A 57,671-nucleotide genomic window follows, 5' to 3' on the forward strand; every position below is an offset into this window, starting at 1 on the left:
CTGGCGGCTTGAAGTTGTGCGCTCTCGCGAAGAAATGCGCCGGGAAGCCTATGGTTTCCTGCCTGATGGGTGATTCGACAGCGCTTGCCTCAGCAATTGTGCGGTGCTGCCCTAAATTTTTCTCAGGATATCTCGTTCAGTATTTCTTTTTGTAAGGCATCTGCTCTGGACCACTCTCCTACCTCCAGCGGCAGCTCTGACGGGACAATGAAGTTTGGTGGAAGATACGAAATATTGCAGAGTTCCAGGCTGGGGCAATCCAGCAGAGGTGTCAAGTCTATCCGTTCCATGACAGTACCCGGAGCAGGATACAGTCTCAACAGACGCAACTCCGGCAACTGGGCCAGCAAGCTCAGATCCGTCTGGGTATCAATATGAATATCCAACGATTCCAGCGACGGCAAGCAGGACAGCATCTCCGGTGATTTTGTAATGTCATAGGTATCATACGAATTTAATGTCCGCAAATTCGGCAAAACAGCGTCAGAATATAAGGTAATTGTATTTAATTCCAAGTTATTGTCAAAAGACAGCGAGTACAGATTGGTCAGCTGGGATATGTCCAAAGTATGATCTCCTGTAAAGCTAAAGTACAGAGAATGGAGTGTAACTTTGGATTCCAAGGGTGTCAGATCGGTTTCTGGTGAAATATCGACCGAGCATTGTTGCAGCTCTGGAAAGCTATCCAAAAAAGACAAGTCTACTATGGCTGTATCCAGCCCCATGATTGAGTTGGTATTAAAGCTGAGCACTGACATATCATCGGGTAAGGTTTGCAACAGCGCACCGCCATCAGACATCTGATAGTGCAGATTTCTCAGATTGGAAAAAAGCGCCAAATCCTCCAAGCTAGACAGTGACTGGCTTCCTTCCGGTGCTGCGCCATCCTCGCTCCATTCCAGAGAAATTCCATTATCCACCAAAAAAAGGGAATAGAATTTTTCCAAATCATCCGTATGCAATGCGCCGGTGGGTTTATCCAGCAGCAAACGGACATTGTGCTCCATGGCTGGGTCCGCAAAGTCCAACGCCGGTTCGTGCAGTATAGCGGCGGCGCCGCCACCGATGACTACGGCGCCGGCGGTAATTCCGGCGGCCAGTTTGACTTTGATCGCCGTTGCCGCCGTAGTTTTAGCCGTTGCTGCAGCCGTCGTACCTCCGGCAGCTCCCTGCCCGCCAGCCGCCGTGGCCGCTGCGCCGGTGGCGGCGGCAGCCGTAGACAGCCCCAACTCCGTACCGACCTTCTGCCAAAGTTCTGAGAAAACCGATGGAGCCGGCAGTTCTTCTGCCGTACAGCGGAACAGCAGCCCGAGCGGCAGGAAGGTATGGAACCGCACATGGTCCCGCTCCTCAATGGTCACAATTTCTTCTTTCAGCTTCTTACGGGCATAGTTCAATCTGCTTTTGACCGTTCCAGTGGAACAATCCTGGATTTCCGCGATTTGCTCCACAGTACAGCCGGAAAAATAGAACAACAAGACACATTCCCGCTGCTGCTCCGGCAGGCGCTCCACCAAGTCCAGCATCAGCCGTCTGGTATCTGCCTGTTCTGTTGCCACATGGGGCAGAATGGCTTCATCGGGATCCGGCAGGGATTCAAAATACGGTGTCCCGCTGTCATCCTCTTGGTTGGTCAGGACATATTTTCCCTCTTTGTGATATAGGCGATGGCATTGATGCGCGGCAATCTGGTACAGCCAACTCATCAATGCCTCAGGATGTTGCAGCTTCTGGATATTCTGCATAGCAGACAGATATGTTTCCTGCACCACATCCATCGCTTGCTCACGATTTTTCGTCAGACGAAGCGCCAAGGCAAAAACACGCGGACTTGTTTGCTGGTACAGCTCCCCCATGGCATCCACATCGCCATTTTGAGCCTGGACAACGAGCGTTTCTATCTCTTTCATGCTATCATTCCATTTTTATAGATTTTCTGACGCGGATCAGCAATTCCCCGACGTAGTTTTTTCGTTTACTGTCTCCGCAATCAGAAGTTTACCGTATAATGTAAATCAATTATATCGGCCCACCTAAAAATGTCAAGTGATAGCAACCGCAGCTATGCTGAGCGCCGCCCTCAATTTCCCTGTCGGCCTCTGTTTATACACTCATAGCACGATACAGGAATGTGATAATCTGCGCCCTGCTGCATATCTGTTCCGGTTCAAACCGGTCAGCACCAGTACCCACAGAAATACCAGACTCAGCCGCCCACGCTACCGCATCACAATAGGGAGCCTCCTCTACTACATCGCGAAATACACACGCTGTTGTAGGCATAGGAGCGCCAGACCATTTCCATAAATACAGCATTGTGGTGCTGCGTGTACACGGTGTATCTGGTTGGAACGTTGTATCGGTAAGTATACCTTGCTCATACGCCCAGACAACCGCGTTGTAATAATAGTCGGTGTTCTTGATGTTTGCAAAGGGATTTTCCGTTGCCGGTACGGGAGAACCGCTGGCTCGCCAGAGGAAGGTCAGAATCTGTGCCTGTGTGCAGTCGGCATTGGGGGAAAACAAATTGGCCGACGTACCCGCAGCAATATTCTGGTCTACCGCCCATTGTACCGGTTCACAAAAATAGGTGGAAATCGCCACATCTGCAAAGGGCGGCTTTTCCAATTCTATATCGGTATAGGCATATACATCATCATAGAGTGGCCAATCATTGATATATACACCGCTGAAAACCGTTTCCCCTGTCTTCATTCCGACACGCGCATTACCGTTATCCAGAAAACGTGCGGAGTCATATTCTATTGGAATGACAATCTGGTTGTTGCTGTCTACGATGCCATACCGTTGACGCTCCGAGCACATTTGCGAAACAATAAAGTATCCATTTTGATAGTCTTCAATAGAATAATAAGCGAACGGCAAAATTTGTTGACTTTTTTCCGTAATGACACCCCATTGGTTATTGTCGTTCCGTACACCATACAGGTTTTGATCTAGCGTATAAATTGATCTGTATTTGCACGGGAAGATCATACCGACCCCGTATCGATATAGCCCAAGCCGGGATACGTTATTGCTGTCGTAGGTCGTGAGCCAATAGTCATTAGGGTATTCCTCCCCACGGGGCTCAATTTCCTGAAAGACATTCGGTATCAGCAGGTTGAGATTGGAATCATACAACTGCAGCTTACTGCCAACACCGAACTCCCATGGTCCGATTGCAAAAAGTCCGCGCGCTTGGTCCACCAGTTCAATGCTGCTTTCTGAAAAGCCATAGAGAATGTTGCCCTGCAGATCCATTATAGCGTACTCAGATACAGGCCCATTGTAGGTCTGACGACCAAAACGACTGACAATCAACTTGCCTGCAGCGTATTGAATCGACTCGTAGACAGGTGCAAGAATTGACTTTCCCTGTGCATCCCGCAATCCATATTTCGGGTCCAGAATATATGTGCCTTCATTGAATAGAATCAGTCCGGTTTCCGGCTTGCCATACTCTTCCCAATCGGAGAGATAGCCATCTCCGATGTCTGCCATAGACAGTGCATATGCATCCATAGCCGCAGCAGAACACAGGAGCAGTGTCAATGTGATTACTAAAAAAAGCGTGCCAAACTTTTTTCTCATTTCACTTATCCTCTCATTCTCAATGTAATTTCCGTCAAAACGATACGTTCAAGCCTCGGTCAATAACCGGATTAAGTCACGTTATCGACCGTGGCTCAGACAGTGGCATATCGCCGCTGCCAATACTACACGCTGTCCATTACTTCCACAGACAGTAAATTACATCGGAACGGGGACAAGTTTCTGTAGCCGAAAACTTCAAACCATCCGTCACTCCATGCTCAGCCGCCCAACGAATCGCCGCCTCGGACCAATCGCTGCCCGACGCCGCTCCACCATCCGCACGGCAAAGCATGGCAAGAATCTGCTCATATGTCAGGATTCCCTCTGTACTGAATCGACCATTGCCAACACCACCGACAATGCCCTGTTCCGCCGCCCACAGAACTGCCTTGTAGTAGTACGCTGTTTCATCGGTTACATCCGAAAAGGGGCTCACACTGGACAAGGGTTCCGGAGAACCGGCGGCCCGCCACAAGAAAGTCGCTGCCTGGGCGCGTGTGACTGGCGACGACGGAGAAAATTTTGCAGCGCTGGTACCATTGGCGATTCCGTTTTCCACTGCCCAGACGACGGCATCATAGTAATACGCGCTGGTGGATACATCAGAGAAGATACCGGAAGAGGGCTCTGTATATCGGTAGGCGTTATACTGGTACTTTGTATAATGCTTAGTAGAGGTGTCGGTTACGGCAGGGTCTACATAAAAGGTGTAAAGCAGATAGATGGAATCCGTTCCGGCATCCGGCATGGAAAAGGTCACAGACTCTCCCGCAGACAGCAGACCGTCAGTTTCCATGGCGGCGCCGAGAAGATAGTAGCCTCTTGGGACAGTACGCCACTGTCCGCTGGAGGACAGAACATATGTGTCTTTATCAATGTCCATAAAGTATCCGCCGGGAATACTCTCTGTCTGTCCTTCCTGGTTTACCAGAGAAGATTGCGGATGAAAAACTTCACAGTAAACATATACAGAGTTGGCGTCATTCGGGTTTGTATTGGTCACGGTAATCTGCTGACCTTCCTCCATCGCATAGTGGAAGGTATCCTCAAAATAGAACGACTCACCGAGATAGTCCGCAGTACCCCAGCTAAGCAGATACTTGTCTTCCAGGGGTATCTTGGGTGCGTCGTGCTCTATACTGAAGCAATCAGAAAAAACTGTTTGCTCCGCAGCATGTACCGGTGTGATGCCTGCCAGAGCCACGCAGGCCAGCAGCGTACATAAAATTCTTCTGTTCTTTTTCATTTAGACTCTCTCCTTTTCAGATTTCACCAACGGAGACGGCCGCAAATACTGACTTTTTGAAGGAACGGCATTCATAAGAAGCTCGCCTTCCAGATTTTTGGTGTTGGCCGGTCTCCGTTGGGGTGAGCACTTTGGCTCACATTGGTAAGAGTCATTGAGAGACAGTTTGGTTTTATGACGTTGCGTTATTTTAAAATTTTTTTGTGCAGATGTTTACCACACCAGATCGTAGACCGCTTCCTCAATAAATTCTGCAAGAATGTTGGTATCCTGCATATCGTACTCTTCCATCATATCATCCCACTGATCAGTCAGATCATCCACCACTTCCTCCAAGGAATATCCATTAAATTCTACGGAAACAATGCTGTGTTTGATGCGTTGGAAAGAAAACGTAAACTGCGCCGAAAGCATGGCCAGAAGCAGAATCGCCGAAAGGACCATGGTGAGGCCGGAAAACGTCTGCCGGTAAACTTCATTGTGCAAAAACAGCACCATAACAATCCAGAGAATCAGTGCCAGCCCAATCACAAGCAGAGCGGCAACTGTCCAGCCAAACAAAACGAAGATGCAGGCCAGCAGGAACAGCGCTGTCGGGTACGGCGTACTGTAGCAAACGGCCAAGGCCACAGAAGCAAACGAATCCGTGCCGCGGGAAAGCTTGATCAGCAGGAAAAGGACCAGGATTGTAAGCAGCAGCGCACAAATGCCAATCAGAACGCCATCGCCAAACTGCAATACGGGTGAAATGTCCATTGCAATGTTGTTTCCGGCTCGTTTCAGCATCGTATCGACAGGATCAAAGATGGTGTACATTTGAACGCTGAGGAGCAATCCGTTGACAAAGCAGAAGAGTACCGCCCAAACAATCGCAAGTTTACTGTTGCGGGCGGCTGTAAATTGCCGAACCGTTTGAGCTGGATCACGAAAATACGACTTCAGGAAATTCGTAAAGTCAGAGATCAGCGAAGGCGCAGCGGCTTGCATTGGAGCCGATGTAGCTGTAGTCGGCTCGGGTGATGGCGGAGTTTGGTTTTGTACCGTGTCAGCAGTGTAGGCATTTGCCTGCGTGCAGGGGCAAGGTACGCCATCAGTAAGTGGGCGGCCACAGTTTGTACAAAAATTAGCCATAATTGACATCCTTTCTCTTTCTATTTGATTCAGGAAAATTATATCATTGAAAGAAAAAATTGTAAACATTCATTTCAATAAAGCGTTAGGATATATTTACAGATGATGGTGGAATTTGTTATAATCAGTGCAGAATACTGGCAGAATGCTCGGAAAATTTTTAGAGAGGAAGAGAGTCATAATGAACAACTTTTGCAGAAAATGTGGTGCAAAACTCAACGGCGGAGAAAAATTCTGTGGAATGTGCGGCGCAAAATGTATTGAGGAGTCTGTGCAGCCGCCAGCAGCAGCGGCCACGCCTCCTACTCCCCCAACGCCGTCTGCTCCCCCCACACCGTCTGCACCGCCCACACCGCCTGCGATGGCCACTCCGATGCCGGCTATCAAACGCAGCCGCAAACCGCTTATACTGATCGGTATTGCAGCAGTTTGTGTTGTAGCATTCTTACTGTTTGGAAAGCTCTATTATTTTCCATATATGATGCCGGAATCCGTTCTCACATCTCAATGGGCGTGTGACTGGGTTATTGAGCAAATCCAGCAGGACACCAGTCTGGAAGAACAATTCACCGTCACTGCGACAGTGCAGACGCCCGCCGCAGCGCCGAAACAGGATGGGCTGCAGCTGGAGTACGAAAATGTGCAGTGCGACTATCAGTTCACTGTGAACGGACAAACAGTTACCCTGTCCACAAAAGCTAATTTCACAACCGGCATTTTCCCGGGGAACATCAAAAAAATTGAATTTCAAGAATTTGAATATCCGGACGATTTTCTGATGGAGCAGCAAGAAGAATCTGGCGCGGATTCTTCAGATCCCGCGCAAACTGCACCGGCAGATCCAGAGCCTGCCGTGCCAGAGCAGACGGAACCAGCTGACCAAACGGATTTTACTGCCTATACGCCCCTGCCCGAATACCACTACGGAGTGTGGTACAGTGAAGAAGGCTATCCCTACAGTTTAGATGAGGACTGTTTTTTGGTTACTGCCGAAGGAGATGGTATTACAACAGATTTGAAAGCCGAATTTGTGCGGCGTGGGTCCGAAGAGGTTCACACGCTGTGGATTCCAGTGAATATGCCTGATTTGATTCATATTGACGGTCAGGTCTTTACACGAGAAGAACCCCAGGATAACTATATTCTGCCGGAAAGCAACCAGCGCTATCTGACAGAGGCGGATTTGGAGTCTCTAACCCATGAGGAATGCTGTCTGGCCAGAAATGAAATCTATGCCCGCCATGGCAGAATATTTACCACCGAAGAGATTGCCAGCTATTTTGAAGAAAAGGACTGGTATCAGGGAACCATTGAACCCCAGGTTTTTGACCGAAATACCAGTATCTATTTCAACGACTATGAATTGAAAAATGTCCAGCTGCTCCAGCAATATGAAAAGGAGAAGTTTGGCGGTTCCTACTATTGAAACAGGATATGAGGTTGCTATGAGAAAAGGAATTGGCGTATTCAGCAGTATTCTGCTCTTATGCTGTTTGTTGACAGGCTGTCGTCCGTCTGAGCCGGAGATTGTGGAGGCAGGCTCTCGCGTACCGGAGCTGCCTCTGCTGGAGCCAGAGGCGTTGGAAACGGGACCGGTATCCCAGCCAGCGGAAGAAACCGGAGCGCCGTCAGAGCCACAGGAGCCGGCGGCTATGCCGGAACCAGAAAAGCTCCTCATTGCCATAGATGCCGGCCATCAGGCTAAGGGAGACTACAGCACGGAGCCCATCGGTCCCGGTGCTTCTGAGCAAAAGGCCAAGGTCAGCAGCGGCACACAGGGTCGGTTTACCGGGCTGGCAGAGTATGAGCTCAATCTGACTGTTGCTACCCTGCTGCGTGAAGAATTGGAAGATCGCGGCTATGAAGTGCTGATGATCCGGGAGTCCAACGACGTTTCCATTTCCAATATGGAGCGGGCAGCCATGGCCAATGAGGCTGGAGCAGATGCATTTATCCGTATTCATGCCAATGGCTCAGAAGACCCATCTGTGAATGGTATTATGACGCTGTGTATGACGCCGGACAATCCGTATAACAGTGTATTGTATCCACAAAGCCGCGCCCTGGCTGACGCATTGCTGGATGGCATGGTAGCGGCCACCGGCGCCAATCGGCAATCGGTGTGGGAAACGGATACCATGAGCGGAATCAATCATGCGCAAGTTCCGGTTTCCATTGTAGAAATGGGATACATGACCAATGAGACAGAAGACCACAATCTGGCCACTGCTGCATATCAGCAAAAATTGGCGGAGGGCATGGCCAACGGCCTTGATCAATTTTTTGCTGGGCAAGAGGACAGCAATGCGCCTGTTCAGACGGACAGCGCACTGCAGCAGGCGTTGGATACCGCGTTGGAGGGGCTGTCCAGCCGATGGGATGTTTATGTGGAAGATCTGACCACCGGTGAGATTGCCTCTGCCGCGCATCAGCTGCCGGCAGACGGTAAGATGGTATCGGCCAGCCTCATAAAACTGTTTATTATGGGCGCCGTTTATGAGCAGGTAGAGGCCGGGACGCTGACCGAATCCCAGGTGGATGCCGATGTCCATTCCATGATTACCATTAGCGACAACAGCGCTTCTAACCGTCTGACAAAGCTCCTGGGCGGCGGCGATGCGGTAAAAGGTATGGATGCCGTCAATGCGTTTGCAAAGTCGTTGGGCTGTACGCATACGGAACTCAACCGCTTGATGTTGGAAGATAATGGATTGCAGAACTACGTTTCTGCCGCTGATTGTGCAGCCATACTGAAGGCAATCTATACCGGAACGTGTGTCAATGCGGAGTATTCGTCCATCATGCTGGAGCATTTGAAGGGGCAGCAGGTCAATAACCGTATCCCGGCTGGTATTCCCAATGGAACGGAAGTGGCTCACAAGACTGGTGATCTGTCCGGGCTCAGCTGCGGTGATGTGGGTATTGTGCTAGGGCCGAAAACAGACTACATTATCTGCGTAATCTGCAACGATCCCTATACGGATAGCGGTGCAGCCGCTAAAATCGTGGAGATATCGCAGCAGGTTTATGGGGTACTACAGTCGTAAATTTGCAATGTTTTTTTAGATACAGAGGGATACCTTTCGATGTATTGAGTCATAGAAAGGCACGCAACATAGAGAGAGTGAATCGTGATGAAACATAAAATCGGCTGCGTCGTTGTACTGGGGATTGGGGCAGCCAGTCTGTTGGGAGCCATTGCCTTCCTGATGCCGCTACGTCCTATAGCAGATAAAGTTTCTTCGGATAGCAACGCTGAACGTACAGAACAACGACTGCCGTTACAAGCATTACAGCAAGAAGAATCCCAACGACTTTGTATAGACCAAACACCGGTACAGGTGGCAGATCTGTCCTTTTCCCGGACCAGCCGTCAATCCATAGAGCTTACCTGGAGTGACAGCTGGGATGAAGTAGTCCAGGAGTACCAGCTAAAAAAACGAGCAGTTGGAGACACACAAAGTTCATGGATTGCAGTAGGCACATGTTCCTCTGACGGACTTTCGGATGGTACATCCTATCGGCTAATGGACATATTGGAAACCTCCGAACCGGTACAATTTGAATACCGCGTCGATATTACAGTTGCTAATTCCGACCGGTACCGCGCCATGGAAGGTGTATCTATTCCGGCCAGTAATGTGATGGTCTGCATTGACCCCGGCCATTTTGATGATGGTAGCCAGCTACTGACACCGGAGGCCGATGGATATGGCGAAGGGCTATTTGTTTTACAAATTGCCCTGGCATTGCGAGAATGCCTGCGAACGGAATACGGCATCGACTCCTATCTGACGCGAGAAACTGATTCCATTACCCTCGATGGGTACACAAATTGGGAATTGGACAGTGGCTTTATCAGCTTGCGCGGCGCATACAGTGCCCAAAAGGACAGTGACTTATTTCTCTCTCTCCATACAAATGCTAATGAGAACGATGCCAATGGTTATCCTACCTGGGCGCAACCCACATCCATTACCAAGCCGCTCCTGATTGTCAATACCGTGGCTGCCGAATCTGAGCAGGCGATTGCCATTGCCAACGCCATCGGAGCACAGCTTGCCCAAGCCAATCTGGCGTGCGGTATTGCGGATCGTCTAGCCTTTTCGCCCGGTACCCTGGGGGCGCTGCAAGCCTGGTCCACCTCGCTCAATGACAGCGTCGAATTGTCTGGCACAGTAGTGTACCGGCTCAATCAGGAAGGAGCGGATTACTACGGCGTGTTGCGTGGCGCCGCAGGAGTACAAGTAAGCGGCATCATCATTGAGCACGGCTTCCATACAGTGGATGTCATGCGTCAAAAAGCGGTGGATGGTACGCTTGCCAGTCAATGGGCCAAAGCCGATGCCTCCGGTGTCGCTCAGGGACTGGGGTTTCAGGCGCTAAAAGAGCGAACCAATTAACCGAATCCAAAAGAAAGACAGAAAGCAGGGATAATGATGTATTGTGGTGTATGCGGCGCTGTTGTGGAAGACAACGCAAAATTTTGTGGGAATTGTGGTGCTCCCGTCATTCCTTTAGAATCTGAAAATCCGACCAATACCGTAGAATCTTCTATTCCAATATGTGAAGACCCCCTCATACAGGAACCAGCAGTTCCTGCCCGTCCACACCTCTCCAAAAAAGCCCTGGGTGTGCGGATGGCAATTTGTACTGCTTTGGTGGCTCTAGTAGCTGTTGGTGGTTGGTTCTATCTGCGCATGCAGAACAACCAACTGAATCAGGAGTGGAATATGCGGACGGAATCTATTGCGCAAAGTGACATTGCAATTTGTAATGCCCAAGCCGATCAGTTGGAGGAAGCATGGCAGGCACTTTCTTTCTTTGATCTGGAGAAAAAGAGAACGCTGTTGGCACAGATGACCGAGACGGATACAGATGCTCAAAGTTGCCGCACTCAACTGGATCAGCTGGACAGCCAGTACAAGACGCTGGCCGCTGAATTGGAGCAGTGCTATAAAACCAGTTCTTATGGGACATTGGAACAGCAACTGGAGACTCTTTCCAACGCCGTCGAAGTCCAGCAGGACCCCGACAAAGCCCAGACGATACTTAACCAGGCAAAAGCGGGATTGGCAGCGCTACAGAATGAGAACCGGGACTATGTGGGTAGTCGGTTGCAGCAGTATCAGGCCATCAACATGGCTCAGGCTGACATCCAAGATAAAGCTGAATATGATACTTGGATGGCCACTTTGCAGCAAATAGCTTCGGATGGATCTTATGATCAGCTAGAAGACGCGCTATCCATGCTGGATAATATTACGGCCCCCTATGTGGATCCGGCTCAAATTCTGCAGTTGCTAGTGCAGCAAGTGGATGCCACAGATTACCCCAATGTCAAACTCTATTTACAGATTGAAGACCCGCTCACCGGACAGGTTCCAGATTCTCTGGAAGATAACTTCTTCTATGTCCGAAAGCAGGACGCAAACCGCAACTATATTTCCCAGCAAATTCTCAACGTTTCCCAGCTCAATGAGTTGGAAGCCCTGAACATTGACATGGTCGCCGATGTCAGCGGCAGCATGAGTGGCGCACCGCTGCAAGAGGCGAAAGACATTATGACCAGTTTTATTCACAGTGTCCAATTTTCAGCGGGAGATTTGGTAGAACTAACCACTTTCAGCGATGGTGTCTATTTGGAACAGGAATTTACTGACGATGCACAGCTGTTAAGCAGTCAGGTCCATGGTCTGACCACAGGCGATATGACCAGCTTATATGACGCACTATACACCGCTGTAACCCGTGTAGCTGCACGCCCTGGAGCCAAGTGTGTAATTGCCTTTACCGATGGTCTGGATAACTACAGTAGCTGCTCAGCCAATGATGTCATTGCTATAGCTCAGCGATACCAAGTCCCCATTTTCATCATTGGCATCGGCGGAAATGATTATAGTTCAGTGCAGAGTATCGCCAATCAGACAGGTGGTTCCTACTATCAGGTGGACCATGTAGATTCCATGGAGGCCATCTATGAGGATGTATACCGTCAGCAGAAGGAACTTTACATGTTAGAGTTCCAAGATGGCAGCGGTGCAGCCGTCACTGATGCTTCTGAGCTGCTGGTTGGCTACAATTCCAGTCAGTACGGTGGTAAAGTCGAATACAGCTATACCCCTAATGTGTTGGTCAATGTGCAGGGCCCCTCCCTATTTTCTGATGGTCCTGAGGCCGTCGTAGAAGCATATATGAAAGCCTTTGATGACGCAGTTACAGAAAATAATTTTAGTCATATTCAGCCCTATCTGCTGTCGGGCAGCGCCATTTATACCATGCAGCAGAAGTTTGTCCAGCAGAAAATTGAAGAACTGTTGGACTCCTATGAAATCGTGTCGGTAGACTATACAAACAACGACCAGTGTATCGTTACCACCCGTGAAACATACTATGTACAAACAGCCAATACGCCGCTGCATCTGTTGACTCAGCAATGTAAATATATTGTAGTCCGTCAAAATGGTCAGTGGTTTCTAAAGGATTTTGCAGAGCATGTCCAGGTACTTTCTAAAATAAACCAATAATCCCAGATATATTTTGCAGATTGAGTAAAGCAGCTATTTAGAATACTGCAGTTTTCCCCTGATGCCCTGAGCCCCTTCGAGAAATTTTCATATGTTCTTGGAATACTTCTCGAAGGGTGCTCAGGGTATCACTGCATAATTTGACAAGACTACCGACCAAGTCATTTAGATTCAAATAAAAGTTCAAAAATATCAAGAAAGCTGGATATATTTTATGATTTTCCGACTGCATATTTGGAATAATATGGCCAGTCAGACCCGCAGGCACAATGGTGCGTATTGTCTAAAAAAAATTTTTTAAATTTTTAAAACCAAAGGGATTTTAAAAAGCACTTTACTGGTGTACGCAGCTAGAATATCCGTCTGGTTCTCTGAGAGCCGGAAGATTTGTTTAAAGAAGGAAGATGGAGCACCATATGAAAAAGTTCAATACTAAAATATGCGGCATGATCGCGCTGATTGTTGTGGTCATCGGTGGTGGCGTCTGGCTCTGCAGCAGCCAGTCTGCTTCACCGGTCAGAGAAAAAACCGTCTCCACAGAGAAAGTGGAAGCAGTACAGGGGAAAGCAGAAGAACCCACGGCTGAATTGCTGTCAGTCAAAGATTCTGGTGAGAAAAACAATGCAGATACCGGCACAAAACTCCGCCCGCCGGTCATGCCAGAAACAGTTCAAAAACCGGAAATCAATATGAACTTTGATTTTGAAGCCATCTATGCAGATCTCCGTGAGAATCATCCTGACACAGCATCCGCAATGGGCGCGGCTATTTTATCTATCCCAGGTATTTTTGATAATGAGTCCGCTGCAGATCTGTTTGAGGAGTACTTAAGTAAAACGGGGCATGACATAGCCGCAGCACCAGGTCTGGTAGAGTATCTTCTCAAGCAGCAGTCCAGTGACAGCACCTCAACCACTACTACAACCACAGCATCCAGCCAACCCAGCACCAATACGAGCAGTGGCTCTTCAACCGGGGAGGTAGATCTTAGCGGAGGTTTTACCTATGAAGAATATGTACAAATGGTAAAGAATGGTCAAAAAGCAGGTTTAGATATGGGAGAAATGGTAACACGGGAAGAATTCGAAGAGAGCCAGAAAAATATGATACATGGAGATCCAACAGTCGACGCCTCCAATTCCTATGTAGATGAATGGACAAGTGGAGAGTTTGTGTTTGGTCCCAATGGCACTATACAAGTCATTTCGTCTGACAGCAATGAGGAAGACCATGCAGCCGACCGGCCATCTACTTGGACATAGCCATAGTGCAGATGTGAAAGGATGAATGGAAAGCAGCCACTTCCCAATCCGATATGTGGGTCAAATCCAGTGGAATACAAAATAAAACACAGAGCTCGTCATAAGATAAGGTAGAATAAGTTTCGCAAAAACAAAAAAGACATGGCTTGCAGATCTCTGGTAGAATGAAGTTGCGACACACCATTCTGAAAGGAGACAGCAAACCATGTCTGAAAAGATTGTACAGCTAAACGAGGAAGTTATCAAGGGGCAGCTCAAGGAACTTGTACGCGGAAGCGTAGAGGAAACGCTCAATGAGCTTCTGGAGGCCGAGGCGGAGAAGCTAACTCAGGCGGCCCGGTACGAGCGTAGCGAGCAGCGCCAAGGCTACCGCAGCGGCCACTACATCCGAAACCTCACCACCACTTCCGGGGAGGTCACTCTCAAGATGCCTAAGCTCAAGGGAATCTCCTTTGAAACTGCCATCATTGAACGATATCGCCGCCGAGAGAGCAGTGTGGAAGAGGCTCTCATTGAAATGTACCTGGCAGGCGTATCCGTCCGGCGTGTGGAGGACATCACCGAGGCCTTGTGGGGCAGCAAGGTATCTCCCTCCACCATCAGTGAGCTGAATAAAAAAGCGTATGTCCACATTGAAGACTGGCGGAACCGGCCCCTGCAAGGTGGGCGTTATCCGTATGTCTATGTGGATGGGATCTACCTGCGCCGAAACTGGGGTGGAGAGTTTGAAAATGTAGCAATTTTGGTGGCGATTGCAGTCAATGAGGATGGATACCGTGAGGTTTTAGGTGCTGCTGAGGGCATGAAAGAGGACAAGGCCAGCTGGGTCAGTTTCTTTCAATGGCTCCGTGGCCGAGGCTTGGACGGTGTGCAACTTATTGTTGGCGACAAGTGTCTCGGTATGCTGGAGGCCGTGGGTGAAGTGTTCCCAGAGGCCAAATACCAGGGCTGCACTGTCCACTTCTACCGCAATGTTTTCTCCGTAACGCCTCGCTCCAAGGTGAAGCTGGTAGCTAAGATGCTCAAGGCCATCCACGCTCAGGAGAGCAAGAAAGCTGCCCGAGAAAAAGCTAAGGCCGTAGTGGAGGAACTGCGCTCCATGAAACTGAAGGAGGCCGCCAAGAAGGTGGAGAATGGTATTGAGGAAACGTTGACCTACTGTGATTTACCCAGCGAACACTGGACCCGTATTCGTACCAACAACGTTATTGAGAGGCTAAACCGGGAGATCCGCCGCCGCACCCGTGTGGTTGGAAGCTTCCCGGACGGCAACTCTGCCCTCATGCTGGTCTGTGCCCGGCTGCGCCATGTGGCTGGCACCCAGTGGGGCAACAAGAAGTACATGAATATGAAGCATCTGGAGGCGACCCTTGAGGACACCTCCATTGCTGGCTGACTTCATTCATCCCAGAGCCTGCAGACCAAAGTGCGAAAAACTGTTGACACTACCCGTCATAACCTTCAAACATATCAAACATAACAGCGTATAGGGGACAATCCCAGCTCCGAGCTGATTCTCAGAGCTGGGATTGTTTCTTCATTTTATGTTACACGTCTCTGGTATCTCCTAGGTGGAGGGATAAAAGTATAGTTAGATTTTTACGTTTGCGGGTCAATCCCAAATTCTGTGTAAACTCCATTTATGGTGCGAATAGAGCAAAATTTATTCAGAGCGGCAGCAGGTTCATCTAACTGCCTCCTTTTCAACAACATAACGCTGGTGGAGGTGTATGTCAAGGGCGGTTGAGCCGTTCAGCGTGTCATTGACATCCGGCCCCGGCGGTGTTACTCGGGCATACGCTCGGCAAAATAGATGGCCATCTGAGCGTGGATCAGGCTCCAGTCCTGCCGCCGCCCAGTCCACTTTTTTGTAATGTCCATCATGGCCAGATACAGCATTTTCAGCAGGCTGTCATCGGTGGGAAAGACGGACTTGGCCTTGGTCACCTTGCGCAGCTGGCGGTTGAAACCCTCGATGGCATTGGTGGTGTAGATCAGTCTGCGAACCTCCTGGGGATACTTGAAATAGGTGCTGAGATTAGCCCAATTGGACCGCCAGGACTGAGAGATTTTCGGGTATTTCTTGTCCCAGCGCTCCCCAAAGGTGTCCAGAGCATCCAGGGCTGCCTGCTCGTCCACGGCGGCATAGACTGCCTTCAGATCGGCCATAAGGGCCTTCAGGTCCTTGTAGGACACATACTTGCTGGAATTGCGCAGCTGGTGGATAATGCAGTTCTGGATCTCAGCCTGTGGGAAGGTGGCGTGGATGGCCGCATCAAATCCCGTCAAATTGTCCGTACAGGCAATGAAAATATCCTCTACACCACGATTTTTCAGTCCATTGAGCACTGTTGCCCAGAACTTGGCGCTCTCATTTTCGCCAACCCACATCCCCAGGACGTCTTTCCGGCCATCCAGATTGACTCCAATGGCAATGTAAACTGCTTTCTTCACGATTTGGCCTTCGCTGCGGACATGATAGTGGATGGCATCCAGGAATACCACAGCATAGATGGATTCCAGGGGCCGCTGCTGCCACTCTTTGGCAATGGGCAAGATCTTGTCCGTGATCCGGCTGACCGTGCTGTCTGAGACGGAAATGCCATAGATGTCCTGGATATGGGCCTCAATGTCGCCAGTGGTCATACCCTTAGCGTACATAGACAGGATTTTCTCCTCTATGTCCTGGCTGATACTGGTCTGGTTCTTTTTCAGCACCTGGGGCTCAAATTCTCCCTTCCGGTCTCGGGGAATCGACACATCCACTTCGCCAAAGCTGGTACGCAGCCTCTTGCTGCTGTGGCCGTTACGGCTGTTGTCTGTGTCCTTGTTCTTGTAATCATATCTGCTGTAGCCCAGCTCGTCATCCAGCTCTGCCTCCAAGCCATTCTCCATGAATTCGGCAATGGTCTCCTTGAACAGATTTTGAATGTCATCCATACTGCCGATGTTTGCCATCTGCAGCAGCTCACGGATTTTTTCCCTACGGGCATTTTCTTCCGGGGTACGATTCTTTCTAGCCATATGTAAAACATCCTGTGTGGTGCTTCTATTCTACACCACACAGGATGTTTACACAAAACTTGGGATAGTCTCACGTTTGCCTTGGAATTCCGGGTCAATCCCAAATTCTCTGCACTGTTCACAGTTGCACAGCTTTGCCCTTGAATCCTCCACAAAATTTCTACTATTCTGCAATACCCACCAGCTTGGGAAAATTTCACTCTATGCAGGCATATCGAATCATCATTGCAGTGATGTTATCATGACTACCTGCGTTCAAAGCCTGCTGGACAAGGGACTGAACCATTTGCTCCAGCGTTCCGCCTTGTGCAAGTGTGTCTGCCAGTTTCTCATCAGATAACTTAGCTGTCAAGCCATCACTGCACAGGATGAGCACATCCTCTCTGGAAAATGGCCAACTGCATCGATATGGCTCCATACTGTACTCTTGCTCATCCATGCCCAAATATTGCGTTAATTGATTGTGCATGGCAGATTGCACTACAGTAAACCCCATTTCCTTCATGCTTTGCGCAACTGTATGATCTCGCGTCAGCTGAAGTAAAATCCCATTACTATAGAGGTATGCGCGACTGTCACCCATATTATATACTCGCAACCAATTGGCTGTAACAACAGCCGCTACAACTGTTGTGCCCATGGTTGTGCCTCGTCGCTTGGACTCTCGGCATATGGAACTGCTGATTTTTTCCAACAATCTCAGCATCTTTTCCTTATTCTGCGGTTGTTCCAGAAGGATTGGGATAGCCTCCGTCAGGCGTGCTACCGCTTGATAAGAAGCCAAACTCCCAAAGGATTCGCCTCCCATACCATCACAGACTGCATATACGCCTTCCAGTGCACGTTCCCCTTTTAGAAAAATATTCGCTTCTGTTACTTCTGGTTTGCGGATCTTGCCATTTAAGCAGAAGTTATCCTCATTTCGTATAGCAGATCCCATTGCGCAGCAAACTGCCGACTCTAACAAATAGTTAGCTGTTCCATTCATACTTCTCTACCAGACGGGCCACCATCAGCAGCGCCTGCTCACGGGTAATATAACTACCAGGATTAAAGCGATTACCCGTACCTTGCATGATTCCCTGTTTATATGCATACGAAACATATGGAGCTGCCCACAAATCAATTGCTGCCGCATCCTGATAAAAAGACACACTAACCCCCTGAGTCGGAATTGTTACATTTTCCAACTTACTGACCAATGTACACAGTAGTTTTGCTACTTCCTGACGAGTAATTCCAGCATCTGGAGCAAATGAGTTCTCTGAGCGTCCATTTAACAGTTTCAGTTGGTAAGCCTTGAGAATATCTTCCTCCATCATGTGGTTTTTAATGTCTTTGAACACTGTATCTTTGCTAGGCGTAGCAGTCGTATTCCGAACTTGCTCATAGATATTTACAACCAAATATGCAAATTCAGCTCTCGTCATATTATTTTGGTAATTACACCACAGCGTCGGCGGCAGAAATTCTATTTCATAAAGAGCAGAGATTTCTTCTTTTGACCAGCTGTTCAAACTGTCCAGCGTTTTGACAGCATATTTTTCCACCTCAAACGGCGAGTTAACACGCAGCGTTACCGCCCGCTGCGGTGCAGTCCCATTGGTATTTTTTCCGGTACCCAGCTGGCCGTCTCGATTCCGTCCCCAAGCGTAGACCTCTCCTCCCGTGGTAACCATCAAATTATGGTAAAGGCCCGATGCAATCTGCTCCACCTGCATCGTGCTGCTTGTAACACTGACTGGTTTGGTCTGCTGAATATTGGTACTATTATTACCTATCTGGCCGTATTCGCCATATCCCCAAGCATACACTTTTTGTTCCTCTGTCAATGCCATTGAGCACTCCTGGCCTGCCGAAACCTGCTGAACATTTTTTAAATTCACCACTTCCACCGGTTCACTTTGGTTGGTGGTAGTTCCATCGCCCAGCTGGCCATACGTATTAGCGCCCCAGGAATATACCTTTCCATCAAAATCCACTGCCAACGAATGCGAGTAACCAGCTGCGATATCGACAATATCATATAACCCTGGCACCATTTTAGGGGTGTTTTGTGTATTGGTATGTCCCAAGCCAAGCTGTCCTAAATCGTTGCGTCCCCAGCTCCATACACGTCCATCGCTAGCTAGCGCTAAATAATGACCACCTCCGGCACTGATTGCAACAATATTCCAAAGATCAGGCACTTGCGTAGCCGCTGTACTGCCAATCTCCCATTTCCATACCGTTCCATTATATTGCAAGCCCAGCAATGTCGTTTGGCCAGCAGCAATACTAGTGATATTTGTCATTCCGGGAATTCTTTGGGGCTCACAGGAACCATTGCCCCAAACTGAAACCGTACCATCATACAGCAAGGCAGCAGAGAAGTTGTAGCCAGCTGCTACAGATGAGGCCGTCAGTCCCTCTACTTTAACAGCTCTGGTCACGCTTTTTTCTTCTTCATTCCCCAACTGGCCGGAGCTGTTATCACCCCATGCCCACACGGAACCGTCATTTTTAACAGCCAAGGTGTGAGACATACCGCCTGAAAGAATCGAATACTCTGTGTCTACACCTGCTGCAAATACCGGCATAGCGGCCATTGCGCAAAGAACAGTCGCTAAACAAGCACATACGATTTTCCGAACCAATTTCATTCCCAACACACTCCCTCTTTTTCTTAGGACAACACCGCACCATTGTGCGGATACATCAATGAAACCAGTTAATCTCAACTGGAAGTTCAGCAATTTCCAGAATGCCAGAATATAAGATGTATTTCAGGTATTTCTAAACTACTACAGTTTGGAAAAATAGATTAAGCTAGGCACATACGCAATTGTGCGGTGTTTCCAAAAAATTTTTCTTCGTTCAGTTCACAGATACAGCACAGCTGGCACTCATGCCGCCGCAGGAAGCGGTAATAATTGTTGTGCCGCTGCTGACTGCGGTAACCAGACCGCCGCTGACTTGCGCAACGGATGGATTAGACGAACTCCAACTCACCTGCTTATTGGTAGCATTGGACGGTGATACCTGTGCCGTCAGCTGCAATACGCCTCCCATCTCCAGAATAGCGCTGCCTTGTGAAATACTGACTCCCGTTACCGCAACTACTGAAGGTGTGACTGGATTCTGTGTCTGTGTATTCTGCTGCGGTTTTGTTGTGCCTGATGGCTTTGTCTGATTAACAGACGTGGTAGGCTTGGCGGATTCCTTAGGTTTCTCCGTTGTTTGCTGTTCCTCAGGTTCTTCCACCACTTCCGGCCGTCCCAATACCTGCGGCACGAACTCTATCGGTGTCCAGTCCTCTACTGGCAAATTTGTGGCATCCAATGTAGACAGCGTTTTCAAACTACTGAGACATTCCAAATTTGTCACTGATGTATTGCTGATATTCAGATACACCAACTGTGTCAGCCCTGTCAATGGGGTCAAGTCCGACACAGTGTTTTGACGCAAATCCAGCTTTTGCAATTCTCGTAGATTTTCACAATTTAAAAATTCTAAATTGCTACATCCACAGTTGCCTACATTGAGTGCTTCCAGAGTTCCCATTTCTTTTGGGAAGTTCCATTGTTGCACCGTGTGCCCACTCAAATTCAAATAATTTAGGTTAGGAAAATATTTTAAATCCTCCAGTGTCACAACGGTAACCGGTGTTTCCAAGCTGGAAAAGTTCAATTCTGTTACTGCTTGTAGCTGATCCGCCGTAACAGTTCCAGGCTCCAGCAGCAGTACCGTTTCAATCGCACTTCCCAACGTTTCATCCACCCAAACGATGCTCGCTGGCTTCGGTTCCTCTGGAGGTTCCATATCTTCTGGTACCGGCTGTTCCTCTGGTATGTCTGTTTCCTGTTCAATTACTACAGGCTGCTTAACCTTCTGTATTTCGGTGTGTGGCGCCGGGTCTCTTTTGAGCAATATTCCCGCACCTATCCCCGACACAATAACAATCGCTACAGCGCCTATAATTATTGGCAACAAGAAAGCTTTTTGTTTGTGGGGCTGCTGCGATGCAACAGGTATAGTACGTGTCTCTTCCGTTTCTGCTGGAATTCTTGTATTCTGTTGCCCCGCTTTCTGTTTCTCCTGTTCTGCGTGTAGGGACAGAGCCACCCTTTCACTCTCTAATTCCCGCACTATCTGCTCCGAATGTAGAGGCAAATATGCTGTCTGCTCTTCTGCTTCCAGCTCTATCCGATTTGGATGCTGAGGCAGATATGCTGTCTGTTCCTCCGCTTCCGGTTCTATCCGCTCTGGATGCTGAGGCAGATATGCTGTCCGTTCCTCTGCTTCCGCTTCTATCTGCTCTGGATGCTGAGACAGATATGCTGTCTGTTCCTCTGCTTCCAGTTCTATCCGCTCTGGATGTTGAGGCAGATATGCTGTCTGTTCCTCTGCTTCCGGTTCTATCCGCTCTGGATGTTGAGGCAGATATGGCGAATATTCTTTCGCTCCAGATGGACTTTTAGCTGCACGAGATGCCAAACTCCCCTGCGCAATAGATGGTCTGCCATTTGCCCACCATCCTGAGCCAGCAGTTGGTTGCTCCATCCGGCTGCCTACACGGCTGCCACTGGTTTTTCCACCGGCGGACAAGCTCTCCAGCACCACGGTGTCTCCAACTCGCTGTGATAACTTTGACCGGTAAGCCGCCAATGCTTCCCCCATCTGCGCGGCCGTTTCCCAACGATCCTCCGGTCGATATGCGCAAGCCTTTAAAATAATTTTAGACAGCTGTCTGTCTGCCATAACCGGCGCCGGCAAAGGCGCTTTATTTTGCAATCTTATTTGTTGTGCATTTGCATTGCTTTCATAACTGACCGGCGTCGGGGGAAGTGGCAAAAAGGGAGCGCGATTGCAGTTTAACAGGCGATATAAGACCAACCCAAAAGAGTACAGATCAACCCGGTAGTCCCCTTCTTCACCATTGGCTACTTCTGGCGCCATATATCCAAAGGTTCCCTTTACCGACATACCACTAATGGTATGTTCCATACTTTTGGCAACGCCAAAATCTCCCAGCTTATAATCTCCTGCGCTGTTGACAAAAATATTTCCTGGTTTAATGTCACGGTGAAGAACTCGTTCTCTGCGCAATAACTCTAACGCCCGGCAAATGTCCTCACCCAATTTCAATACATCCCACAAGCGAATGGGCTGTTTTGCAATCTGCTCACTAAGACTTGTAAGCAGTTCCATTTTGATAAAAATATCATATCCTGGTTCATGTACCTTGGGTAAAATGGTATGCGCTTCATAAGATACAATATTTGTGTTGCCTTTGAGCCGATAATTTACATTGATCTCTGTGAGCAACGTATTGAGCACCTGTGTATAATACTCCTGCAGGCTGCTTTCATCACTGACGATACCTTCTGCATATAGACTTTCCTGTTCTCCCGGCTGGGACGGCAACGAAATATGTTTGACCGCCGCCAAATACTGATTCCCCAGTTCCGTCTTCTGCATCAGATACACTTTGCCGTAGGAGCCCTGCCCCAATAGACGTACTGTATTCCATTCTCCCCAAAGCGGTTCAAATTCCCGGATATCCGACATAGGGATTTTCACCGCCTCTCTCGTCATTGCTATATACTGCCCCGAACTCCCTGAACAGTTTCCTGTAATTCTCTGCAAAATCTCGTATTTATTGTACGATAAATTTTAGAAAAATGCAACTGCTGCTTTAGAGTTTCCGGTAGTATCAAGATTTTTTCACACTTTGATTTGCAGTTTCTGGAAGGAATGATATTCACCATCTCAAGGAAGAATTCCTTAATTGTCGTCTCCTGATACATTTTTCTTTTGGTTCCCCTACTGAAAATCTGCCATATTATTATATAATAAACCACCTATCGCTTTTATACTTACCATTGAGAAATCGGGGACCGCTGCTTTCGGCAACGGTCCCCAAGGATCACTCCGCTTTATTCTGATAGTATTGCGCCAGACGCTCTAAAAAGCCATTGCGCTCCTCATCTTGATACCCCAGAAAATAAATGGTCTCAATATTTTCATGGTTGAAGAGGTAATTGCCCACTTCGCCCATGTTGCCCTCGGGATACAGCACACCAATATAGTCGTACTCTATGCTGGTGTTTTGGTCTGTCTGCTTAATGCCGTAGATCATCAGCCGTTTACGGCCTTCCTTCAGCAACACTACACTGCCAATGGGCAGCAGTTCCTTGATTTCCATCTGCAATCACCTCATAAAAATAAGAAAATATAAATTTCAGTCAAACCAGCTGTTCCACAGCGATGCGCCCCATTCTCCTATGGCACATACGCCATCCGCGACCCACTCGCCAACATCCTGCCCGGTCAGTTCCTCGCAAACCTTATTGACACCCCAGACCACTATCACAGACGCTGCACCCACAGCCACAGCCGGGGCAGTAGTGATGACGCCAGCGGTAATCAGTCCGCTTGCCGCAGCCGTAACGCCTGCCGTAGCCACTGCGCCCATACCAATGTCCACACCGGTCTCCACAATAGTCTCAGTAACAATGCGGGCCTCTTTGCCCTCTTGCCCTTTGAATTCCTCGCAGTTCTCATAGGCGCTTCCCACCAGGCTGAGGAAGTATCCGCCCCATTTACACGCCACACTCAGCTTGCTGACCGGCACGGTGCTGGACTGTTTGATACCAGTGCCATATACAAATTCATTTTTAATGCTGCTTGCAAAGGCCTTGCCCGGTGAGCTGCCATCCACGCTGTTAAAGACATCCTCCAAGCCGAACAGCTCATTCACCCAGTCCGCCTTGGTCTTGCCGCTGAAATCCACATTGAGATTACCTAGGGATTTGAGTATATTTTGCCCCATATCCACCCAGGTGTCGTCTTTCCAGCCGGTAACAGGAGCCAAAATCGTTGAAACCAGAGGTCCCAGCACACCAGACTCTGCTATCAGATCTCTCAGCAGCCCCACCCATTCCGCAATCGTTTCTTCCTTGGCCACTTCCTCCGGCGTTTTGCCTTCTGCTATGGCCTGTTCATAGCGAAGATATGTCTGATGGACCTCTCTGAGCCCATTCTCCAGGTTTTTGAGATTTGTGTACTCCTGGTCGCATGCCTCCAGGATTCGGTCCATGACCCGGAACATCGCCTGGAACGCATCTCCCTGCAGGAAGCGGTCCGCTCGGATCTGCTGCAGCGATAATGCCGAGATCTTCAGGCTCCGCCGGTGCTCTCCCAGGGCATCCGCCACACCAGCGGCGGCCGCCCAGTTGATCCGAATGGTACTCACCCTCGATTCTCCTCCATTCTTAACTCGCTGAATAATTCAAATGTGTTCTCACAGCGCATGAGCACCAGCTTTTCCCGCTTACCCCGCCGGTAGTTCTCCGCAGCCCAGTAATCAATGAGCATCCGATCGGTGCAGTGCTGGCCCTGGCTGTTGTATACCTTCACCCATGCCAAACCTTTCAGTTCCGTTCCAAACTGTGTGTCATAGATCCAGCAGTCCATCACAGAAAAGGCGCCACTGCAAATCTGCTGGATCAGATACTTTTTCTGCCGGCGGCTTTTGTTCATGGCAAAAATCCCCAAGACCAACGGAACGCCAAAGATCAGCGCCATGATCTTGTCTCCCGTCGACTGATCAAATCCAATTGGCGGGACCAGTCGAAGCAACATGGTGGCCGCAATCACCGTACAAAAAGCTTGCCAGAAACCCACAATCCGCCGAACCCTGGACATTTCTCGTTTCATATATCGTCCGATCAGTTCCACTTCCCGGGTCGTAGGCTGACGATAACCTGTCAACGCCTCCTTTTTGACCTGTTCCACTGGGGCACTCTCCTTTTCATCAGATGTATTGGACCCGATAGCTTCTTTGGCCCAGTTTCAGTATAGCCTCAGCCGGCAGCGGCGTAGCCTCGGTGACACGAATACCATTGACATAAGTGCCATTAGTAGAGGGTTTTCCGTCCGGAGCGCCGTCCTGCACATAAAACAAACTGCCCTCAGCCATAACCATGCAGTGTACACCAGAAATATAGCGTTGATCCACCACGATCCGACATCGGCTGCGATCCTTGCCAATCAGCAGCCGGTCGTTGACAGAATACTCATAGACCTCTCCCGGGTCCTCCAGTCCTTGTAGGCGCAGCCGCACTGAATGGCCGCCAGTGAGCACTGCCGTAGGTTCCTCACGGTTTACGTCCCATGTAATATGACTGCCCACTATCTCCGTTCGGTCATAGTCTAGCTCAGGCTCTGCCGCCGCTGTAGCCGCCGCTACGGCTGCAGCCTGTTCTGCACGTCTCTTGCGCTGCCGCAGGAACATCACCACTCCAGCAGCAGCACACAAGATCAAACCGCCGCCGGCCCAGACCATCCAGGACAAAGGCTGCTCAGGAACAGGTTCTGGTTTGGGTTCAGGCTCCGGTTCCGGTTCCGGCTCCAGTGCTGATTCTGGTTCAGGCGTTATTGCCAAAAAAGGCATTGTCATTTCTACAGAGCTGTGAGTTTCTCCCCAAGACAGCCGCACCATCTGCTGGCTACCATCGCACAGATCTGCTGGCACGGGAATCTCCATCCGCTCCACCACTGCCACCGCATCGCGCAGCCCTTGCAGAATAGCCGTCACATCGGTGGACATCAGATAGCTGCCGCCACCGGACAATCTGGACAGCGCAAAGAGCTGCTTGAGCTCCTCCTCGTTTTCCTGGCCCTGGCACCCCACTGTATAGATTGGGAGCTGTGCCTGCCGGATCTTCTCCTCCAGCTCCTGATCCGTATAGCCTAAGACCTCATGATCCGTTCCATCGGAAAGGACCACAAGACGAGTAAAACATTGCAACTGCTCCTGCCATTGCAATGCGTCCTCTACCAGCTGATAGAGGGAGTTGGTACAGTAAGAATTTTGATTGTTGAACGTGATGGCATCCACTGCCGCCTTAATTTCGAGATAGTCATTGCTTTCCTGCACCAGATATTGTAGAGATTCGGCATAAGTAGCGATGGTAAAAATATCACCATCGCTGCGGGAGGCAGCCAGTTCTTCCAACAGCTCCACAATGGGCTGCCGGAATTCCGGCCGGATGGACAAGGAATTATCCAACAGCACAACCGTATGTATAGGGCCTGGCGGCTCCACCGTAAATTCCGGAATTTCTCGGCTTCCGATATAGACGTTCTGTACCGGTGTCTCCTGTTGTGGCAAATACAGCACCAGGGACTGCTCCACGGTGCAGGCGTTCAGCACCGCCGGCTCCTCGGTGGCCAGCGCCACGCCGCACAGCAGCCACAGGCAGCCAAAAACCTCTGCCAAACATTTTGCAAACTTATTCATCCGTCGCTCACCCTTTGTTCCGACCTTATACTGGGATTTTCCTCAGTTATGACCGGGAGGCGCCACATCCCCTACGTCTCCCGGTCTCTGGAAACCCTTACTATTAGACGATAATATTTGTCTGCAATGTGTTGGCGGCCTCTTGAGCACTCTGCTCGGCAGCCTGATAGTTCTGAGCCATAGACTGCAAATCAGTTGCGTGCTCATTGATCATACGCACCATACGGTTAATGCTGTCCTGTAACTGCTGAGCGCGGTTGTAGTAAGCAGTGGCAGCCTCACCAGCCCAGGTGCTGTTGAGGGCTTGAACGGTGCTGAGCATATTATTTGTTAAATTCTGCACCTTTCCCGCTGTATCATTGAAGCTCTGTGCTGTGGCAATTAATTTTTCTGGGGTAACTCTCAGTGTTCCAGTCATAATTTCTCAGTCTCCTTTTATTGTCTGATGTTAGGTGCTCTGAATCAGCACTATTTTATTTGTAGGATCTGGTGCTGGCCGTAGAAAGGTTCTTTTGCTCTGCATTCTCATACTGAGCAGCATTCTGCTCCAATGTAATACAAAACTTCTCAATGGCCTGGTAGAAAGCATCCATCTGCGTAACATCACTGTTGTAGGCGTTATGGAATGCCTCTTTCGATGCGCCATCCCACATTCCCATCAGTTGCTGCTCCGTGGCGGTCATGGATTCCACTGCGCTTTTAAACTGGGAATTGAGCTGCCGCAGCTCAGTGGCTTTGTTTTTCAACTCCGCCGAGGTGACTTTGATTTCTGCCATGATAATACTCCTCCTAAAATTTAAAATCTGCTAGGGTCGCCATGTGGTAATATGGTATGTCTTCCATCCTGCGGGAGGAAAACGTGCCAGCATCAATTTTAATAGGTCCGGTTTTCTGCCAAATCCTGAGACCGTTCCTCTGCCTGTCTCATAGCCTCTGCTGTCGAAGCCATCAGTTCTGCCACCTTTTGCAGTTGGCCAGCCAATTCCGCTATCTCTCCCTGTACCTGCATCAGTTTGGCACAATACGCTGGAGAAGTATCACTTTGCCATGCTTTACGCAAGGTCGCCAACGTATTTTCCATACTATTCTGCGAAAGGGAGCGAATATCGGAAGCAATTTGTTTCAATCGTTCTGCACTCTGAATGGCCCTGACATATTCAATATAAATCATTCTGTTAACCGCTCCTGTCTCTCTGATTTAAAGAATAATATCTGTTTCCAATGCCTGGTTCTGTGCCGCTGCCGCCCGTTCGTGCTCTTCATAGACACCAGCCATACTCAGCAGTTTTCCTGGGTGCTCCGAAAAACGAGCTAGGATCTCCTGAATTGCCTCCTGCTGCTCTACAAATGCTGTCCGAGCCGCTTCCCCGGCCATACCAATCCAATAACCATTGGTTCTTGCTACCGTATCCTGTAAAATTTGAAATGCCTGCTCCAGGTTCTGCACCTCATCTTCTACTTCTGCTGCCTTAGTGCGCAGCGCCTCCGGTGTCACACGCAAACGGATGTTCACGGTCACTCAACTCCTTAAATCTGAATAGACTGCACCAGTTCTGTTATCTCCGCTTCACAAAGCTCATACTGTTCGCGGGCTACTGTAAGTTCTTCGATCAGGATATCAAGAACGTGGGTAATCTCCTGCAACGCATTGTAGTCCGTTTCAAACTGTGCTGTAAAAGCATCCTTTGCCGGTCCTTCCCACATATTGCTTAGAGCCCGTATCTCTGCCATCATGGCATCACCACTGTTGCGGACAGCTTGTATCTGCCGCTCTAATGTTTCAATATCCCTGGCCAAACGGTGGGTTTCAATTTCCAGCCTCGTAAAGTCTCCCAAGAATATCCTCCCTCTTTCCACAGTGATTTCCGACTCAGCGGCCCAACCGCTGAATCAAGTAATATTCCGTTCTCTCATATTTTCTGCAAATAGTCATCAATGTTTGTGTCAACATATTGAGCTGACACTGCTGTTCTATCAACCGCCGTTGCCATCTGTGAAGCAGTTGCAGCGACTCTGTCAAGGCTGTCTGATGCTGCAATTCTGTCATAACACATTCCGTTTCCTCCAGCATCTGCCACAGGCGGCGTGTCATTTGCTCCAGATTCTGTTCCGCAAACTGTAACTGTGGCGGTTCAACCTGTATTTCCATGGCAACGCCTCCCCCCACTTCTGCAATTGGTGCAATATGTTTCCTGCTTACACAAGGATGAGCCGATCACCATTGTGAATCTGATATTCCCGCAGAGAACAGGTCGGCAAGAAGTTTATGCACTGGTCGATAGAACCCATCACAAACCGTTTCTGCTCCCCCTCCAAGGTCGAGTGTTCTTTTTTACAAATCAGATCGGATATTTCATCAATAATCACTTGTATGTTGGAGTCCTCATCGAGATTAAAATTGTACACCCGATCCATGGATGGTACATAGACGTCTACCAGAATCATTTTTCTCCTCCTGTTTTACCCAGATTAACCGCGGTAGTCCGGAACAACAATCTGCTCGACTCTAACCATCTCCTCTTCGCTGGAAGCTGTACCAATACCCGCGCGGGATACCGTATTATGGTATTTATAAGGAATATTGGCGTATGGCAGATATTTTTGCGACAAATACTTGCCACCAAATCGGATACCCACTCCAGCATCACAACACTGTTTGAACCAAGGATAGCCCATCAGATCTCCTGAATCGGCATCCTGCGCTTCCACGAAGAAGTAGAAATTATAAAAATGTCCCTTGTCGCCTACCAGTGTCTCCAATACGTCCTTAGCGTAAAACGCCTGGGAACCGCGGTCGTATATCTCCTGCACAAACGACAACGCATTTGGTATGAAAATACAGAGTTTTTGGAATCTGTCCATAGCGGCAAAAAACGGCTCAGCCTCCAGGTGCTGTTCCAAGCATTTCGATTTCTCAGCAGCACGAGTGCGAACCTCTTCCAACAATACCTGTTTAGAGAATTCATAGAGACCTTCTCCGGTATTGATGTATGTTGCTCCCGTTTTTTGAGCTATTTCTGAAAACTCTGTCGTTTTCAGTTCCAGAATAAACACCTTGCATCCTTTGTCTATGCTGGCCTGAATCAGTGTTTTCAAATAAGTAGATTTACCGCTCTTTTTGGTTCCAGTGACTAAGTACGTCAGCAGTCTGGTCAAGTCCAGCGCGGAATACGCCGCTGTCCGGGCATTATAGCCGTTGGGAAGCAGATGACTTTGTTGCAGAATCTTGTTGTATTCCACCTCTGCACAATATTGCTCCCATCTGGGCTTTTCCGGGATCATCGGAATCTTGCGCGCCATACCTTTGCAGTAGTTGTTGCTCCCTGCAATTTGCCGCCGGATATTTTCATTGCGCTCATAACTGCTTTCGCCCTCACAGGCCAGTGCTGTCTGAAATTCCAGAATACGTTCGCCATAATAGACTAGTCCGCGGCCTTTTACATTGCTTTCTGGGTAAATTGGCGGTTTTACCACCCGCATGACGTCACCATACTGGTAAATATCCGGCATTTCCAGGCACATGGTTGTACGGAAATTATCGGCCATTTTACCGGGCATTTCCGATATTCCAAAGCCTCCTGCTGTCACCAGCAGATAGATGCCGTAATTTAGTCCTTCCTTGGCCAAGCGCTTCATCTGCTCTTCATATTGGTCCTCGGTCTTTTCTCGGAAGCCACCATAATTATCAATCACCAGAACGATGGCAGGCAACGTGCCACGGCTATGCTCCACATAATCGCGGAAGTTTGTAGAAGTAAGCAGTGCCTTTCTTTCAGCCAAAATTGCACTGAACATCGTAAATAATTTGTCGATTTTTTCTCGATCTTCTTCACTATCTGTGAGTATACCACCCACCTGCCGCGCGTCCGAAAACACGCTCAGCAGTTTCGAGCTGAAATCCAAAAGGTAAAGTTGGACTTCCTCCTCAGTATACTTTTGCAGTAAAGCAAACACAGTTGTTTGCAGGAAAGTAGAGCGTCCAGTAGACACCGTACCACACAGCACATGGTGTCCATTGTTAGCGAAATCTACACAAATAGGCATTTGGCTTTGATTTTCCGGGTCATCTCCTTTGCCAATGATGACAGAAAGCTCCCATGCCGATTCGCCGGGATGGCGCCGCGCAATCTCCATGGATTCATACTCTTCTATCTCAGTCAGCAACAAATGTTCCGGCAGAGTAGGCATCCATAGTTGCAGAACGCGATTATATCCGTTGCTTTGCGCCACCTGAGCCAAGTATTCTGTCACCGCTTCCAGTTGGCTTCTGGTTTTTTGCTCAGGCAGACGGACGCCTGTTGCAATGGCTTCCTCTAAGATAGCTGCAACAAGGCATTGTTCCTCACAGTTTACCGTATCATACAGCCGCACAAAGTCTCGCAATCGGCTGTCGTTATACTGGCTGCGGCGAAAGTCCAAGCCCTGTTGCTGCAAATAATCATAGATCGGCTCGAGCAAATCTGCCATTTTTCTTGTTTTGGCAGCCTTTACGGCATTGCACAGCGCCTGTAGCCACCGCTGTCTGGTCTGTTCCTGGTATTGGATTTTAGCATGGTTGCCCACTAAATCTACCTTACCAGTAGAATCCAGCATCTGTGCTACCACCAATTTCTGGTCGCCAAGCACCTCATCGTACACAGCGCCGGAATATCCGGATTGGAACAGTTCAAACAGTTCATCGTTGCCCACCTGCAAATAGCCGCGTCCAGCCTGCGTCAAATATGCCGCCTCAGGACGGTGCAGCATATCCATAGAGTCTTGGCGATCCTGAACCCGAAGGCAGAGACGGAACTTGGAGTTGGACCAAATATTTTCATCCACTGTACCAGCTGGTTTCTGTGTCGCCAAAATGAGATGTACGCCCAAACTGCGCCCCACTTGTGCCACTGAGACCAGCTCTTTCATAAATTCGCTTTCCTCCCGCTTGAGTTCCGCAAATTCATCAATGATAATCAGCATATGCGGGATTGGCTCTTTTGCATCGCCGTTCTTATACAGGGATGTATAGGCATTGATATTATTGACGCCATATTGTGAAAACACTCTCTGCCTGCGTTTGTTTTCCGCCTTAATGGATACCATAGCCCGCTTGACCTGATTTCCAGACAGATTTGAAATCGCACCAATGATATGTGGCAGGCCATGAAACAAGTTTGCCATTCCACCGCCTTTATAGTCGATGATAAAAAAACCGATGTCGTCGGGGCTGTAATCAATTGCAAGCGATAAAATATACGTTTGCAGAGTTTCGGATTTTCCAGATCCCGTAGTACCCGCTACAAGGCCATGGGGACCGTGATATCGTTCATGGAGATCCAGATAGCAGGAACTTCCACCGCTTTTTATGCCAATGAGCGCTTTCATGGATTCTGAAGTTCTGGCTCTGCGCCAGCGGTCTTCTGCATGGAGGTCCTGCGGGTGTGTAATGCCGTACATATCAAAAAAGGTGACCGATGACGGCAGTTCTCCTCCCTGCTCAGTCTCATGGATTTCAATGTTTGCCAAGCGCTTGGCAAACGCCAATAGCTTATCCGGTGCAACACGGTCAAACACAATAGCAGTACGATCATCCTGCTCTCCAGTAGTGCTGTATACGCCAGAAAAAGAGCTGTTGTTCTCCATAATAAATTCGCAATGATTGGGCAATTCCTCATAATGCTCTGCTGCAATAACCGTAGCCAAACCGATTTGGCTGCTGGATTGTCCAATGTACTTATTGATTAGTTCTCCTTCCAGCAGTTCTTTATTCAAGACAAACAGCACATAGTAAGGCCGTGGTGTCTGTGACTCTTCCATTCGACTACGAAATACCTGAGAAAGTGAATAAAACACTTCTGCGGCCTCATTTTTGTTTGTAGCTAAGAATCGTGTTTTTTTATCCACTGACCAAAGATGTGGCAGCCATTTAGCAAATTCCCAGCGTTGTGGATTAGGAATTTTTTGGTCATCGTATACCAATGCCATTTTAACATCTGTATAGCTGTTGTTGCCAGCAATCTGCACCATAAGATTTTGTAGGATAATCTCCCAGGAATTCACATCACCTATGACGCCAATCAGTGATTTCTCCAATAAGTCCACACACACCGGTACCTGGTGCAACACGCTGTACTGTTCTTTAATTTGATGTGGCCGCTGTTCCAGCTCATCATTGACCAGTGTAAAACGTTGGCGCTGCACCTCAATTTCCACTGGAAATGGAACATCGCCTAATCCCAGTCGATATGTCAGCAAATCAGCATGGTTCACATTGCGATTCCATAGTGCTTCATGCTGATGGTGATAACTAGCTATCTGCTCTGCTGACGCATATTTTTCCAGCATTGCTGTCGTATTTGCGGCATACAGCGCATCAATTTCCTGTTCTTTTTGCTGCAAATAAGCAATGTACTTCTCTTTGCGGTAATTCTCTTCAGACAGAATCCGTTTTTTATTGTACTTCAGGTTCATAACGGCCCAAAAAGTTCCCAAAAAGGCCGACATCACCGCAGTAATAATACCTGTATACAGAAAAGCGTTTCCTGCCATACCACTCATGCGGGACGAAACAATTGTCATTCCAGTGCCCACCATCATGGGTAAAGCCATGGTTAACGAGGGGCCAATTTGCATGAGCAAAGGTACATGGGGAACATCTTTGGGATTAGGCGGCGGGTCAATGGTTACAGATTCTGTAATAATTTGAGGAATTGTGCGAGGGGCCCGATGTAGCAGATGCTTGCAGCTGTTTCCGCTTTTGTCCCCCGGCTGAGCCAGCTGATATAACCGTTCATCAGAGATTTCAGTTAAATCTGTATTGCTGCCTACAGCATAGTTGACAGCCAGCACTGAGCCGAGGTACACCATACTCAATCCAAATACTCGAATGTGATCGCCATAGTGTAGTATCGTACGCTCTTTTGCACGAACATGATTGATATATGTACCATTGGATGACAAATCCTCCAGAATTGCAGTGTTTCCATCCAAAACAATTCTGCAATGATGGTGTGAAACAAAACTTTTTGTATTTGTTTCTAACGGATACCGATATTGGATGTCATTATCTGCGCTTAAACCAACGGAAATCATTTTGCCAGGCTGCAAGCAATACTTGCGATATACCTGTACAGGATGATCGCATTTTTCTACCAGTATAGACAGTTGTTCCATGGACGCAGTAATTAAACGGTATCTTCCATGTACAGGTAATTCTCCCTGCTTTGATTGGCCGGAAATCAGTTCAATTGTGCGCTGAATATCTTTCTGCACAAAATACCACTGTCCCTGGATACGCTCCAACGAAATCAACTCATTTTGTGCCAGCTGGAACTGATCTGCATCCAGCAAAAAAGAACACTGGGAATTTGATGAAGTCGGAAGTACCATTTCAAAAAACGCCCAGTTGTTATAAACAGACAGTATTTTACTCATGCTGCGCTCTCTTTCCTTTCTATAAAGTACCACTATCAGTTTTTCCCCCTTAACCATTGATAGCAGTAAAATATTATAACATGAGATTTTTTTTAGTATATCATATAGTCTCTTCAACATCAACAAAAACAGGAAAATTTAACAGAAATCAACAATGATAACATAAAAAATTACTACTTTCACCAACTGAATTTATTGTCTCTATTCAAAAAGCAAAAATATTTGCGGTTGACCCATCTGGAAATGGCCGGATACCCTTTCTCCCGGAGTTCCGCATTAGTCTTGTAGATGGCCTTGTAGGCGTGGGACTTGGGGAGCCCCAGCTTCTAATGCCACGTTCTTCATGTGTATTAAAGTTTTTTGCTTGCATTAAAAATACCTTTTTCTTTTTTAGCGAATCCAGCTTGTCAGCCAGTAGTAAGAGGGCAGCCCCGTGGGACTGCCCTCCTTTGCATTATCGCTGTATTTGTCGTCGTTTTGTCTTTTCCATTGGTTCAAATCCCTGCCGCAACGCCAGCTCGCAATCTATATACTGAACGCGTTCCGGGGTTTGATCCAGGATAATCTGTGCGTTCTTCCTGTCCTTTCTGAGCTGAGAAAGCTGTTGGGTACAGCCATCCCGCCGAGCCTTTAGGGCCTTCTGTTCCTCCGGGTCACTACACCGCCGGAGTTTATTATAGATGCTGCTGCGCTGCTGCTCCACGGCCTCAATCTGCCCCTGGGTTCTGGCAAGGAACTGTGCCACCTGTTCCGCCGTATCCAGCCCCTCACGGCCCAGCAGACGGGTCTGGGCGGTGATTGCGTCCAGCCGCTGCAACTCCCAGCCGTAGCGCCGGAGAGAACGGTTTGCGTGGCGTCCGGCGCTTGGGGATAGCCCCCAGCAGATAACAGTAGTGGAGATATAGCCGGTAGAGATTACTCTGGGTCAAAATCAGTTGCATGATACTCTGGTATTGGCGCGGCACCGGGTATTTGGCCCGCCATTTCTGTCGATCTTCTTTATACCAGAACTGGCTCTGATATTTTACTCCAAGCGGACGTTCGTGAATCCGCTGCCGGATATGGCATGGCCATTTCCATGTACTACAGCACCCGTCAGAACCGCAGGCCCGGCGAGGAATATGGTTCGGCCAAGTGGGGCGATCCACAGGCCCTCTGCCGCAAGTATGCCGACCTGCAGACGTTTGAAAACAATATCATTCTGACGGCCCATGTCCGCATCAGCTTCGACTGCTACAAACACCGACGAAATCTCAACATTTTGATCGTCGGCGGCTCCGGTTCCGGCAAAACTCGGTTCTTTTGTAAACCGGGATTACTCAGTCTGAATTGCTCCTACATCATCAGCGATCCCAAGGGAGAGCTGCTGCGTTCCGTGGGCCAGCTGCTGAAAGACAGTGGCTATGACATTGTGGTATTCAATTTGAATGTCCCCAGCCAATCGGACGGATACAACCCCTTCGTCTATATACGCAATGAAGCCGATGTGCTGAAACTCATGGACAACCTCATCCGCAACACCACACCCAAGAACGCCAATAACTCTGACCCATTCTGGGAAAAAGCGGAAATTGCATTGGATTCTGCGCTGATGCTGTACCTGCTCTATGAGGCCCCGCCCCATGAGCAGACGTTGGAAATGCTGACCTTTCTGATTGAGTGCGCTCAGGTGAAAGAGGAGGATGAGGACTATGCCAGCCCTGTCGATCTGCTGTTTGCAGAGCTGGAAATGGAGAAGCCCAACCATCCGGCGGTGCGTCAATATCGCATTTTCAAACAGGCCGCCGGTAAGACTGCCAAAAGCATTCTGGTATCTGCCGCCGTCCGTCTGGCCGCTCTGGCCATGCCGCAGTTTGCAGCCATGACCGCCCGGGATGACATGGACTTCGGCTCTCTGGGCGAACGCAGGCGTGCCATCTTCTGCGTCACTCCCGTGGCCGACGGCAGCATGAACTATCTGGTGGGTATGCTTTACACCCAATGTTTTCAGGAGCTGTACCGGGTGGCCGATGAAAAGTACAACGGCAAACTCCCTGTGCCGGTTCGGGTCATTCAGGACGAATGGGCCAATGTGCCCCTGCCCGACAGCTACCCCAAGATTCTGGCCACCTGCCGCAGCTATAACATTGGTCTCAACATCATTGTCCAGAACATTGGACAGATCAAAAGCCTGTACGAAAAGGAATGGGAAACCATCATCGGCAACTGTGACACCCTTTTGTTTCTCGGTGCAGGCAATGAAACGTCCTCTCTGGAATTTATGAGCAAGCTGCTGGGCAAGGAAACGCTGGATATCCGCACCACCAGCCGCAGCCGTGGCCACAACGGTTCCAGCTCCACCAATTTCCAACAGGTGGGCCGCGAACTGATGACACAGGAGGAGATCCGGTTGCTGGATACCAACGACTGTATTCTGCTCATTCGCGGCGAAAAGCCCATTCTCGACAAAAAGTATGACCTGCTTCAGCACCCCAATGTGCAGTACACCGCTGACGGCGGTGCCAAACCCTACATCCACAAGCGGGCACGGGAACCGTATGAGCTGGGCGACCTGCCCTTCGAGTTCCAGTCCCTGCGTACCATTGAATTTATGGAGGATAACGACTATGAAGAAGATTCTGAACATCCCGAACAAGACCCGTAAACCCCTCGCCACCGGCACGTTGCGCCGCCGCTATTTCTCTGCGGCTCTGTGTGCATGGACGGTGCTGCTCTGCACAATCCCGGCCATGGCCGCCGATGATCCGCTGGCCATCATCACCAATCTGTCCGACTTTGTCTTTTCCATCATCAAGGCCGTGGGCGTTATCATCCTCGGCTGGGGCATCGTACAGGTGGGCATGAGCATCCAGTCCCACGACGCCAGCCAGCGCACCCAGGGTTTCCTGTGCCTGTTCGGTGGGTTGATGATTGCTTTTGCCAAGGAGATTCTCACCACCATCGGAGCCATCTGACAGTTACCGGCAGTTGGATTGTTGGCAGACAATCCAGCTGCCGGTCAGAGCAGTCCAGCTTTTTGCAGCGTGTTTACTGCTGCATTGCTTTATGGTAAGATATGTCATGCAAATCCCTGTTTGCAGGTTGAATATAAGGAGTTTGTCCAATGAATACATTCCAGGAAAAGTGCAATGCAGCAGTCAGCATTTGCAAGCAATTGTTAAGCACACCAAAGGTGCTCTTTCGTGAGATGAAACCATCCTCCATCCCGGAGGTTCCGGGTGTCTACGCCATTTTTAACCAAAACACAGGCGTATGCCTGTATGTCGGCAGGACAAAGAATTTACGGCAACGATTATACAACAACCATCTTATGGGGCCTACATCCAATGCCAGATTAAAAAAATATCTTATTGATGACCCTGGCGAAGAAAAAATTGTAGATTTGCCATCCGCAAAACAGTATTTAAGAGAAGAATGTTATGTGCAATATCTTCCGGTAGAAGATATGCTCACGCGCGGGCAAATTGAAGGGATGCTTGGCTTCTTCCTGGATGTTCACTATCTATACGAAGAACACTGACGCAAAACACCAGTAGAAATCATAACCGGAATACCAACCGAAAAGGACAAAATATTTCATCCAAATCTGGAAACCGCTTTCTGGTTTCCAGATTTTTTTATGTAAAAACACAACGAAATCGAGGTGATTTCACTTGGACAACAACTGGATTGTAGAAAATCTGCAAAACGCCTTTACCACCTGGAATGACCGGCTGGAAGAGCTCTGGGGGCTGGTGACCCAGTCGCCCCAGACGTTCAAGGGCGGCGCTGTCTGGGACACCATTGTGGCCATCAACGGCGGGATGCAGGCCGTGGGTTATGGCCTGCTGGTACTGTTCTTTGCCATTGCCATTTTCAGAAGCGCCTCCAGCTTCCGGGATTTCCAACGGCCCGAGTATATGCTCCGCCACCTCATTCATTTTGTCATGGCCAAGCTGTGCATTTCCTATGGTCTGGACTGGATGATGCAGATTTTTGCCGTCTGCAACGGCATTGTAGCCACCGCCGCAGGCAGTATCGGCGGCATAGATGGGGCCAGCGTGGCCATGCCTGCGGAGATCATCGATGCCATCGAAAGTCTCGGTTTTCTGGAGAGCATCCCATTGTGGCTGATTACCCTGCTGGGCAGTCTCTTTATCACCGTACTGGCCTTTATCATGATTCTCACGGTCTATGGCCGGTTTTTCAAACTCTATATGTACGCCGCCCTCTCCCCCATCGCTCTGGCCTCCTTTGCCGGAGAAGCCACTTCCTTTATCGGCAAAGCCTTTCTCCGCAGCTTTATCGGGGTCTGCATGGAGGGGGCCGTCATCATTCTGGCCTGTATCCTCTTTTCTGCCTTTGCATCGGGGGCACCGGCCATTGTGGACGAAGAAGCGTCCGTCATTACCCAGGTCTGGGCCTATCTGGCCGAGACCATTTTTAATATGCTGGTGCTGGTGGGACTGGTCAAAGCGTCCGACCGCATCGCCAAAGAAATGTTTGGAGTGTGATTCCATGGCCATCCAAGTCAAAATCAACAAGGAAATCCTGAATTATCAGGAAACTATCTTTTTCGGACTGACCATGCGGCAGTTTGTCTGTGCGGTGTTGGCTGTCGGCGCTGCCGTGGGTCTGTATATGCTGCTCAGTCCCTTTGCCGGGCGGGAGACCGTCAGCTGGGTCTGCATCCTCGGCGCATCCCCCTTTGCCATCGCCGGATTTTTTCAGTACAACGGCATGAAGTTGGAAAAGTTTCTCTGGGCGTGGTTCAAATTCAGCTTTCTCCTCTGCAACCACCGGGTCTGGAAGTCAGAAAACCGCTATCTCGCCCAGCTACCACAAAAGGAGGGCCGAAAGAAATGATCAAACCGTTCAAGGGCAAGAACCCCAACCGTGAAAAATTCTTTATTCCCCGCAGCGTTCAGCAGTCCATTCCCATTAAAAATGTGTATGGGGACGGTACTTTTGCTGTGGCCGGTCTCTATTCTAAAAGCTGGCGCTTCCGGGACATCAATTATGCCGTAGCCAGCCAGGAACAGCAGAAAAGTATCGTAGAGCAGTACGGCATTTTTCTCAATGCCCTGCCCGCCCGGGCCCAGGCCACCATCACGCTGGTCAATCGCGCCCTGGACTATCGGGCATTTGAGCGGAAAAATCTGCTGCGTCTCACCGGCGGCAGCCAGGATATTTACTGCCGTGAATACAACCGCATCGTCATGGACGCCGCCGCATCCAGCCACAATATTGTGCAGGAGAAATACGTCACCATCTCTCTGGAGCGAAAAACTATCGAAGAAGCCCAGTCCTTTTTCAGCCGCATTGGGCTGGAATTGAATAAAAACCTGTGCCGTCTGGGTTCCTCTATCCAGGATATCAGTCTGGCCGACCGAATGCGGCTGCTCCATGACTTCTTCCGACCGGAGGATACCGGCTGCTTTTCCTTTGACCTGGAGCAGATCCGGCGCAGCGGCCACGACTTCCGGGACGAGATCGCCCCGGACTGCATGACCTTCTATAAAGACCACTATGAACTAGGAGACTGGGTTGGCCGCGTCCTGTTTCTCAAACAGTTTGCCAGTTATATCGACGATGAAATGCTGATGCAGCTGTGTGATCTGCCCTGCAATATGATGATTTCCATTCAGATTCTGCCCATCCCCACGGACGAAGCCGCCAAAGCGATTCAGCATTGCATTATGGCCATTGAATCGGACATCAACCGCGTCGATATGCGCCACAGCGCCCAGGGCAGTCTGAACACCAGTATCCCCTACCAGCTGCGGATGGCCCGGGACGATTCTGCGGAAATGTTTGACGACCTGCACAATCGAAATCAGGAATTGATGCTGGCCCAGGTAATCATCACCCATATGGCCGACACCATGGAACAGCTGAATCAGGACACGGCCTCGATGATGTCCATTGTGCAGGGATTGGGATGTAAACTCTCCATCCTGAAATATCAGCAGGAGGACGGACTGAATACGGCGCTGCCCTACGGCCTGCAGCGCATTTATAATCTGCGCAGTCTCACCACGGAAAGCGCCGCCATTTTCGTGCCGTTCCGTGCCCAGGAGCTGCAGGAGGACGGCGGCATCTACTACGGACGCAACGCCGTATCCAACAACATCATCCTCTGCAACCGGGCAAAGCTGCAAAACAGCAACGGCTTTATCTTTGGTGTTTCCGGCTCCGGCAAATCCATGGCAGCCAAGTGGGAACAGGCCGCCGTGGCCCTCACTACAAATCATGATATTATTGTGGTAGACCCGGAACGGGAATATGGCCCCCTCATCCGTGCGCTGGGCGGCGAGGTGGTCACTATTTCTGCTTCCGGCAGCGAGGGCGGCCACATCAACGCCATGGATTTGACTGAAGGCTATAGCGAGGGTGCAAAGCCGCTGGTATTGAAATGCGATTTTGTCATGTCTCTGTTTGAGCAGCTGATGGGGCCGGGCAAGGTGGACGCCGGTGCAAAATCCATTATTGACCGCTGCATGTCCAATATCTATCGGGAATACATCAAGAGCGGCTATCGCACCCAGCCGCCGACGCTGAAAGAACTCCACGACGATCTCATGCGGCAGACGCTGCCTGCGGCCCATGAGCTGGCATTGGTGCTGGAGATGTATTCCCACGGCAATCTGGATGTATTCGCCCATCAGACCACCATCAATACCAACAGCCGCATCCTCTGTTTTGACATTCACGATCTGGGTGAAAGCCTCAAGCCGGTGGGCCTGCTGATTATGCTGGACGCCATTTTCAACCGCGTTATTCGGAATCGCGCCCGTGGACGGTTCACCCATATCTACATTGATGAAATCTATCTGTTCTTTGCCAGCGGCTCCGGCAGCGGCCAGAGCAGCGTCAACCAGTTCAGCGGCGATTTTCTGCATAAGTGCTGGAAGCGGTTCCGCAAATACGGCGCTATGATGACCGGCATCACCCAGAATGTGACGGAGTGTCTCCAATCGGATGTGGCCAAGTCCATGCTGTCAAACTCGGAATTTCTGCTGCTGTTCAACCAGGCCCCGCCGGACCGGGAGGAACTGGCCAAACTGCTCCGGGCTTCCGACGTACAGATGAGCTATGTGGAAAACGCCGCAGTCGGCCACGGCCTGATGCGGGTGGGTGGTACGCTGGTGCCTTTTGTCAATGAGATTCCGCAAAATACGGAACTGTACCGGCTCCTTACCACCAAACCGGGCGAGGGATAAGCCATGGCCAATCTGAAAGAACGGCCTGCCATGGACAAGCTCAAAGTCCGCACCGAGGGCTTCGTACCACGGCAGGCGGCAGATGTACCACGCAGAAAGCCGCAGCAGGAAGAACGCAGCGCACCGGACCAAAAAGGTCCGGTGCGCTATGCCACCGACAAAGTAGAGGATGCAGAAAAACGTGCAGCGGAAGCAGCAGGCAGCCTTGCCATCCGAAAAGCGAAAGCCCGGTTTTTCAAGCAACGCCGACAAAACACTCCCAGTAGCTACGACACAGCACCGCCGCCTACTGTGGAATCGCCCATCCCGGCACACGGAGAGGCACCTGTTTGGGAGCTTGTTTCCGATTCGCGCAGTACGCCGCCTGATACAAGTTATGAACACGCACTGTCTGTGTCGAATATCACTCAGAATACACAGCGCTTTTCCACACGCTCCACCGATTTATCCACAACATATAGTGTCGAAAAATCCAAAATAACACAATATACAGAGAATCCAGTCGCAGAGCGGCGCAGACAAGCAGCCATTCAAAACACCAGGCAGGCCAGCGCTCAAAACGCTGAACAGCAAACATTTGAGACGTGGGAGCAATCTTACCGGTTGGAAGCCAGGCAGCAGAATTTCCCCACTGAAGTCAACCGGCCCACACCACCAGCAGGTCATGATCATGCCCCGTCTGTGGCCCGGCCAGCGCAGAGCAGTCCTCCACCCTTTCAGAGCCAGAGCAGAGAGAGTCCCCTCCATTCCCCCACCGCAGACAACCGCGGCGCTCCGTACCGAATGACCACGGGTCAGACTGTTCGGACGCCGCAGCAAACAAGCAGGTTCAGGTTGGTACAGCGGCAGTCCGGCCCAAGTACCCCCCAATTTCGGCAGACGGCGGGCAGTAACTTCCGATATAAGACTGTCGCGCCAAAATTGGCCCCGTCTGCCAAAATTGGCGGCAGAGCGCCTGCAAAAAAGCTTTCCCCGGCACAGCGGGCCAAAGCCGCTGCGCGGCGGAAAGCACAAAAGGAACTGGCAAGACGGACTGCAAAACGAACCGCCCTGGCTTCAAAAAAAGTCGGACGGATTGCTGTACGGTTGACTATGGCGGTGGGCCGAACTGTTGTAGCTGCTGTGCAGGCCCTTCTTGCTGCCAGCAGCAGTACGGTGCTGCTGATCGTGCTGCTGTGTCTCCTGGTGGTGGCCGCCATTGCCGCCTCCCCTTTTGGCATTGTTTTCTCCGGCGAGGGCTCCGCAGCAGGCGGCGTTCCGCTGTCTGTGGCCGTGGGGCAAATCAGCTTTTCTTTCAATCAGACTTTGGCTGACCTGCAAAGCGACGAGCGCTATGATGATGTGACCGTCAGCGGCAGCGCCGCCGACTGGGTGGAAGTCGTGGCCGTCTTTGCAGTCAAAGTGACCGGCAGCAGTGAAACCAACGCCACCGATGTGGTCACATTGGACGCCAACCGTATCGACCGGCTGAAAGCGGTGTTCTGGGATATGACCACCATTTCCCAGGAAGTGCGGGAGGTGGAGGACGACAGCGGCGAAACCAGGTATGTGTTGGATATCACCATCACAGCCAAAAGCGCCGAGGATATGGCGGCAGAATACAGCTTTACAGAACAGCAACAGCAGATGCTCCAGGAGCTGCTGGCCAACCGGGCCATGCTCCAGGAACTCATTGGCAGTCTGGGACAAATCACCGCAGATGCCGAAGCTGTACTGGGCAGTCTGCCGGAGGATTTAACGCTGGAACGGAAATCCGTTGTCCGCGCCGCCTGTTCCCTTGTCGGCAAAGTGGGATATTTCTGGGGCGGCAAATCCCAGGTCATTGGCTGGGATTCCCGCTGGGGACAGTTGATGAAAGTTACCGCCGCAGGGAGCAGCACCACCGGCACCTACCGGCCCTACGGCCTGGATTGCAGCGGCTTTGTCTCCTGGGTGTTCTACAATGCCACCAGCGGCGAGCCGGTCATGACAGGCAGTGCAGCGATGCAGCACACCTACTGTTCCCCTATCTCCTGGAGCGAGGCCCAGCCCGGCGATCTCGTCTTCTACGCCGATGACAGCCATGTGGGCATCGTGGCCGGTCATGATGATAACGGTAATGTTCTAATCGTCCACTGCACCCCCAGCGGCGGCGTGGTTATTACCGGTCAGGAATATTTTGCAGATGTCGGCAGACCGAACTTTTATGGAGGTACCTGATGGAATTGTTAGAGTTATTGGCCCGGCAGAAGCATTGCAATTATATTTCCGATCTGCGCTTCCTGCCTAAAACCAGCCTGTATTTTCCGCAGCTGCGGGATGTTGCCCTTGCCGCTTTTTCAGAGCGGGAGTGGGTGGAGGCCGCATGGTATGTACGCGGAAAGATTACACATTCTGCGGCGCAGGCCAGAGCATGTCTGATTGCCTGATAAATTAAGCTCTGCATTGGACTGACTATATACACTGCACCGGCAAGGAAACCATAAATCTGTAGTTTCCTTGCCGGCGCGTTTCTTTTGTAAATTGGAACGTTATTTTGCCAAAGCATATGTTAAATTGTCTAGAAAACCTTTTATCATACGGTATACATACAATTTTTATATACTCAGCTATTCTTTAAAAGATTAACAGTTTCAGCTGGATTTACAATAGGCCCCAGTTGGTACATACTATTATCGTGTTCAATCTCATGATACACAGCGGTAGACATGACGGCCTCCAAAAACTCATTTGGTGTCAAGTCAGACTTTACTTGACAGCACAAAGCATAAAGTCCTGCCAACCACGGAACCGCCCAGCTCAAACCGCCTTCATGAGCAATCTGATATTCTCTAGGGCCTGCGGCGTCTGCAAGTGTTCTGGAATCCATGGGGACGAAAATGGCGTTGGTAAACCGCGCTGGATTGGCAAAAAAGTTTTCCGCATACCAGTCAGATGGATAATAAGATTGAATATTGTCAGGGTCTGACCAGTAGTCTCTGCCTAAACCGCAGATATCTATATCATAAAATTCCCCAAGAGATGTAGTAATTACAAAAATATTGTCCCTGTCGGCCCGTTCAATTGCATCCATCAGCTCTTCATAACCATTGTCCTCTGGAGAATATCCCCTTGAAATCGATATGACCCGGATTTTGGAGTCACTCGGTAAATTCTTATTCAGTTCAATGATCCGCAAGATGCAGTCAGCAATAATAGATGCATCAAACTCTTCATAATTCTCTCCATAATGGCCAAACGTACTGGCAATATAGTAGAGTTTGGCATCCGGTGCTACCCCAATGTCTTTGCCAACGGCCAAACTGGCTACGGCTCCGCCATGTATTTGCGCAAAACTGTCGTGGCTATGGATTTTTTCGTATAGCATTAGATTATCTTCATACTGTTCATGCGTCAGTAATAATGCCTGATCGATAATTGCAATACCAATCCCCGCCCCGGTAATACCATCTTCATGGAGGGCACGAATCCCCAGGCCCGGATTTTTATTAAATTCAAGAATTGCATCGGGGTCAAATCCCGACGGCAATTCATCCGGCCAAATTGTTGTGTTGGTAAAAGAAATATCTTCTAAATTTGTTATGGCGCTAATATTCATATCAGATACGTCGCACCAACGCATATCATATACGGAGCTTTCTGAACTGCTTTCATTGTATTGGTTGACCAAATCTGCCGGATTCTCACGTGTTACAAAGCATGGCTGTTCTCCATTCACAGATTCCAGATCAGCAAGAAGCGTAACATAGCGGTCTTCCTCCGTGTAGGCGTGTGCGCTATAATCCGGTGGAACATACCGTTCCACTTGGCATCCTGACAACAACATTGCTAAAGCAAGTAAGAACAATACTATTTTTTTCATACAGTTCCGCCTTCTTTATATTCTAAGTATTTGGAAGAATGTATTTTTTGTTGTCACTAAGTTTATTTTATTTTTTTATACATGTCAATCTATTGATACAAAATTGATTTGCAGAATCGATATCAACCGACCTCTATCACCCACGTTAAGTCCCCTCGTTGCAAGGAAATCAGTTACTCTTATATTGGCACAACATACCCACTGTACCACCATCATCTGGAGCGAGGCCCAGGTCGTCTTTTATGCCGATTTTAAAGCTTTGTATTAAGCAGACCATAGATGCCGCACCGGAAGGGAGCACACATTGGCGCTTCCCTCCCAGTGCTTTTCTTTTTCCCTATCTTTGCGTAAGTTGAAAAAAGGCAGATACTATGGGCATGAGACGCTTCAACTATGAAAAGAAAATTTCGATCATGCTGAACGATGAATCTGTGCTAAAACTATTCGAAGATTATCTGCGTGACAATCAAGATATAGAAGTGGTGCAAACAAGCCACGAAAAATCTCTGATGCTTTGGGATAATGCTGCAAAAAATTGGTGCGAGGTAGTTTGCTGCCCCACGCCAGAGAGTTTATTTGAAAAGCTGCTGGAGTCAGCCTGCTGTTATAAGGAAGATTTTAACTCTAAAGATCAGCAGCAGATCGCACGGATACGGGTGTACCTACGTCGAAAAGAGGAATTGCTGTAACAGTTCCACACGCAGTCTTTTTCCTATCATATCCTTTGGTAATTCTCTCTCTGGGCTTGCCTGTCCAGAAATGTTTGGTATAAAATGTTAGAAAAATATATGAGACATATTTCGGGTGAGTTCCACAAATAATTACAATTTTCCATTGATGCTGCTCATAGATTGAGATATACTATGAGCAGCTGACATACTACATCGTGCTGTCTGGTGTATTTCATTATGGAATTCGCGGTTTAGCAATAATAGGAAGTTTAAGAAGGTAACAAAAATAGGAAAACATTACTCAAGAGCAAATGTATTTTGATTGAAAAATAAACCATCGTAGTATCACAGAATCTTTCCTTGATCTTGAGAGGTGTGTATGAGAAACCAGAATTCTCCTATTCAAACGTAATCAAACTATAAACCTAGAAATCTTGTCACTGTTTGGTATTTTTTTATGCCAATTTATGTTGATACTCTAACTACAGAATGGAGATTGAAAATGAGAAATATTTTTCTAAGTAGGCCGAATTGGATAGCTCCGAAATACAAGGAAGGATTAGACGATTTTATTGAGTTTTTGAGAAATCAAAATTTTACTCCCCGAACACTTGGGACTACTGATTATCCAACCAATTCGCCTTTAGATGAAGTTATTACTTTGATGAAATCATGTATTGGAACAATTATTCTGGGATATCCCCAAATCATAGTAGAGTCTGGCATCATCAAAAATGAGCCTATTCGAGGGCCAATAAGCCTTGGAACAGAATGGAACCATATAGAAACAGCATTAGCTTATAGCTTAAATATGCCCTTACTTGTCATTCATGATTCCAGTGTTTCAAGAGGAATTTTTGACCGTGGAACATTAAATTCATTTCTCTATTCTGCAGATTTTGAAAATCCATCTTGGTTTAGAGAGAAAAACATTGCAGGTGCTCTTACCGCATGGGCAAATCGACTTTAAGAAATTTTAAAAATTGACTTATCTACAGGTATTACAATTTACGGATTAGTAGGCCGTATTACTAAACAGCACATCCTAAACTTTCCGTTATGTCAAATTTAGAAATAATGGGAATCAAATATTCTATGGCTGGAACTAGCAACCATCCTAACACTAAGCGAGGATGACTTTTTCCTGCATGATGTGTCATCTCCTTTCTCCTCTGCCGTAGAGGTCGTGGCTCACCAGGGATGCAAGTAGCTGTCAATGGTGGCCGGGGCGTTATACAGGGCAGCCAGCAAATATTTCTTGATGTTGCGGACATAGTAGTGTTCTCCGGCATCCACTCCCGTCCAGTCCGTCTGGCCCCTGCGGGGGCTTGATGGGATAGATTTGATCCTTCCGTACTTGATAAATCAGTATTTTGTTCATCAGGATTTCTTTTCTCCGAAATAGAAAAATCTGATAGCGAAGCAAGGTATTTACTTAAAAAAAGTGAGGAGATATTATATGGCAGTTCAATTATCGTCTTCATATTTAAGACGAAGTTATCAACTTTTAGCAAGGCTTAACCCAACTGAGATGACTGATGAAGCTGCTTTTGAGCGTGCTAGCAATATCATATACGAATGGGCTAAACGAAAATTTGCAAAAATCTTTCGACAAATGCCATACGTAAAAACATCTCTTGACGACAAGAGAGACGGCAATGAGATTGGTATAATTTATAATCCTGAAACAAAATACTTCGTTTTTAGAGCTGCACATCCAGATGTTTCTGTTCCTGGACGCATGTGGATTGTTGATACCCAATTACATAAGTCTGAAAATGAATATATTTTTTCAGTTAGAGTCTCAGTGACTTCACTTCAATCATGTACAGAAGATGTTCCTTTTAGTTGTCCACAGTTTGTACAGTTGATTATTGAGCATATTGGGATCTCTGATATTATTAATATTTCCAATCAGCCGCATCTATTGTTATCAAAAAAAGATGTAGATGATTTTCTTTCACTTCTCGAAAATCCAAAACGGCAACTCCCAGCAATTATTTTAACACCGTGCAATCAATCAGATGACTCTGTCAGTGATGGCTATATGATGGATGCTACCCAAATAGCTAAGGCTTTGTCTGGTGTAGCACATGTATTTATTATATCTGCTGAAGCGAATGAATACCTAACAGAATGTGTTGGACAGCAGTGGTCCGCTTTTAATGGAGCCGTACGGACATACTACCCTAATCTTTCTTTTGTTGAGTCAGATCCCTATCGTCATCCATTAGCGACACAGCAAAGAATCCGCCTGCGAAATGCAATTGGACCAGATGTTTCAAATTATTGCATGTCTGAAATTGTAGAATATATTCAGACATTTACATTAGCTCGGCATATTCTATGGGAAGATCAAGGCATTAAATTTTATCTGAAATCTTATCAGGAGTATTTGCAACAACAATATAGTGGTAAACAGGGTTCAGATGAATTAATTGCATCATACAAAGCGCAAATAGAGCAGTTACAAAAGCAATGTGACGAAAATATTGCTTTAGCAGATTCATATGCAAAAGACTATGAGACTTGCGCCGATGAAAATAATCAACAGCAACAGTTGATCAGAAATCTTAAAGCACAAATTGCTGTACTTAGAGATTCGCTCAAAAATTTGAGCGATGAATATGCCGATGAAAAAATTCCTGAAGATGGCACATATTTGGATATAGGAGATTGGATTAATAGCTATTATCCAGACAAACTTTTTTTACATGCCAGGGCAGCCAGGAGTTTAAAATCTGCTATTTATTCCGACCCAGCGCTCGTATACAAGTGTCTTAAACTACTTGCCACATCTTATTACGATTATTGCATTGGCTTAAAAAGCTATGAAGCTTTTTGGGTGGATTGCAAACAAGTAGATTCAGGCCTAGAAGAAAGTGGAGCGATTACTGATACTGCTGCTGGTATGCACGGAGATACCTATTTTGTAGTATATCGGGGAAAAAAGCGAAAGCTAGACCGACATTTGGGAAAGGGATCTAACAAGGATCGTCGCTATTGTTTGAGAATTTATTATTTTTGGGATGAAGAAAATCAAACCATTGTAATTGGTGATATGCCGCATCATTTAGATACTAGCGCAACTTGATATATACTCTTGCGGTATTCTTCAACTCCAGCCAAGAGTTAAGTTAAGGTGTCTGAGCTTGACCGCTGCAGCTTTACAGCCTGCGGCGGTTCTACGCTCCTATTCCATTTCGTCGTCCAGCCCCTCTGACTTCAGCCGATCCTCAAAGGACTTTTGGGAGATGCGGATCATGTTGCCGATGCGGATCGTCTTGAACAATCCGGAGTTGGCAAGCTTATAGGCTGAAGCGCGGCCGATACCGAGAATGGCTGCAATGTCATTCTCGGTGTATGTTCTACTTTGGGGCGTCCCTTTTTCGTTGGGTGTGTTGGTGCTCATAAGATTATCCTCCCTCTGTGCTAATATCATTTTGAAATGGCCCCTGGAAGCCCCCTGTCACAAGGGGTTCCTGCTAATACCTTGCTAATACGACATTTGAAAAACCGTTGTAAGACAGCATGTTTCAGGGGAATTTGTGCAAATTGACCTACCTCCAGGCAGCACAATTTGCGGAGAAACAACATGGGAAGATATGATATGAATAATTTACGAAATGGTACACCGTACTCCTAAACGGTATGTCTTTAATTTCCCATTATGTCCACAATATATAGATGAGAAATCCTGAAATGCATCACAAAAAGCGTTGGAAATTTATTGAATTTGTGATATAATATCCCTAAATAACGGATAATCCCGAATTATCCTTTGTGGGTAGGAGGTATACATATAGTGGGGAAAAGGAATCCTATCTTGATCAAGCTCTTAGAAGAAACTAAAAAAGATATGGATCACTTTCTTAACAAATATGCAGAGAAAGTGATTAGTGGTGATGCGTCTTTGTTTCTAGGAAGCGGAGTGTCCAGGGAATCTGGTTTCCCTAGTTGGGCTGCTCTCCTTGCTCCCTGCGCGGAAGAGCTTGGTATCGATATGGGCGATGACACTGACCTCTTTTCAATTGCGCAATACTACTCGAACCGCCATAGTGATGCTGAATTGCGCCAACTGTTTAATAAAGCCATTAACCAACTTGCTGAACCAGGCGATATTTTAAACAATTTGCTTGGAATCCCATTCAGTAGCATTTGGACAACTAACTATGATAGATTGATTGAAAATGGCCTTGATAAACGATATATTGGATATAATTCTATTGTCAATGACATAGATTTAGCTTCAATTTCGCGAGATACTAAGATCAGTGTTTATAAAATGAATGGCGACATTTCCGCGCCAACGCAAATGATTGTAACAAAGGATGATTATGAGCATTACGCCCAAAAACACCCACTTTTTCTAACGTTTCTAAAAAAAGAATTAGTTGCCAACACCTTTCTTTTTGTCGGATATAGTTTCTCTGACGCTCTAGTGCTTGATTGTCTGAGTTCCCTGACGGAGTATCTTGGGACCGCAAGTGGCTGCCACTATGCAATTATGCTTGTGGATGAACGGGTAACTGCTAAAACTCAATATTTCTTTGAGGATCTACATAAACGTTATAATATAAAATGCTTGGCTGTTCGTAAAGAGGACATTCCAACGCTAATATCACAACTAAGTTTAAAAGTTCGTGAAAAAAAGGTATTTATATCAGGAGCCTTTGACACCGTTCCCGAGGAGATCAATACTTTTGCAGACGATCTTTCATATGAGCTAGTTCAACATCTCTATGAGAATGGGTTTCGCATTTCCACTGGTGTTGGCAAACGCCTTGGGACCTTCCTTACAGGTTATGCTCATCAGTATTTGGCCGAACGTAATATTACCAACACGTCTAGATATTTGTCTATGCGTCCATTCCCATTCCATTTGTCTTTGAATGAGGATGCAAAAATTCGATACCGCAAGATAATGCAAGCTGATTGCAGTGCGGCCATTTTTATGTTTGGGCAAAGCAAATCGACAGCGGATGAAGGTGGCTATGATGCAACTGGGCACTTTAGCCGTGGCGTCTATATGGAGTATGAGTTGGCAAAACACTCTGGACTCGCTATTATCCCGGTAGGTGCCACAGGATATGAAGCTGAAGTGATTTGGAAAGAGGTCAAGAATAACATCAATCAATATTACTACTTGTCTAAAAAAATAGACAAGCTTCGTAGTGAGCGAGATCCTGCTAAACTCTCTGAATTGATTATATCAATTTTACGGGATATACCCAAAAAGAACCGCATTAGTAAGTAAAAGTGTTAGGCGCTCAAATATTAGTGTCTCCCGCAAATCAACTGGAAGATGCAAGCGCGTTTCGTCAAATAGGCGATCTATACCTACATAGTAAAATGCTGGTACATCGTTTAAATTGTATTGTGTTCGGATGTATAGGCACACAGCGTACAGTAGGGTGATTTGTGCATCTCTATTGTCATCACTCACCTTGCAATAGGCTTTAAGTAGTTTGGCGGGATAGCTCAAAGCAGAGTTATTTCCGCAGAATGCAAAAAAATCGTTAATGGATTTGATCCTGTACTTCTCAAGTTCATCCAAGAGAACACGACAAATAATATGATTACACGCACCGTGTGCGTCTGTGCTTGTATCCAGTTCTTTATAAACCAATTTTGTCATCCACTGGAGTTGAATAGGAAGTTCACTGGCTTTCAGGTTGTAGAATACGGGAAATACTGTCATTTCGCCTGCTTCATAGCGTTTGCGGATTAGTTCCATCTCTTCCTGTGCGCATATCGATGCTATGGCGTTTGGACTGACGATGATGATAGCATATTCGCACTGATCAACCCCTTCATCAAAATTTTTGTAATCGCGATTATCGCCCATAAGCATCTTATGTCTGTCATACCAAACTGGCAATTCATAATTTGTTATATGAAAAAGCATGGCTTCCACGATTTGAAGCCGATCCTTACTGGAAAAGCAAAAGAAGATCATAGCGGCTACCTCCAATCAAGGATAATTCGGGATTATCTGCTGCATTTTCAGCCTAGGATGAAAGACATCTTACTACGAGGGTGCAGTTCAGTTAGGAGCACAGTCTGTTGTTTAGTTGTCACGTGGGTGTATATCTGTGTAGTTACGATGGAACTATGCCCCAATAGCGATTGAATATATCGGATATCCATACCTGCTTCCAAAAGTGACGTGGCAAACGTATGTCGGAACATATGGGGGGTAATATGATTTTGTAAGTTCAATTTTTTCAGATATTTGTTGATAATCCGTTGGACTGACTGCGGTGAGATACGCTTTCCGTTTCGATTGTACAGAATAGCACCTTGTTCCTGTATTTGCTGAGAATATATTTGGCAATAGAGGGTGCTTACTTTGAGCAATTCTGGTGTAACAAGCTGTATCACTCGCTCCTTACTGCCCTTACCATGTACCAAAAGGCGCAGTCCATCATTATCCAAAGAAAAACTGTCTTTTGATAATGAACACAGCTCTGAAACACGCAACCCTGTACTAAATAGAAGCTCTAGAACCATAATATCTCGCAATGCAGTCCGATTTCCCGGGGTGTATTCGTTGTAAGCGCTCTGCAAAATAGAGTGTATGATTTGCTGAGGTATCGTTCGAGGGAGTTGTTTGGGCGTATGGACACGGATTTGTAGTTGATCAAACGGATTTTTCTTTAAGATGCCATTCATAGAGAGATCGTGATAAAAAGCTCGCACACTTGCTATCTTTCGTTTCACAGAGCGAGGCGCAAACTGATGGTTCAAATGCATGATATAGCACTTAATCGTATCTCCATTAGCTAACTTGTTTTTGGTAAACGCTGCAAACTGTTTTAGGTCAATTCGATAAGCTTTTATGGTGTTCGGCGATAATTTTCTTATCAATTCAGCCACCTCTATATAATTTTTGATCAGGGATGTTAAACTTTGCATAGAAGAAACCTCCATATTTTAGTCTTTGCTATCTATTATGAAGGACTTCTAACGAAATGTCTATTACACGACATATAGCTTATATATAACAATGCATGTTACGCATAATTATCAATTTCCCATTATGTCCATAATTTGTCTACAATTGGAGCTAATTCATGAAAAAGCGTGGTCACTACTGCAAAGTATGCGGTGAATACAAAGCAAATGAGAAATTCTCTGGCAAAGGTCATTCAACACATATTTGCAAGTCCTGTGCTTCTCTTCCGCCCGAAAAAAAATCGGAGCAGATGACCATCAGTCGGCTAAGCAATCTTCCTTGGTGGCTGTCAAAAGAACAACTACAATGGCTGAAAAACAGACTGAAGGATAAACGTTCTGAAGTACGGGAGCTTGCAAAAGAGCAGTATAATATGCGCTTTCCACCCAAAGACTCCTTCCCTTTTGATGATTGAGGAAATTTAAAACTAATCATCTTTAGAATTGCAGTTGCTGTATATGCTCTTGTGACCTCTACAAAGAAGCTTATTGGATTGCGTAGTGGAGACATGGATTATGATTGCGGTATCCTATCTTGGCAGACAGATATCTTTTTAGATTTCTCTTACTTCCTTCGTGGAATACTTTCAATGTTGTTATCTGTGCTCAGACAGATCTACCGATTGAATCCATATTTATACAAAGTTAAATAGTCACATACTCCCGGCTCTGAGAATTCTCTTAGAGCCGGGAGTATCCATACACTGTTGGATTTGACGCTGCTATTTTGTCCACCAACCGGGCTGATTTTTTGTTGCACGGCCACCTTCTTTTTTGAAGCGAAAGCTATAGCCCAACACTTTGGCTTTTTTAACTACATCAGTGAGTTCCTGTCCACCAATGATCCACAGACTGCCACCGTTGGCACGCTTGTCCACATACTGGACACCAGAAGTGCTCAGAAGCTGTAAAATATCGCTGCTGGCCGCTGCGGTCTTCTCCGCATCAAACAGCCCTATTTGTTCAGCTTCTTCATTTTGCATATCAAGCAGGGACAGCTGCTCTGTTTCTGCATACTGCATCTTAGCTTTTGTCTCCATCTGTTTCGTATGTGCTTCCTGCTGCTCAAACAGATCATCAGATTGTGTAGCTTCCAGTAATCCCATATCAGATACAGGATTTATAGCTGTGTCGGTTTGGGTTTCCATACAGGGAGAAATCTCCGGCACTGTTAAGTGTTGCGGTTTTTCCAACGATGCGCCGATGACATCATTCTTCGGGTCCAATGCAACAGCAATACTCCCCATATCCGACTCGTACGTTTCATCTCTTTCGTAAAGAATCGTATATGCACGGTGTTTTACGCGCTGCAGAAGATCGGTATCTCGCTCAGACGCATCCTGAACAGCTTCCACTTCCTCCGGCTCGATGCCAGCATCTGTCAGCTCTGCTACAACCCGTTCCATGGTTTTTTCTGGATTCCGATAGTATTCGCTGCCACGAATCCGAATAAACCGCCAGCCCAGCCGCTCCAGAATTGTCTGACGTTCCATATCCTCTCGAATCTTGTCTTCTCCGCTATGATAGCGCTCACCGTCACATTCGATGACCATTTTCTTTTTTCCGCACACAACAACCATATCCAGACGATATGCACCGACTTCCCACTGCTGTACCAGGTGATATCCTCTGAGTACAAGATATTTGGCAACAGCAGATTCAAACGGAGATTCTGCCTTCGCTTCAATTTTCGCATTCAGCGTATGGACGGACTGGGGATTCAAAGAGAATTCAATCAGCATTTTGCGAATATCACCAGGTTTTAGGTCGTTCGCAGGGTCCAGAGAGTCTACAACCCAGAGCTGGTCTCTTGCACGGCTGGCTGCAACATTATAGCGTTTGCGCGCAGAATCATCCACACCAAAGCCCTGCTTTGCAACAGGCCCGTGGCCATTGGCACAGTCCACCACGCTTAGGAAGATCACGTCTCTCTCATCTCCCTGGAAGTGAGAAGCGTTGCCGCACAAAATTCTACGCTCGTTGCATTCTCTGGCATCAATTTGTTTGAAAACTTCTTCCTGCAATTTTTTGACCTGTTCATCGCCCAACAGTGAAATGGCGCCAAAGGTCTTTCCGGCATACTCCGGCTGCTCCATACACGCTCTCATTAAGGCGACGATCGCTTTTGCCTCATTGGGGTTGGTTTTGCCGATTCGCTCGCCATTTGCCACACGGTAATTGACCACAGCGGGCAAAAGAACACTGTTGCTGCAATCCCGCAGAGGTTTGATCTGGAAATCATACGAAAGACTGTTGGAAAATCCGATGATTTCCGGAACGCATCGGAAATGTTCATGCAGCATCAGCGGCTGGAAGGTTGTGGCTGCAATGTCATAAATAGAGGTTTTGGCATCATAAAGGTGTGCATTGGGAATCTTATCCGCAATATACATCTCTTTCAAAACGTTCATTTTATCAACCTGAACGCCTACAGCCATAGGGCTAACCTGTTTATCATCACCCACAATAATCAGCTTTTTACCCATATACAGGATGGCCAGTGATGAGACATCCGACTGGCTGGCCTCGTCGATGATAATAATATCGAATTGGTTGGTGCGCGGGTTCAGACTCTCCAATGCTTTGTTGATGGGCATAATCCAAGCCGGAACCGCTTCCTGGCACTTCACCATCAATTTGCGTGCTTCTGCTCGGTACATCGGAGCATTTTTACCAGTGCCCTTTCCGATTTTTTTGACGGTCAGCTTCCATCCCTGCAGCGCTTGCTTCATACTGATATCGTGTTCCGTTCTGCGCAGCAAATGATACCAGGCAGATTTTTCCGCAAACTTTGCTGTTACGCTGCGGTATTCTTTGCTGAGTGAAAGGCTGCGTTTCTGCAGTTCCGTGAAAGGTTCTTGTACGATAGTTTCAGTAATGCCATAATACTGTTTCCACCGCCAGGCATCATTTATATCGCTGGGAACAGTAGCCGCACCATGAATTCCATCCCTGCAGCGGATCGCTTCCGCCCATTGTGGTGCAAACGGTGTCAACCGATTCAGATATTCTTCCCGTTTTTGCTTCAAACTGGTTTTAGCATATGTAGTTTCCAGAATTCCATAACCATTCCGGTATGCAGCGGTATCATACCCCTCTGCAGCAGAAAGGAGCGTCCGACATACCTCCGACTGAAGGCGCTTTCCGGATTGCAATGCATTTCGGTTCTCCTGTAAAGCAGCCTGGATGTCCGATATGGTCTGAACCACTTCAAAAATATCACATAGCGCAGGGAGTTCATACTCCAGTGCAGACAGAATTTTTTCCGCCGAAGCAATTTCTGAATCCAAAGGATTCTGCCGAAAAATCACATTACACGGAAGACCTACAGCTTCCATGCACATGGTCAGCACTTGATACTCCGCCTGGAACCAATCCAGATAACGCTGCATCAGAGAAATGTAGTTGGCAGCAACACGCTCCGGTTCGTCCTGGTCCAAATCATAAAACTGGGGCACACCATGTTTGGCAATCAAGTCATTCCAGTACAACGCACACTGATCTCGCATGGACTTCATTTCCAGGACAGCGAGTATCAACGCGCAATCTTCCGCATTTTGCGGTTTCTGGCCATTGATTGTGGCACCATTTAATGCGACTTCCAGCTGCTTGTTCAGAAGAAGTGCCAGCTTGCCGATTTTTCCGCCCTGACAATACTTATCATGTAGCTGCTGGACAGCAGTAAAAAACGAGGCATCTGTGTTGAGAATGGCAACTTCTTTGCCGAATTTTTGGGCAACCAGCTGCTCACCATAGGCACAGGTTTTTTGAATTTGGTCAGCAAGCCGGACCCAGAGATCCCGGTATGTGCCACCTTTTTTACCATCTACGGCACAGTGTTGCATCCAGCCTTCTATCTGCGGAACCGTGGAAACATATTGCTTCAACTGTTCCACTGCCTGTACCGTAGGATACTCCAGCACAAGTTCTCCCAATGAACCATTCACCCAAACGGTATGTTCCGATGCTGCATTTCGTATCTGCCAGTCCTGCTTCTCAGCGATCGTGTGTAAGCGATCTGTTGCAGACTGCAAGGCACTGCACATCTGTTCAAACGATTCCGGATGCATCAACTCTGCAGGATTTGGAATATCATTGGAAAATTCTGCTTCATCCTGCACGCTGATTTCATCGTTGGTTCGGTACAATTCAGTCAGTTCTGCAAAGCTAAGGGGCAATGGCGCATACAGCTGTACCGAACCGGGAATATAGGATAGGGTTTCACTGTTTTCCTGCACATAAGCAGCCGCAGCGGAAGGAGATATGTCCTGGCCATCGTAAACAAGACAGTTGCACTCCTGGTTGATGATCGCAAACAGTTTTTTACGCACGGCAGCAAGTTCACGGATAATTTCTTTTCGTTCCTGTCCAAGAGATTCCATCTCCTTTTTGACTGCAAACGAAGTCCATTGTGCCATATAACTGGTAATGCCATCAACAGATTTCTCCATATCTACATTGGAATCATCCAGTACAGAAACACACAGATTCTGCAGACCAGGAGCCAACTTCTCTTTTAGAACGCTCAAGGCTTTCTGCGTATGGCTGGTGACAAGAACACTCTTTCCCTGGGCCAGAAAGTGCCCCATCAGATTGGCGATTGTGTGGGTTTTACCGGTTCCAGGAGGGCCTTGTACTAGAACAGCATTGTACTGTTCGATACGACGGGCAATTTCCAGCTGCTCCTTATTCGCCTCTTTGGACAAGAGAATATCTGCACTTTCGCCGCCAACCGCAGCCAACTGCTCCTCAATAGAAGGTGTACCGGTATCCTCTGGTATATCGATTTTCCCGCCTTCCACAATATCACCGATGGGCGCAGGAACCGCACCTGTCTCCTCAACATGCTCAATAATCTGATCAATTGCTTTCAGCGCGCCATCCATACGTTTGCGCAGAATATAACAGGGATTCCGATAGAGTAATAACCGTTCTTTTTGCTGCCAGTTCTCTGGGATGCCATCCTCAGAATAAAGGCTTTCCGGCGAGAGCTGATGGATAAACATCTTGAAAAATACAGGAAGGTCGTTCCGATCCAAGGGATGATAGTCGTTTTGATGAAGATCGTCCCGGAGATGATTGATGGATGCCAGGTTGATCCCTTCCATGCTCTGAAACATGACCGTGTAAAGTTCCGTTTCTACATCGGTGTCTTCAATATAGATCGTATTTTCCACTGCATTGTGACGAATCTTAACACGGCGAGTCAAAATCGGATGGTTTATCTCCGAGATTTCCCTGTCACGTATAAAGCCATCTGCCACCACCAGCTCCAGGGTTTCAGAGTCGCGTTCCAGATCAATACAGATTTTGTAAAGCTCCGAGAAAAAGTTTCTGGTTCTGGCCAACAGCTTCTGTTTTTCGGCCCAAATATTGCGCTTGACTGCCCAGGCCGTGTAGGTACTCACACGTTCAGCATTGTCGGAGAAAAACTCTCTATAAGTGTTATTGGCCTCATCGATCCGTTGTAAACGTTCTTCTGGTGTCTGGTCGGAAAACTCCATTTGGTCAAGA

General features: G+C 47.9%; 45 protein-coding genes and 1 pseudogene (1 of these 46 running past the window's edge). 19 read left to right on the forward strand and 27 right to left on the reverse strand.

What is annotated here, in order from left to right; all coding sequences use genetic code 11:
- Positions 1-122: 122 nt before the first annotated feature.
- The 4 genes from ACTQ33_RS01805 to ACTQ33_RS01820 form a co-directional block, all read right to left on the reverse strand.
- A complete protein-coding gene (locus ACTQ33_RS01805; protein ID WP_441461626.1) occupies positions 123-1,910 on the reverse strand; it encodes a sigma-70 family RNA polymerase sigma factor in 1,788 nt (595 codons plus the stop codon).
- Between the two features lie 193 nt (positions 1,911-2,103).
- Positions 2,104-3,594: an S-layer homology domain-containing protein gene (locus ACTQ33_RS01810; protein ID WP_441461628.1), complete on the reverse strand. Its 1,491-nt coding sequence runs from the start codon at positions 3,592-3,594 to the stop codon at positions 2,104-2,106.
- 139 nt (positions 3,595-3,733) lie between these two features.
- On the reverse strand, positions 3,734-4,843 hold the full coding sequence (locus tag ACTQ33_RS01815) for an S-layer homology domain-containing protein (RefSeq protein ID WP_441461630.1): 1,110 nt from the start codon (positions 4,841-4,843) through the stop codon (positions 3,734-3,736).
- A gap of 213 nt (positions 4,844-5,056) precedes the next feature.
- Positions 5,057-5,974, reverse strand: coding sequence for a hypothetical protein (locus tag ACTQ33_RS01820; RefSeq protein ID WP_441461632.1), 918 nt, complete (start codon positions 5,972-5,974; stop codon positions 5,057-5,059).
- A gap of 181 nt (positions 5,975-6,155) precedes the next feature.
- Here ACTQ33_RS01820 and ACTQ33_RS01825 point away from each other — a divergent pair, with 181 nt between their 5' ends.
- The 6 genes from ACTQ33_RS01825 (at position 6,156) to ACTQ33_RS01850 (ending at position 15,159) form a co-directional block, all read left to right on the forward strand.
- Positions 6,156-7,400 (forward strand): YARHG domain-containing protein, encoded by a 1,245-nt coding sequence (locus ACTQ33_RS01825; RefSeq protein ID WP_441461634.1) that lies wholly within the window; start codon positions 6,156-6,158, stop codon positions 7,398-7,400.
- Between the two features lie 19 nt (positions 7,401-7,419).
- On the forward strand, positions 7,420-9,021 hold the full coding sequence (locus tag ACTQ33_RS01830; RefSeq protein ID WP_441461636.1) for a serine hydrolase: 1,602 nt from the start codon (positions 7,420-7,422) through the stop codon (positions 9,019-9,021).
- Positions 9,022-9,108: 87 nt separating this feature from the next.
- A complete protein-coding gene (locus ACTQ33_RS01835) occupies positions 9,109-10,377 on the forward strand; it encodes an N-acetylmuramoyl-L-alanine amidase (protein ID WP_441461638.1) in 1,269 nt (422 codons plus the stop codon).
- 36 nt (positions 10,378-10,413) lie between these two features.
- Positions 10,414-12,501, forward strand: a complete 2,088-nt coding sequence (locus ACTQ33_RS01840) for a VWA domain-containing protein (protein WP_441462031.1) — start codon at positions 10,414-10,416, stop codon at positions 12,499-12,501.
- 416 nt (positions 12,502-12,917) lie between these two features.
- Entirely contained in the window at positions 12,918-13,763 is an 846-nt protein-coding gene (locus ACTQ33_RS01845) for a hypothetical protein (protein ID WP_441461640.1), read from the forward strand.
- A gap of 205 nt (positions 13,764-13,968) precedes the next feature.
- Entirely contained in the window at positions 13,969-15,159 is a 1,191-nt protein-coding gene (locus ACTQ33_RS01850) for an IS256 family transposase (protein WP_441461642.1), read from the forward strand.
- Between the two features lie 389 nt (positions 15,160-15,548).
- Here the strand turns inward: ACTQ33_RS01850 and ACTQ33_RS01855 are convergent, their stop codons facing one another.
- From ACTQ33_RS01855 to ACTQ33_RS01935, 17 genes are all read right to left on the reverse strand, one after another.
- Positions 15,549-16,787 carry an IS256 family transposase gene (locus ACTQ33_RS01855; protein WP_441461644.1) on the reverse strand — a complete coding sequence of 413 codons (1,239 nt, stop codon included), beginning with the start codon at positions 16,785-16,787 and terminating at the stop codon, positions 15,549-15,551.
- A 196-nt stretch (positions 16,788-16,983) separates the two neighbouring features.
- Positions 16,984-17,775, reverse strand: coding sequence for a PP2C family protein-serine/threonine phosphatase (locus ACTQ33_RS01860; protein ID WP_441461645.1), 792 nt, complete (start codon positions 17,773-17,775; stop codon positions 16,984-16,986).
- Complete coding sequence (locus tag ACTQ33_RS01865) at positions 17,759-19,429, reverse strand: RCC1 domain-containing protein (RefSeq protein ID WP_441461647.1); 1,671 nt, start codon at positions 19,427-19,429, stop codon at positions 17,759-17,761. The genes ACTQ33_RS01860 and ACTQ33_RS01865 overlap by 17 nt, the downstream gene beginning before the upstream one ends.
- A 214-nt stretch (positions 19,430-19,643) precedes the next feature.
- Complete coding sequence (locus ACTQ33_RS01870; protein WP_441461649.1) at positions 19,644-22,337, reverse strand: protein kinase domain-containing protein; 2,694 nt, start codon at positions 22,335-22,337, stop codon at positions 19,644-19,646.
- A gap of 358 nt (positions 22,338-22,695) precedes the next feature.
- Complete coding sequence (locus ACTQ33_RS01875; RefSeq protein ID WP_441461651.1) at positions 22,696-22,974, reverse strand: DUF4176 domain-containing protein; 279 nt, start codon at positions 22,972-22,974, stop codon at positions 22,696-22,698.
- Positions 22,975-23,010: 36 nt separating this feature from the next.
- On the reverse strand, positions 23,011-24,024 hold the full coding sequence (locus ACTQ33_RS01880; protein WP_441461653.1) for a hypothetical protein: 1,014 nt from the start codon (positions 24,022-24,024) through the stop codon (positions 23,011-23,013).
- The gene (locus ACTQ33_RS01885) at positions 24,021-24,566 is read right to left on the reverse strand and encodes a hypothetical protein (RefSeq protein ID WP_441461655.1); all 546 of its coding nucleotides are present in this window, start codon (positions 24,564-24,566) and stop codon (positions 24,021-24,023) included. Before ACTQ33_RS01885 ends, ACTQ33_RS01880 begins: the two co-directional genes overlap by 4 nt.
- A gap of 19 nt (positions 24,567-24,585) precedes the next feature.
- On the reverse strand, positions 24,586-26,073 hold the full coding sequence (locus ACTQ33_RS01890; protein ID WP_441461657.1) for an FHA domain-containing protein: 1,488 nt from the start codon (positions 26,071-26,073) through the stop codon (positions 24,586-24,588).
- A gap of 103 nt (positions 26,074-26,176) precedes the next feature.
- The gene (locus ACTQ33_RS01895) at positions 26,177-26,491 is read right to left on the reverse strand and encodes a WXG100 family type VII secretion target (RefSeq protein ID WP_441461659.1); all 315 of its coding nucleotides are present in this window, start codon (positions 26,489-26,491) and stop codon (positions 26,177-26,179) included.
- Between the two features lie 55 nt (positions 26,492-26,546).
- Positions 26,547-26,849, reverse strand: coding sequence for a WXG100 family type VII secretion target (locus ACTQ33_RS01900; RefSeq protein WP_441461661.1), 303 nt, complete (start codon positions 26,847-26,849; stop codon positions 26,547-26,549).
- Positions 26,850-26,947: 98 nt separating this feature from the next.
- The gene (locus ACTQ33_RS01905; protein ID WP_441461663.1) at positions 26,948-27,244 is read right to left on the reverse strand and encodes a WXG100 family type VII secretion target; all 297 of its coding nucleotides are present in this window, start codon (positions 27,242-27,244) and stop codon (positions 26,948-26,950) included.
- Positions 27,245-27,271: 27 nt separating this feature from the next.
- Complete coding sequence (locus ACTQ33_RS01910; protein WP_441461665.1) at positions 27,272-27,586, reverse strand: WXG100 family type VII secretion target; 315 nt, start codon at positions 27,584-27,586, stop codon at positions 27,272-27,274.
- 14 nt (positions 27,587-27,600) lie between these two features.
- Entirely contained in the window at positions 27,601-27,909 is a 309-nt protein-coding gene (locus tag ACTQ33_RS01915; protein WP_441461667.1) for a WXG100 family type VII secretion target, read from the reverse strand.
- Between the two features lie 34 nt (positions 27,910-27,943).
- A complete protein-coding gene (locus ACTQ33_RS01920; RefSeq protein WP_441461668.1) occupies positions 27,944-28,222 on the reverse strand; it encodes a hypothetical protein in 279 nt (92 codons plus the stop codon).
- Positions 28,223-28,269: 47 nt separating this feature from the next.
- Entirely contained in the window at positions 28,270-28,518 is a 249-nt protein-coding gene (locus ACTQ33_RS01925; RefSeq protein WP_441461670.1) for a hypothetical protein, read from the reverse strand.
- Positions 28,519-28,542: 24 nt separating this feature from the next.
- Positions 28,543-33,486, reverse strand: coding sequence for a type VII secretion protein EssC (gene essC, locus ACTQ33_RS01930; protein WP_441461671.1), 4,944 nt, complete (start codon positions 33,484-33,486; stop codon positions 28,543-28,545).
- A 454-nt stretch (positions 33,487-33,940) separates the two neighbouring features.
- Positions 33,941-34,303 carry a hypothetical protein gene (locus ACTQ33_RS01935; RefSeq protein WP_441461673.1) on the reverse strand — a complete coding sequence of 121 codons (363 nt, stop codon included), beginning with the start codon at positions 34,301-34,303 and terminating at the stop codon, positions 33,941-33,943.
- A 249-nt stretch (positions 34,304-34,552) separates the two neighbouring features.
- On the opposite strand from ACTQ33_RS01935, the gene ACTQ33_RS01940 reads away from it, so the two are divergent.
- From ACTQ33_RS01940 to ACTQ33_RS01975, 8 genes are all read left to right on the forward strand, one after another.
- On the forward strand, positions 34,553-36,130 hold the full coding sequence (locus ACTQ33_RS01940; protein ID WP_441461674.1) for a VirD4-like conjugal transfer protein, CD1115 family: 1,578 nt from the start codon (positions 34,553-34,555) through the stop codon (positions 36,128-36,130).
- Positions 36,093-36,440: a glutamyl-tRNA amidotransferase gene (locus ACTQ33_RS01945; protein ID WP_441461676.1), complete on the forward strand. Its 348-nt coding sequence runs from the start codon at positions 36,093-36,095 to the stop codon at positions 36,438-36,440. The genes ACTQ33_RS01940 and ACTQ33_RS01945 overlap by 38 nt, the downstream gene beginning before the upstream one ends.
- A 149-nt stretch (positions 36,441-36,589) precedes the next feature.
- Positions 36,590-37,006, forward strand: a complete 417-nt coding sequence (locus tag ACTQ33_RS01950; protein ID WP_441461678.1) for a GIY-YIG nuclease family protein — start codon at positions 36,590-36,592, stop codon at positions 37,004-37,006.
- 133 nt (positions 37,007-37,139) lie between these two features.
- The gene (locus ACTQ33_RS01955) at positions 37,140-37,979 is read left to right on the forward strand and encodes a hypothetical protein (RefSeq protein WP_441461680.1); all 840 of its coding nucleotides are present in this window, start codon (positions 37,140-37,142) and stop codon (positions 37,977-37,979) included.
- A gap of 4 nt (positions 37,980-37,983) precedes the next feature.
- Positions 37,984-38,331, forward strand: coding sequence for a PrgI family protein (locus ACTQ33_RS01960; RefSeq protein WP_441461682.1), 348 nt, complete (start codon positions 37,984-37,986; stop codon positions 38,329-38,331).
- Positions 38,328-40,688, forward strand: coding sequence for a VirB4-like conjugal transfer ATPase, CD1110 family (locus ACTQ33_RS01965; RefSeq protein ID WP_441461684.1), 2,361 nt, complete (start codon positions 38,328-38,330; stop codon positions 40,686-40,688). The genes ACTQ33_RS01960 and ACTQ33_RS01965 overlap by 4 nt, the downstream gene beginning before the upstream one ends.
- A 1,092-nt stretch (positions 40,689-41,780) precedes the next feature.
- A complete protein-coding gene (locus ACTQ33_RS01970) occupies positions 41,781-42,887 on the forward strand; it encodes a C40 family peptidase (RefSeq protein ID WP_441461686.1) in 1,107 nt (368 codons plus the stop codon).
- A complete protein-coding gene (locus ACTQ33_RS01975) occupies positions 42,887-43,096 on the forward strand; it encodes a hypothetical protein (protein WP_441461688.1) in 210 nt (69 codons plus the stop codon). The genes ACTQ33_RS01970 and ACTQ33_RS01975 overlap by 1 nt, the downstream gene beginning before the upstream one ends.
- Before the next feature lie 176 nt (positions 43,097-43,272).
- Here ACTQ33_RS01975 and ACTQ33_RS01980 read toward each other — a convergent pair whose 3' ends face one another.
- On the reverse strand, positions 43,273-44,529 hold the full coding sequence (locus tag ACTQ33_RS01980) for a S8 family serine peptidase (RefSeq protein ID WP_441461690.1): 1,257 nt from the start codon (positions 44,527-44,529) through the stop codon (positions 43,273-43,275).
- A 371-nt stretch (positions 44,530-44,900) separates the two neighbouring features.
- On the opposite strand from ACTQ33_RS01980, the gene ACTQ33_RS01985 reads away from it, so the two are divergent.
- Positions 44,901-45,218 (forward strand): hypothetical protein, encoded by a 318-nt coding sequence (locus ACTQ33_RS01985; protein WP_441461692.1) that lies wholly within the window; start codon positions 44,901-44,903, stop codon positions 45,216-45,218.
- A gap of 484 nt (positions 45,219-45,702) precedes the next feature.
- Positions 45,703-46,170 carry a hypothetical protein gene (locus tag ACTQ33_RS01990; protein ID WP_441461694.1) on the forward strand — a complete coding sequence of 156 codons (468 nt, stop codon included), beginning with the start codon at positions 45,703-45,705 and terminating at the stop codon, positions 46,168-46,170.
- A 186-nt stretch (positions 46,171-46,356) separates the two neighbouring features.
- Here ACTQ33_RS01990 and ACTQ33_RS01995 read toward each other — a convergent pair.
- A pseudogene (locus ACTQ33_RS01995) lies at positions 46,357-46,472 on the reverse strand (DUF6017 domain-containing protein); the annotation flags it as partial.
- A gap of 187 nt (positions 46,473-46,659) precedes the next feature.
- Between ACTQ33_RS01995 and ACTQ33_RS02000 the strand changes: the two are divergent.
- Positions 46,660-48,294, forward strand: a complete 1,635-nt coding sequence (locus tag ACTQ33_RS02000; RefSeq protein WP_441461696.1) for a FlxA-like family protein — start codon at positions 46,660-46,662, stop codon at positions 48,292-48,294.
- Between the two features lie 99 nt (positions 48,295-48,393).
- On the opposite strand, the gene ACTQ33_RS02005 is transcribed toward ACTQ33_RS02000, so the two are convergent.
- Positions 48,394-48,612: a helix-turn-helix domain-containing protein gene (locus tag ACTQ33_RS02005; protein ID WP_441461697.1), complete on the reverse strand. Its 219-nt coding sequence runs from the start codon at positions 48,610-48,612 to the stop codon at positions 48,394-48,396.
- Positions 48,613-49,026: 414 nt separating this feature from the next.
- Between ACTQ33_RS02005 and ACTQ33_RS02010 the strand changes: the two genes are divergently transcribed.
- Positions 49,027-50,457 (forward strand): SIR2 family protein, encoded by a 1,431-nt coding sequence (locus ACTQ33_RS02010; RefSeq protein ID WP_441461698.1) that lies wholly within the window; start codon positions 49,027-49,029, stop codon positions 50,455-50,457.
- Here the strand turns inward: ACTQ33_RS02010 and ACTQ33_RS02015 are convergent.
- Entirely contained in the window at positions 50,419-51,159 is a 741-nt protein-coding gene (locus ACTQ33_RS02015) for a toll/interleukin-1 receptor domain-containing protein (protein WP_441461700.1), read from the reverse strand. The two genes, ACTQ33_RS02010 and ACTQ33_RS02015, sit on opposite strands and share 39 nt — an antisense overlap.
- A gap of 47 nt (positions 51,160-51,206) precedes the next feature.
- Positions 51,207-52,118, reverse strand: coding sequence for a tyrosine-type recombinase/integrase (locus ACTQ33_RS02020; protein WP_441461702.1), 912 nt, complete (start codon positions 52,116-52,118; stop codon positions 51,207-51,209).
- 158 nt (positions 52,119-52,276) lie between these two features.
- Here ACTQ33_RS02020 and ACTQ33_RS02025 point away from each other — a divergent pair, with 158 nt between their 5' ends.
- The gene (locus tag ACTQ33_RS02025) at positions 52,277-52,573 is read left to right on the forward strand and encodes a hypothetical protein (RefSeq protein WP_441461704.1); all 297 of its coding nucleotides are present in this window, start codon (positions 52,277-52,279) and stop codon (positions 52,571-52,573) included.
- A gap of 306 nt (positions 52,574-52,879) precedes the next feature.
- On the opposite strand, the gene ACTQ33_RS02030 is transcribed toward ACTQ33_RS02025, so the two are convergent.
- Positions 52,880-57,671, reverse strand: partial view of an AAA domain-containing protein gene (locus ACTQ33_RS02030; protein ID WP_441461706.1) — the 3' portion only. It continues 365 nt past the right edge of the window; the window shows 4,792 of its 5,157 coding nt (coding positions 366-5,157); the start codon falls outside the window, past its right edge; its stop codon occupies positions 52,880-52,882.

The sequence above is a fragment of the Candidatus Avoscillospira sp. LCP25S3_F1 genome, from assembly GCF_052117125.1.
Lineage (GTDB): Bacteria > Bacillota > Clostridia > Oscillospirales > Oscillospiraceae > Avoscillospira_A.

Coding starts and splice junctions, on each gene's coding strand:
- ACTQ33_RS01805 (WP_441461626.1), bottom strand. CDS start 1,910: ATGAAAGAGATAGAAACGCTCGTTGTCCAGGCTCAAAATGGCGATGTG.
- ACTQ33_RS01810 (WP_441461628.1), bottom strand. CDS start 3,594: ATGAGAAAAAAGTTTGGCACGCTTTTTTTAGTAATCACATTGACACTG.
- ACTQ33_RS01815 (WP_441461630.1), bottom strand. CDS start 4,843: ATGAAAAAGAACAGAAGAATTTTATGTACGCTGCTGGCCTGCGTGGCT.
- ACTQ33_RS01820 (WP_441461632.1), bottom strand. CDS start 5,974: ATGGCTAATTTTTGTACAAACTGTGGCCGCCCACTTACTGATGGCGTA.
- ACTQ33_RS01825 (WP_441461634.1), top strand. CDS start 6,156: ATGAACAACTTTTGCAGAAAATGTGGTGCAAAACTCAACGGCGGAGAA.
- ACTQ33_RS01830 (WP_441461636.1), top strand. CDS start 7,420: ATGAGAAAAGGAATTGGCGTATTCAGCAGTATTCTGCTCTTATGCTGT.
- ACTQ33_RS01835 (WP_441461638.1), top strand. CDS start 9,109: ATGAAACATAAAATCGGCTGCGTCGTTGTACTGGGGATTGGGGCAGCC.
- ACTQ33_RS01840 (WP_441462031.1), top strand. CDS start 10,414: ATGTATTGTGGTGTATGCGGCGCTGTTGTGGAAGACAACGCAAAATTT.
- ACTQ33_RS01845 (WP_441461640.1), top strand. CDS start 12,918: ATGAAAAAGTTCAATACTAAAATATGCGGCATGATCGCGCTGATTGTT.
- ACTQ33_RS01850 (WP_441461642.1), top strand. CDS start 13,969: ATGTCTGAAAAGATTGTACAGCTAAACGAGGAAGTTATCAAGGGGCAG.
- ACTQ33_RS01855 (WP_441461644.1), bottom strand. CDS start 16,787: ATGGCTAGAAAGAATCGTACCCCGGAAGAAAATGCCCGTAGGGAAAAA.
- ACTQ33_RS01860 (WP_441461645.1), bottom strand. CDS start 17,775: ATGAATGGAACAGCTAACTATTTGTTAGAGTCGGCAGTTTGCTGCGCA.
- ACTQ33_RS01865 (WP_441461647.1), bottom strand. CDS start 19,429: ATGAAATTGGTTCGGAAAATCGTATGTGCTTGTTTAGCGACTGTTCTT.
- ACTQ33_RS01870 (WP_441461649.1), bottom strand. CDS start 22,337: ATGTCGGATATCCGGGAATTTGAACCGCTTTGGGGAGAATGGAATACA.
- ACTQ33_RS01875 (WP_441461651.1), bottom strand. CDS start 22,974: ATGGAAATCAAGGAACTGCTGCCCATTGGCAGTGTAGTGTTGCTGAAG.
- ACTQ33_RS01890 (WP_441461657.1), bottom strand. CDS start 26,073: ATGAATAAGTTTGCAAAATGTTTGGCAGAGGTTTTTGGCTGCCTGTGG.
- ACTQ33_RS01895 (WP_441461659.1), bottom strand. CDS start 26,491: ATGACTGGAACACTGAGAGTTACCCCAGAAAAATTAATTGCCACAGCA.
- ACTQ33_RS01900 (WP_441461661.1), bottom strand. CDS start 26,849: ATGGCAGAAATCAAAGTCACCTCGGCGGAGTTGAAAAACAAAGCCACT.
- ACTQ33_RS01905 (WP_441461663.1), bottom strand. CDS start 27,244: ATGATTTATATTGAATATGTCAGGGCCATTCAGAGTGCAGAACGATTG.
- ACTQ33_RS01920 (WP_441461668.1), bottom strand. CDS start 28,222: ATGGAAATACAGGTTGAACCGCCACAGTTACAGTTTGCGGAACAGAAT.
- ACTQ33_RS01925 (WP_441461670.1), bottom strand. CDS start 28,518: ATGATTCTGGTAGACGTCTATGTACCATCCATGGATCGGGTGTACAAT.
- essC (WP_441461671.1), bottom strand. CDS start 33,486: ATGAGTAAAATACTGTCTGTTTATAACAACTGGGCGTTTTTTGAAATG.
- ACTQ33_RS01940 (WP_441461674.1), top strand. CDS start 34,553: ATGGCCATTTCCATGTACTACAGCACCCGTCAGAACCGCAGGCCCGGC.
- ACTQ33_RS01945 (WP_441461676.1), top strand. CDS start 36,093: ATGAAGAAGATTCTGAACATCCCGAACAAGACCCGTAAACCCCTCGCC.
- ACTQ33_RS01950 (WP_441461678.1), top strand. CDS start 36,590: ATGAATACATTCCAGGAAAAGTGCAATGCAGCAGTCAGCATTTGCAAG.
- ACTQ33_RS01960 (WP_441461682.1), top strand. CDS start 37,984: ATGGCCATCCAAGTCAAAATCAACAAGGAAATCCTGAATTATCAGGAA.
- ACTQ33_RS01965 (WP_441461684.1), top strand. CDS start 38,328: ATGATCAAACCGTTCAAGGGCAAGAACCCCAACCGTGAAAAATTCTTT.
- ACTQ33_RS01970 (WP_441461686.1), top strand. CDS start 41,781: ATGGCGGTGGGCCGAACTGTTGTAGCTGCTGTGCAGGCCCTTCTTGCT.
- ACTQ33_RS01975 (WP_441461688.1), top strand. CDS start 42,887: ATGGAATTGTTAGAGTTATTGGCCCGGCAGAAGCATTGCAATTATATT.
- ACTQ33_RS01980 (WP_441461690.1), bottom strand. CDS start 44,529: ATGAAAAAAATAGTATTGTTCTTACTTGCTTTAGCAATGTTGTTGTCA.
- ACTQ33_RS01985 (WP_441461692.1), top strand. CDS start 44,901: ATGGGCATGAGACGCTTCAACTATGAAAAGAAAATTTCGATCATGCTG.
- ACTQ33_RS01990 (WP_441461694.1), top strand. CDS start 45,703: ATGAGAAATATTTTTCTAAGTAGGCCGAATTGGATAGCTCCGAAATAC.
- ACTQ33_RS02000 (WP_441461696.1), top strand. CDS start 46,660: ATGGCAGTTCAATTATCGTCTTCATATTTAAGACGAAGTTATCAACTT.
- ACTQ33_RS02005 (WP_441461697.1), bottom strand. CDS start 48,612: ATGAGCACCAACACACCCAACGAAAAAGGGACGCCCCAAAGTAGAACA.
- ACTQ33_RS02015 (WP_441461700.1), bottom strand. CDS start 51,159: ATGATCTTCTTTTGCTTTTCCAGTAAGGATCGGCTTCAAATCGTGGAA.
- ACTQ33_RS02020 (WP_441461702.1), bottom strand. CDS start 52,118: ATGCAAAGTTTAACATCCCTGATCAAAAATTATATAGAGGTGGCTGAA.
- ACTQ33_RS02025 (WP_441461704.1), top strand. CDS start 52,277: ATGAAAAAGCGTGGTCACTACTGCAAAGTATGCGGTGAATACAAAGCA.